The 57,671-nt window shown below is 70.0% G+C and carries 49 protein-coding genes and 1 pseudogene (1 of these 50 running past the window's edge); 26 read left to right on the forward strand and 24 right to left on the reverse strand.

The genetic code is table 11. The annotated features are described in order from the left end of the window. Positions 1-464: pseudogene (locus AW270_RS37975) on the forward strand (IS5 family transposase); the annotation flags it as partial. 347 nt (positions 465-811) lie between these two features. Then, positions 812-1,483, forward strand: a complete 672-nt coding sequence (locus AW270_RS24845; RefSeq protein WP_157522539.1) for a hypothetical protein — start codon at positions 812-814, stop codon at positions 1,481-1,483. A 25-nt stretch (positions 1,484-1,508) separates the two neighbouring features. Here the strand turns inward: AW270_RS24845 and AW270_RS39005 are convergent, their stop codons facing one another. After that, positions 1,509-1,649 (reverse strand): hypothetical protein, encoded by a 141-nt coding sequence (locus AW270_RS39005; protein WP_157522542.1) that lies wholly within the window; start codon positions 1,647-1,649, stop codon positions 1,509-1,511. Between the two features lie 214 nt (positions 1,650-1,863). Between AW270_RS39005 and AW270_RS41405 the strand changes: the two genes are divergently transcribed. Then, complete coding sequence (locus AW270_RS41405) at positions 1,864-2,031, forward strand: ATP-binding domain-containing protein (protein ID WP_369409002.1); 168 nt, start codon at positions 1,864-1,866, stop codon at positions 2,029-2,031. Here the strand turns inward: AW270_RS41405 and AW270_RS24850 are convergent. Continuing rightward, positions 2,012-2,476: a YxiH-YxzG fusion protein gene (locus tag AW270_RS24850; RefSeq protein WP_061297964.1), complete on the reverse strand. Its 465-nt coding sequence runs from the start codon at positions 2,474-2,476 to the stop codon at positions 2,012-2,014. The genes AW270_RS41405 and AW270_RS24850 overlap by 20 nt on opposite strands. Positions 2,477-2,645: 169 nt before the next feature. On the opposite strand from AW270_RS24850, the gene AW270_RS24855 reads away from it, so the two are divergent. Next, positions 2,646-2,888, forward strand: a complete 243-nt coding sequence (locus AW270_RS24855; RefSeq protein WP_157522545.1) for a hypothetical protein — start codon at positions 2,646-2,648, stop codon at positions 2,886-2,888. Positions 2,889-2,951: 63 nt separating this feature from the next. Continuing rightward, positions 2,952-3,356 carry a SigE family RNA polymerase sigma factor gene (locus tag AW270_RS24860; protein ID WP_061297968.1) on the forward strand — a complete coding sequence of 135 codons (405 nt, stop codon included), beginning with the start codon at positions 2,952-2,954 and terminating at the stop codon, positions 3,354-3,356. A 123-nt stretch (positions 3,357-3,479) separates the two neighbouring features. Here AW270_RS24860 and AW270_RS39010 read toward each other — a convergent pair whose 3' ends face one another. From AW270_RS39010 to AW270_RS24890, 8 genes are all read right to left on the reverse strand, one after another. Beyond that, positions 3,480-3,779, reverse strand: coding sequence for an ADP-ribosylglycohydrolase family protein (locus tag AW270_RS39010; RefSeq protein ID WP_245674843.1), 300 nt, complete (start codon positions 3,777-3,779; stop codon positions 3,480-3,482). A 455-nt stretch (positions 3,780-4,234) separates the two neighbouring features. Continuing rightward, on the reverse strand, positions 4,235-5,755 hold the full coding sequence (locus tag AW270_RS24865; protein ID WP_061297970.1) for a hypothetical protein: 1,521 nt from the start codon (positions 5,753-5,755) through the stop codon (positions 4,235-4,237). Positions 5,756-5,786: 31 nt separating this feature from the next. Beyond that, positions 5,787-6,659, reverse strand: a complete 873-nt coding sequence (locus AW270_RS24870) for a hypothetical protein (protein WP_061297972.1) — start codon at positions 6,657-6,659, stop codon at positions 5,787-5,789. Positions 6,660-7,842: 1,183 nt separating this feature from the next. Then, a complete protein-coding gene (locus tag AW270_RS24875; RefSeq protein WP_061297974.1) occupies positions 7,843-8,100 on the reverse strand; it encodes a hypothetical protein in 258 nt (85 codons plus the stop codon). After that, positions 8,097-8,240, reverse strand: a complete 144-nt coding sequence (locus AW270_RS39015; RefSeq protein ID WP_157522551.1) for a hypothetical protein — start codon at positions 8,238-8,240, stop codon at positions 8,097-8,099. The genes AW270_RS24875 and AW270_RS39015 overlap by 4 nt, the downstream gene beginning before the upstream one ends. 152 nt (positions 8,241-8,392) lie before the next feature. After that, a complete protein-coding gene (locus AW270_RS24880; RefSeq protein WP_061297976.1) occupies positions 8,393-8,590 on the reverse strand; it encodes a hypothetical protein in 198 nt (65 codons plus the stop codon). Then, entirely contained in the window at positions 8,587-9,183 is a 597-nt protein-coding gene (locus AW270_RS24885) for an Ig-like domain-containing domain (RefSeq protein ID WP_061297978.1), read from the reverse strand. The genes AW270_RS24880 and AW270_RS24885 overlap by 4 nt, the downstream gene beginning before the upstream one ends. Beyond that, the gene (locus tag AW270_RS24890) at positions 9,180-10,679 is read right to left on the reverse strand and encodes a DNRLRE domain-containing protein (RefSeq protein WP_061297980.1); all 1,500 of its coding nucleotides are present in this window, start codon (positions 10,677-10,679) and stop codon (positions 9,180-9,182) included. The genes AW270_RS24885 and AW270_RS24890 overlap by 4 nt, the downstream gene beginning before the upstream one ends. An 883-nt stretch (positions 10,680-11,562) precedes the next feature. On the opposite strand from AW270_RS24890, the gene AW270_RS24895 reads away from it, so the two are divergent. From AW270_RS24895 to AW270_RS24905, 4 genes are all read left to right on the forward strand, one after another. Beyond that, a complete protein-coding gene (locus AW270_RS24895) occupies positions 11,563-11,811 on the forward strand; it encodes a hypothetical protein (protein WP_061297981.1) in 249 nt (82 codons plus the stop codon). A 202-nt stretch (positions 11,812-12,013) separates the two neighbouring features. Then, a complete protein-coding gene (locus AW270_RS39020; protein ID WP_061297983.1) occupies positions 12,014-12,982 on the forward strand; it encodes a hypothetical protein in 969 nt (322 codons plus the stop codon). A 406-nt stretch (positions 12,983-13,388) separates the two neighbouring features. Then, positions 13,389-13,517, forward strand: a complete 129-nt coding sequence (locus tag AW270_RS41865) for a hypothetical protein (RefSeq protein WP_275477772.1) — start codon at positions 13,389-13,391, stop codon at positions 13,515-13,517. A 214-nt stretch (positions 13,518-13,731) separates the two neighbouring features. Next, positions 13,732-14,637, forward strand: a complete 906-nt coding sequence (locus AW270_RS24905) for a hypothetical protein (protein WP_061297985.1) — start codon at positions 13,732-13,734, stop codon at positions 14,635-14,637. A 3-nt stretch (positions 14,638-14,640) separates the two neighbouring features. Here the strand turns inward: AW270_RS24905 and AW270_RS24910 are convergent, their stop codons facing one another. Next, entirely contained in the window at positions 14,641-14,829 is a 189-nt protein-coding gene (locus tag AW270_RS24910) for a hypothetical protein (RefSeq protein ID WP_061297986.1), read from the reverse strand. Between the two features lie 691 nt (positions 14,830-15,520). On the opposite strand from AW270_RS24910, the gene AW270_RS24920 reads away from it, so the two are divergent. After that, on the forward strand, positions 15,521-16,276 hold the full coding sequence (locus AW270_RS24920) for a helix-turn-helix transcriptional regulator (RefSeq protein ID WP_061297990.1): 756 nt from the start codon (positions 15,521-15,523) through the stop codon (positions 16,274-16,276). On the opposite strand, the gene AW270_RS24925 is transcribed toward AW270_RS24920, so the two are convergent. Next, positions 16,236-17,414, reverse strand: a complete 1,179-nt coding sequence (locus AW270_RS24925) for a cytochrome P450 (RefSeq protein ID WP_061297992.1) — start codon at positions 17,412-17,414, stop codon at positions 16,236-16,238. The two genes, AW270_RS24920 and AW270_RS24925, sit on opposite strands and share 41 nt — an antisense overlap. 834 nt (positions 17,415-18,248) lie before the next feature. Here AW270_RS24925 and AW270_RS24930 point away from each other — a divergent pair. After that, positions 18,249-19,928, forward strand: a complete 1,680-nt coding sequence (locus AW270_RS24930) for an MBL fold metallo-hydrolase (protein WP_169807374.1) — start codon at positions 18,249-18,251, stop codon at positions 19,926-19,928. Here the strand turns inward: AW270_RS24930 and AW270_RS24935 are convergent. The 3 genes from AW270_RS24935 to AW270_RS24945 all read right to left on the reverse strand — a co-directional run bounded on the left by AW270_RS24935 (position 19,886) and on the right by AW270_RS24945 (position 23,179). Continuing rightward, positions 19,886-20,371 (reverse strand): winged helix-turn-helix transcriptional regulator, encoded by a 486-nt coding sequence (locus AW270_RS24935; RefSeq protein WP_061297997.1) that lies wholly within the window; start codon positions 20,369-20,371, stop codon positions 19,886-19,888. The genes AW270_RS24930 and AW270_RS24935 overlap by 43 nt on opposite strands. 1,237 nt (positions 20,372-21,608) lie before the next feature. Then, entirely contained in the window at positions 21,609-22,112 is a 504-nt protein-coding gene (locus AW270_RS24940; protein ID WP_157522554.1) for a hypothetical protein, read from the reverse strand. A 689-nt stretch (positions 22,113-22,801) separates the two neighbouring features. After that, the gene (locus AW270_RS24945; RefSeq protein WP_061298001.1) at positions 22,802-23,179 is read right to left on the reverse strand and encodes a helix-turn-helix domain-containing protein; all 378 of its coding nucleotides are present in this window, start codon (positions 23,177-23,179) and stop codon (positions 22,802-22,804) included. A gap of 28 nt (positions 23,180-23,207) precedes the next feature. Here AW270_RS24945 and AW270_RS24950 point away from each other — a divergent pair, with 28 nt between their 5' ends. The 3 genes from AW270_RS24950 to AW270_RS39025 are packed head-to-tail and all read left to right on the forward strand — an operon-like array spanning position 23,208 to position 24,258. After that, positions 23,208-23,915, forward strand: coding sequence for a methyltransferase domain-containing protein (locus AW270_RS24950; RefSeq protein WP_061298003.1), 708 nt, complete (start codon positions 23,208-23,210; stop codon positions 23,913-23,915). Between the two features lie 4 nt (positions 23,916-23,919). Further along, positions 23,920-24,054, forward strand: a complete 135-nt coding sequence (locus AW270_RS41870) for a hypothetical protein (protein WP_275477773.1) — start codon at positions 23,920-23,922, stop codon at positions 24,052-24,054. Between the two features lie 24 nt (positions 24,055-24,078). Continuing rightward, positions 24,079-24,258, forward strand: a complete 180-nt coding sequence (locus tag AW270_RS39025) for a hypothetical protein (RefSeq protein ID WP_157522557.1) — start codon at positions 24,079-24,081, stop codon at positions 24,256-24,258. A 51-nt stretch (positions 24,259-24,309) separates the two neighbouring features. Here AW270_RS39025 and AW270_RS24955 read toward each other — a convergent pair whose 3' ends face one another. Further along, complete coding sequence (locus tag AW270_RS24955; RefSeq protein WP_169807375.1) at positions 24,310-24,777, reverse strand: VOC family protein; 468 nt, start codon at positions 24,775-24,777, stop codon at positions 24,310-24,312. A 133-nt stretch (positions 24,778-24,910) separates the two neighbouring features. Here AW270_RS24955 and AW270_RS24960 point away from each other — a divergent pair, with 133 nt between their 5' ends. The 3 genes from AW270_RS24960 to AW270_RS24970 all read left to right on the forward strand — a co-directional run bounded on the left by AW270_RS24960 (position 24,911) and on the right by AW270_RS24970 (position 29,461). After that, positions 24,911-25,732 carry a helix-turn-helix transcriptional regulator gene (locus AW270_RS24960; RefSeq protein WP_061298415.1) on the forward strand — a complete coding sequence of 274 codons (822 nt, stop codon included), beginning with the start codon at positions 24,911-24,913 and terminating at the stop codon, positions 25,730-25,732. A 257-nt stretch (positions 25,733-25,989) separates the two neighbouring features. Then, positions 25,990-26,721, forward strand: a complete 732-nt coding sequence (locus AW270_RS24965) for an SRPBCC family protein (RefSeq protein WP_061298007.1) — start codon at positions 25,990-25,992, stop codon at positions 26,719-26,721. A 46-nt stretch (positions 26,722-26,767) separates the two neighbouring features. Continuing rightward, the gene (locus tag AW270_RS24970; RefSeq protein WP_061298008.1) at positions 26,768-29,461 is read left to right on the forward strand and encodes an AAA family ATPase; all 2,694 of its coding nucleotides are present in this window, start codon (positions 26,768-26,770) and stop codon (positions 29,459-29,461) included. A gap of 20 nt (positions 29,462-29,481) precedes the next feature. On the opposite strand, the gene AW270_RS41875 is transcribed toward AW270_RS24970, so the two are convergent. The 4 genes from AW270_RS41875 to AW270_RS24990 all read right to left on the reverse strand — a co-directional run bounded on the left by AW270_RS41875 (position 29,482) and on the right by AW270_RS24990 (position 31,033). Further along, positions 29,482-29,613 (reverse strand): hypothetical protein, encoded by a 132-nt coding sequence (locus AW270_RS41875; RefSeq protein WP_275477774.1) that lies wholly within the window; start codon positions 29,611-29,613, stop codon positions 29,482-29,484. Positions 29,614-29,901: 288 nt separating this feature from the next. Next, on the reverse strand, positions 29,902-30,204 hold the full coding sequence (locus AW270_RS24980; protein WP_157522560.1) for a hypothetical protein: 303 nt from the start codon (positions 30,202-30,204) through the stop codon (positions 29,902-29,904). Positions 30,205-30,279: 75 nt separating this feature from the next. Beyond that, positions 30,280-30,747: a carboxymuconolactone decarboxylase family protein gene (locus tag AW270_RS24985; RefSeq protein WP_061298014.1), complete on the reverse strand. Its 468-nt coding sequence runs from the start codon at positions 30,745-30,747 to the stop codon at positions 30,280-30,282. Beyond that, the gene (locus AW270_RS24990) at positions 30,722-31,033 is read right to left on the reverse strand and encodes an SDR family oxidoreductase (protein WP_061298016.1); all 312 of its coding nucleotides are present in this window, start codon (positions 31,031-31,033) and stop codon (positions 30,722-30,724) included. Before AW270_RS24990 ends, AW270_RS24985 begins: the two co-directional genes overlap by 26 nt. Positions 31,034-31,218: 185 nt before the next feature. Here AW270_RS24990 and AW270_RS24995 point away from each other — a divergent pair, with 185 nt between their 5' ends. The 7 genes from AW270_RS24995 (at position 31,219) to AW270_RS25025 (ending at position 48,874) form a co-directional block, all read left to right on the forward strand. Continuing rightward, positions 31,219-31,692, forward strand: coding sequence for an RrF2 family transcriptional regulator (locus AW270_RS24995; RefSeq protein WP_061298018.1), 474 nt, complete (start codon positions 31,219-31,221; stop codon positions 31,690-31,692). A 420-nt stretch (positions 31,693-32,112) separates the two neighbouring features. Beyond that, positions 32,113-35,802: an nSTAND1 domain-containing NTPase gene (locus AW270_RS25000; protein ID WP_061298020.1), complete on the forward strand. Its 3,690-nt coding sequence runs from the start codon at positions 32,113-32,115 to the stop codon at positions 35,800-35,802. A gap of 96 nt (positions 35,803-35,898) precedes the next feature. Beyond that, a complete protein-coding gene (locus tag AW270_RS25005) occupies positions 35,899-37,578 on the forward strand; it encodes an AfsR/SARP family transcriptional regulator (protein WP_157522566.1) in 1,680 nt (559 codons plus the stop codon). Positions 37,579-38,094: 516 nt separating this feature from the next. Next, entirely contained in the window at positions 38,095-40,770 is a 2,676-nt protein-coding gene (locus AW270_RS25010) for a LamG domain-containing protein (protein ID WP_061298025.1), read from the forward strand. 8 nt (positions 40,771-40,778) lie between these two features. Continuing rightward, positions 40,779-46,979 (forward strand): RHS repeat-associated core domain-containing protein, encoded by a 6,201-nt coding sequence (locus tag AW270_RS25015; RefSeq protein WP_157522569.1) that lies wholly within the window; start codon positions 40,779-40,781, stop codon positions 46,977-46,979. Positions 46,980-47,679: 700 nt separating this feature from the next. Then, positions 47,680-48,228 (forward strand): hypothetical protein, encoded by a 549-nt coding sequence (locus AW270_RS25020; protein ID WP_063819328.1) that lies wholly within the window; start codon positions 47,680-47,682, stop codon positions 48,226-48,228. A gap of 91 nt (positions 48,229-48,319) precedes the next feature. Next, complete coding sequence (locus AW270_RS25025; RefSeq protein ID WP_061298033.1) at positions 48,320-48,874, forward strand: hypothetical protein; 555 nt, start codon at positions 48,320-48,322, stop codon at positions 48,872-48,874. Between the two features lie 92 nt (positions 48,875-48,966). On the opposite strand, the gene AW270_RS25030 is transcribed toward AW270_RS25025, so the two are convergent. Then, positions 48,967-51,090: an alpha-L-fucosidase gene (locus tag AW270_RS25030; RefSeq protein ID WP_061298035.1), complete on the reverse strand. Its 2,124-nt coding sequence runs from the start codon at positions 51,088-51,090 to the stop codon at positions 48,967-48,969. A 737-nt stretch (positions 51,091-51,827) separates the two neighbouring features. Here AW270_RS25030 and AW270_RS25035 point away from each other — a divergent pair. After that, on the forward strand, positions 51,828-52,316 hold the full coding sequence (locus tag AW270_RS25035) for a hypothetical protein (protein WP_061298038.1): 489 nt from the start codon (positions 51,828-51,830) through the stop codon (positions 52,314-52,316). 122 nt (positions 52,317-52,438) lie between these two features. Here AW270_RS25035 and AW270_RS25040 read toward each other — a convergent pair whose 3' ends face one another. Further along, positions 52,439-52,807 carry a VOC family protein gene (locus AW270_RS25040; protein WP_061298040.1) on the reverse strand — a complete coding sequence of 123 codons (369 nt, stop codon included), beginning with the start codon at positions 52,805-52,807 and terminating at the stop codon, positions 52,439-52,441. A 62-nt stretch (positions 52,808-52,869) separates the two neighbouring features. On the opposite strand from AW270_RS25040, the gene AW270_RS25045 reads away from it, so the two are divergent. Continuing rightward, positions 52,870-53,328: a MarR family winged helix-turn-helix transcriptional regulator gene (locus tag AW270_RS25045; protein WP_061298042.1), complete on the forward strand. Its 459-nt coding sequence runs from the start codon at positions 52,870-52,872 to the stop codon at positions 53,326-53,328. Between the two features lie 21 nt (positions 53,329-53,349). Here the strand turns inward: AW270_RS25045 and AW270_RS25050 are convergent, their stop codons facing one another. Continuing rightward, complete coding sequence (locus tag AW270_RS25050; protein ID WP_061298046.1) at positions 53,350-56,553, reverse strand: phospholipase D-like domain-containing protein; 3,204 nt, start codon at positions 56,551-56,553, stop codon at positions 53,350-53,352. Further along, positions 56,550-57,671, reverse strand: the 3' end of a protein-coding gene (locus AW270_RS25055; protein WP_061298049.1) for a hypothetical protein. It continues 1,833 nt past the right edge of the window; 1,122 of the gene's 2,955 nt are visible here — the last part of the coding sequence; its start codon lies off the right edge, out of view — the gene reads right to left on this strand; its stop codon occupies positions 56,550-56,552. Before AW270_RS25055 ends, AW270_RS25050 begins: the two co-directional genes overlap by 4 nt.

A 57,671-nucleotide genomic window follows, 5' to 3' on the forward strand; every position in this document is an offset into this window, starting at 1 on the left:
GGCTGAAGCTTGCCGCGCTGGGACGCTCACGGGGTGGGCTGACCAGCAAAGTCCACCTGTCGGCCGATCGGCGGTGCCGGCCGCTGTCCTTCGTTCTCACTCCAGGTCAGGCCGGGGACAGCCCGCAGTTCCGTGCAGTGCTGTCAAAGATCAAGGTTCGAGTTCCGATCGGCCGTCCACGCACCCGACCCGGGGCGGTAGCCGCCGACAGGGCCTACTCCTCGCGCGGCAACCGCGCCCACCTGCGTGAGCGCGGCATCAAAGCCGTCATCCCGGAGAAGAAGGACCAAGCCGTCCATCGCAAGAACCGCGGCTCACTCGGCGGCCGCCCCATCAGCCACGACCCCATCCTCTACCAGCAGCGCAACACCGCCGAACGCTGCATCAACCAGATCAAACAATGGCGAGGCCTGGCCTTCCGCTCCGATAAAACTCCTGGCAGCTATTTGGCCGGGCTCCATCTAGCGGTGCCCTTCTGTGGATCCGAAGCCTTCAGCCCGGATGAAGATCCGAAGTCCGTACAGGCCCTAGTTCGTGGTGGCGGCCACCCGGCCGCCGAGGCGCAGGGCGAGCGAGTACACCGGCTGCCTGGTGGGCAGCCCGCCACCTTGCTCACCGGGACTGGCAGCTCCTTCTCGCGCATGCGCTCGGTGAGCCACTGGAAGAGGTCGTGCACGTCCAGGCGCCGGGGCGCCCGCTTGTCGCCTTCGGTGAGCAGCCGGATCAGTTCGCCGGTGAACGTGGTGTGCCGCTCGCCCGGCCGAGCCCAGGCCGTCATCGCGTGGCCCACCGCCGCCACCACGAAGTGCCCTTGCCGTCCGGCCAGCGTGTCGGCGACCTGACCGGCCCGCACGTCGGCCCGGCCCGCGTAGCAGCACTCGAGCACGACCAGCACGAGCGCCGCTTGGCAGTCGGCCAGAATGTCGCGTACGGCCTCGTAGGGCAGCGTCTGGAAACGTACAGCGGGGCGCCTGACTGTGTGGACTGCCTGGCGCTCGTCGACGAGGTCGTCGAATCGGCCTGGCGCGCGTTCTCGGCCGAATACGGCTCGCCCGATGAGCTGACCCTCGCCGAGATGGTCCTCGACGAGCCGCAGTGCCACGACTGGCGGGTCGTCGACGCCGCGATGGATCGGCTGCCATGCCCGGAGTGCGGGTCGCCGCCGGGCCGGGGGCCGGCCGGATGCGGCCCATGTGACCTGGCCCACGGGTTTCGATTCTCGGCGGCGGAAACCGACCGTGAGGGGGTGCCGCCGGGGAACGAGCATGCCATCCGGGTCAATGTCGCGATCGTGCGGAACCCTCATCGGTCCGGCTCGGCGGCCGATCTTTGGGGAAGGCGGGCGATGCTCGCCCCGCTCCTGGTCGGGTGGTTACCGCCAACCGCAGAAGCTCAACGGATCGGGGCGCTGATCAAGAAGGACATCGACTACGAGACGCTCATGGCACCGCTCGCCCGTCTCGCCGCCACGCGTGAGCAGTGACCGGGGCAACGGCGGGAGCCGCCAATCACGCGGTGGATTCAGGCTCAGTCCCCTTCTCGGGGGTGGTCCGGCGGTTGGCGGGGACGTGGTCGTTCAGGTGGCGGGCGAAACGGGCGCGCCGCGTTCGCTGCTCGTCGGCCAGGTGGGCCAGGTAGCCGGCGTGCATGGTTCCTCCTCAGGAAGTTCAAGCACCAGGAAAGTACTTGGTGGATCGGTGGGATCCCGTCTGCGGTCTATTGGAGGAGGCACCGGTTGCAAGGGGCTTGAGTTTCGCCTGCGATCCGCCACGGCGAACCCCCACGAGAGACCACGCTCGACATCGTCGAGGAGATCAGGCGGGCCCACCCGGACGAGCTGATCGGCGTCATCGGCGTGCGGGCGTGGGCACGGTCGACGTCACCGAGGCGCGCGGCCTGGAATTCGACACCGTCGTCGTGGTCGACCCGGCCGCCATCGAGGCCAACCGCGAGTCGGGCCTGCGCGACCTGTACGTGGCCATGACCCGCGCCACGAAGCGCCTGTTCGTGGTCACAGACCCCCGGCCTTGAGCCACTCCGTCCCGGCGACGACATGAAGCTCGGCGCCCCGCCCCGTGACACGGGCGCCCGTGAGGGCGGGATGGACGCCGACAACGGTGGCGCGGCCGTCCGCGACCACAAGCGCTCTGGCGTCCTCCACCGTGTTCTCCCATGCGGTGACCTCGTCACCGCTCACCCGGACGACCGGGAAGTCCATGTAGTAGCAGGCCCACGCGTCTTCGCCGGCGACGTTGAGGGCGTAGCAGTCGGAGATCCCGCCGTACGGCGGGTCCTCCGGAAACGTCCACACCCGCTCCAGCCCCGCCGAGAACCGGACCAGCCCCGAAGCGCCGATGGGCTCCGGGCCGCGAGGTCCACCCCAGCCGAAGTTGCCGCCGATGCCCTCGTCGAAGTAGCCGACCCAAATCTCCCCCGACGGCGTGGTCTGGACGTGCTCGATCCCGTCCCCCAGCACCCCCCCTCAGCCACAGCCCGCCATCGGCGTCGTAGACGGCCGCGTTGGCCTCGGCCCGCCCGTCGCGGAGCCGGCACCGCGCCCCCACGAGCAGGACACCGCCGTCGGGCATCGGCTGAGCGAGGAGGTAGGCGAGCCCGTGCCCGGCGATGGTCACCGAGGACACCAGGTGAGGCCGGTAGGTGGCGACGTGCACCGTGCCGGCCGCGCCGATCTGGGCGACCGGGAACGACACCCCGCTGGGCGCGACGACCCGCCCCGCCATCGCATCGGCGTCGGGCTTGGCGGCCCAGTCGACGACCATCTCACCGTCGGGCCCGGGCACCGCCGCGACCATCTCGACGTCGGGGACCGGCGGGACCAGCTCGGCGTGGCGCCGGAGCGCGAGATCTTTCACGAGACGGGAGATTAGTCGGCGCGGCCGTGCAGCCGAAGATCTGTCCGGCGCCTCAGATCGGTGACCGGGAGGGGCCGGATGCCCGGGCACGATGCCGAGTTCACCGGCTACGTGTCGGCCAAGTCGTCGTGGTTACGCCAGGTCGCGTTCCTGCTGTACGGCGACTGGCACCGCGCCGACGAACCGTTACACGTCGCCGTCACGAGGCTCTACCCGAACTGGCATCGGGTACGGGCGGTCGAGAACCCCGACGGCTACGCGCGCACCGTCCTGGTCAACGCCTACCTGGCCGAACGCCGCTCGTCCTGGGCCCGCAGGGTGAGCCTCCTGGGCGGCCACGAGGAGACCGCCACGACGTTGCGATGCTCACAGGGCAACGCGAAGAGGCCGGCGAGGACCCGCCGGTGGAAGAGGGCCAGACCGCGAATCGGCATCCGTGGTGAACAGACAGCGCGCGTACTGGATCACCGGAGTCCCTGGTGACCCGCTCAACGGGGGTGACGCCTGGCTGAGGTGGCCGACGGCCGGCGGCATGATTCCACGAAAGTCGTCACGCGCAGCGGATGACCGAGAAGGTGGCGCTCAAGCCGCGCACCGACGCGAGCTTCACCGGCCCGCGCGGCCCGAGTCCAGCCTGCCGGCCAGTTCCAGCAGGTCCGGCAGGCGGAGCACCCGGCCGCCGCCTCCCGGTAGTGGCACGTGGAGGGGCGACGTCCAGCGGCCGGGGATGGCGGGCAGGCCGTACACGGCGCCGGCCAGGCCGCCCGTCACCGCCGCGACCGTGTCGGTGTCGCCGCCGACGGCCAGGCGGGTGATTCCGGCACGCCGACCTCCAGGACCACCTCGCCGCCGACCCGCGACCGAACTGAAGATCAGCGAGTTGACGTCTTCGGAGCAAGACGTCAAAGCGGGGCGCTGATCTCTGAACGCTCCGCGCAGCGCAGGCCCGCTCGACCTAGACCTCGACGGCCGGCCGACCGTCACAGCACAACACTCTCTCCGCAGGTCAGACTCACGCGGACGCCACTACCCAAGGCCCCGCACCAGGCCTACTATCAAATAGCACCCGCAGTAGTCTCATTTCACTATCAACTGCAGCTCCGCGCTATCAACTAGGCACGCCAGACAACAAATGTCTGGCGCCAGCGAAGATGACAGTGGTCGACGCTGTGACCTGCACACTGTCAGGTAGCGCTCCGTAACGACTTCTGCGTGCGTCGAGCAAGACCCGCCTGGCCATCACCGGGTCAAGGCAGGTCTGGCGTCTTGTCGGCTCCGAAAACAAGGCCAACCGCGCGCCGATCCGCAGGTCGCCGGCGAGCCCGACGCGCTCCGCAGGTTCCATGACTACGATCGGCAGATCAGATGATCGTCACCACCTTGTCGGCTACGAGGACGCACTTATCGTTGAACTGCAGGCGAAGCTGGTCGGTGATGGGCAAGCCGCCGATGTACTGGGCCGCCTCGTGGGGTGACATACCCTCGCGGGCGAGGTTGACGTCCTGGGCTATCACGAACAGGAGCCAGTCGCCTGCTTGCGCGCTGGGCCACTCCTTGCCGTCGTGCGGCACGCTGCCGTAGGGTCCGCCGTCCAGGCCCCCGTATCCGGCCAGGCCGCAGTACCAGCCGTCACCGGGCGCGGAGTCGTCGAGCATGCCGTTGTCCTGCATTTCGAACGGGAAGGACTTGCCGTCCGGGGACGTGATCACGCCGAGGACGTAGAGTTCTCCTCCCTGGTAGGGCATACCGCCGGGCCGGGTGAACTGTGCCCGGACCATCAGAGGTCCGTTTTGACGATCAAAGACGTCGGGCACGTCGACAACCCGATCGGCGGCCACGTGCGTGTTCTCCCGCTGCTCCGAGACGGAGTAGGTGTAGACGCCGCCGTCGGTGGTCCGGGTGTAATCCCATGCCCCCAAGATCTGGAAGGGTTGCCCGGGATTCGGCGGCTCGAGGTAGTCGTAGCGCAGGCGCACTGACTCCGCGATCGTGCGCTCTCCGGGCGGCGGGATCGTCGCAGCCTGTCCCCGGTAGTGCGGGTCCTCGCCGTCGGAGGCGACGGCAATGGTGGCGACCGCGCCGGCTGCGCCGTAGAGCCCCTTTGCGACGTGGTCCTGGGTGGTCCCCGTTGCAGGTTTGGTCTCCACCTTTGTGCAGCACTTGACGCTAGGGTCGGTCTCCTGGAACGTCCCGGAGACCGAGACCAGGCCACCGTCCAGAGTGCCGTCGGAGAAGTAGTCGTACAGGGCCGCCCCGGCCGCGATGAGTGCCGCCACAATGCCGAGCACGATCTTCCACAGAGGGTCTTCGAACGGGTATGGCCCGCGTTCCCCCTCATAGGGGACGGCGGGCACCCATTCGTAGGTGAGATCGACCGGAATGACGAAGTACGGGGGTTTCGGCTCTTCCTCGGACTTGGGGTCCTGGTAGTCGTCCGGCCCCACGATGGCCCGATGCATGACCATCCGCATCGTGCCTTGGGGGGTAACCGCAGAGTAGGTCTTGGTTGCCTTGTCGAAGTCGATGCGCGTGACGAAGATTTTCTTGATGACGCGGGTGAAGGGCTGCCCCTGGGACTCGATGATGAAGCTGACATCGGTCTCGCCAGGCGTCGCATGGGTGAAGTCGGCACGTAGTCCTGCACCGATTTCCGCCCCCGGGGGCACTTCGTCGAAGGTGCGTACGTCTCCGAGCTGACTGATGCCGGGATCGGAGAAACCCTCGATGTAGATGCGTACATCTCGCAATGCGGTGGTTTCTGTGTTGAGGATCCCAGCCCGTACCGCCTGCTGGCCCATGTTGACGACGAAGATGCCGTCGACGTTCATCATGCCCGTCGCAGGGTTCACAGCGGCTGGGCGGTACGGAATCTTGACGGACATGACTGTCCGGCCTCCTTCTCCGACGGGATGCTCATTCTGATTCGGGGACGACTACGATGGCGCAGCCGCCCATCTCTTCCTGTTCGTCGCCCCACTGCTCGATGAGGAAGCCGGCGCCCTGGCCAGGCCGCGCGTACTCGGGCATGGCAAAGACCGCAACAGCCATGTAGCGCTGTCCGGGTGCCAGGGTTACCCGGCGTACCTCGGGGAGATCTCCGGGAGGTATGCCGTCCCACTCGCCGGTGCACACCACGTCGGGCAGATCGTCGGCAAGCACCTCACCTGTCGCCAGACCAGCGGCGACTCCGTCCAGGTCGTGCGACGGCCATGCCTTGCCAAGCTGTTGGGTGAACACGTCCTCGAGAGCAATGCGGCGCAGTCGCACTGCGGTGACGATGTCACGGTCGTCGTGTGGATTGCTCACCAGGATGCGGATGTAGACCATGTGGCCCCGCTTGGGTTTGAGCAACTGGATGTTTCGCTGCGCGAGCCGATGGTCGTACCGCACGTGAAGGTGCCCCTCAGGGAACCACGTGTCGTCGTCGCTCGGGCTATAAGCCAGAGCTAGCAAGCATAGGTGCCCGCTGTTGAGGTACTCCGGCCTCCACGGGGAGACGCAGAGCACTTCTCGCGACTCGCCGGGTTCGAGGGCGACCTTGCTCATGCCGACGGGCTTCAAGTTCCCGTACCGCATGACGGTCGCTGGAACCGCCCACCAGAAGTAGACGACAACATCGTCCGTACCCGAGTCTCCAGTGTTTGTTACCTTTGCCCACAGGTAGTTCTTCTCACCGACCACAGGCAATCCGAGGGGCCCGTTCGGGTCAGCGCCGGGAACTACCCAGATCGAGTCGCTGAGATACCACGTGGGTGACCCATCGGCGATCTCCAGCCGTGCACTCATCGCACACCTTCTCGTCGGTCCCCCACAAAACGGGACACACTTCTACGGGTATGCGCGCAAGCACGTCAGCAGAATCCCACCAGAGCGCCAGAAGACCTGCCAGTGTTACCCAAGCGCGCAGTCCGTGCCCTGGATGGTTGGGGTCTATCCGTTGAACGACTCTGTCGCAGATTCGGTGTAACAAAACGTCTGACTGCGTCACGATGAATCGTTATTGATCTTGATAGGCTGGTTGAGCTTAGCCGCAGGCATGCCCATGACCAGCCAATTCGCCCGACTTCGTCACACCGGATGCACCGAACACAACCACCGGCCGAACGTCGAGGGCATGACCCCCTACGATCCTGGCCGTCATCACGCCCTCACACATCCTCCACACCGGCCGCCGGCTTCCCACCGGATTGGCCTAGCTGCTGCGCGCCCTCCTTCCCGTCATCGACGCTTCGCCAAGCTGCGGGCGGCGCTGACTCACGGCCGGCGGAGAGGCTATCGTGACCGTCTGCAACGGGCTCGGGAGCGCAGCTGCTCTGCCCATGCCTCTCAGCTATAAGGCCGCCGGCGAAGTCCCGAGTCGCCCCTGGTCAGGTGCCGTGAAGTGTCCGTCTCAGTTATCAGCGGAGCACTGCGAACCTCTGACCAGGAAGCTGACATCCTGGCTGAGATTTATGGAGGTCGCGTTGGAATTGCGTGATGGGATTGGACGATCTCGCTCAGATACCGTCTCGATGATCATGTCAACGGTTGAGTATCCAGCCTGCCAGCTGATGAGTTACCTGAGACGGAGCCCAATCACTTCTCAATGAAGATGGCAGTTTGGTGTGCGAGAGCAAATCAAAACGCCTGGCCTCCATCGCCGCAACCTGCCCAACGCGCCGATCCGCGTTCACCCGCCGCGCTGGCCGATCAGCGGAACCGGCCGGGAAACCGACGAACTCGGCATGGGCATTCTCCCGCCCGCCGCTCCCGCCGTCTTTGGAAAACCGGGCTTAGGTAGGCCCGAATCATTCTGCAACGCCCAATCGCAAGGCCGGCTCGCTCGGCTCTGGCGCCTATGTCCCACAACTGCACCGTCTTGTCACTGCTGGCGGTGGCGAGCAGGCGGCGGCCAGAGAGCAGCCCACCTTCTGGATGGAGCCGGTATGACCGGGGAGGGGGTCGCTGGCCTCTCGTGGCGGAGTTTCTCCTAACGATCAGCGCGCCGTGCGCGCATGATGTGCTCGCTGACGTTACGCAGCACGATCAGGCGCATAAAGTCGATTCTGTTCGGCACCTTCATGCTGGCGACCTGCATCGAGACCGCGCTCGCCGCCTCAGCAGGCTCGGGCCACAGGATCCCGTGCAGGATGGCCAGGGCGTCAGCGGTCAGCTTCACCCGGTCAGCCTCAGGGCCGCCGCCGAGCGAATTCGCCTGGTCGATGGCAACGTCGGACTCCTGGATCAACCGGTCTTCAGTTCTTGGCGCTCCCCCGGGAAGCGTTCGCCGGTGTCGAGCAGGCGCAGGACCTCGCCCGCGATCGGGTCTTCGATTCCGGCGATCGAGATGACGGTGGTCGCGATCTGCCGGTTGACGACCGGTGCCATCGCGGGTGAGGGGTCGGCAAGGCTGCGGGCTATCTCCGGTTCGTCCAGGAAGGGCGCCCGGGGGTTGAGGTAGGCGGGCGGGACGATCGCGTCGGGCAGCGGGTCGACGATCTTGAAGACGTGGCGGGGAGAGCGCAGCCATTCGGGTGGTACTAGGGATCCGCTGAGCCTCTCCCCAGGGCCAGGCAGCGGGCCTGGAGCTCGGGCAGGCTCAGCTCATCGCTCACGCCCAGCTCCGCGCTGTCACCACAGCCGTAGCCGTCGTTGTTCCACGCCTCCAGCTTCGCGTCCGTGATGGTCTTCCCCGCCAGGACCGAGGTGTCGAACTTCAGGTAGGAGCGCTCGGTCACCAGGAAGGAGAAGCCGCCATAGGTGCCCGCCCACAGCGAGGCGTCACCGGTTGCGACCGCCCCTTGGTTGTCGAGCCACAGGTCCGTCTGCAGGGGCAGAGAGACCGTGCGCTCGACGGGCGTCGGGGAGGGAGACGGAGAGGGAGACAGGCTAGGACTCGGCGTGGGGGTGGGCGTGGGGTCGGGGTGGGCGTGCCGCCTCCGATGGTGAACCACCAGGAGTACGGGCCTGCCATGGCGTTACCGACGAGGTCCTGGGCTCCGGTGTAGGTCGCGCCCGCCGTCAGCGGTTGGGCCAGGGTGAAGTCGGCGGCCATGTCCTCGCCGGTCGACTCCGTCTCCCCCGCTACGACCACGCCGCCGGGGTCCTTGACGGTCACCACCGTCCCGGTCACCGCCTCGTCGAACACCACCACGACGCTCGTGGCCACCTCCACGTTCTGCGCGGCGGCGGACGGACTCGTCTCGATGACCGACGGAGGGGTCTCGTCCGGCCCCTCGGGCTCCTCCTCCGGAAGGATCAGGTCGGCGGGGTCGACCTCGTAGGTGTCGATGGCCTGCTCGGTCATCGCCTGCGCCTCTTCCAGCGTCACCTCGCCAACAGCCGGGTGTCGGCGGCGACCTCCAACCGGTTGGCCACCGCGCTGTCGTAGGCCAGCGGCTCGTCGGAGTCCGGGTCGTCGATGAGGCTCGGGATCACCACGTCCTGCTTGATGGTGGCGGGGATGTAGTTGACGATCAGGACCGGGCCACGCGGCTGGTCCTCAGATTCGTAGTTGCCGTACTCCAACGAGCGGTACCAGCGCCAGTTGGTGGCCTCCGACTCACTGGCGGAGCTGAGCTGCACGCCGTAGTCGGGCTGGCCGTCCATCCAGTCCTGGACCATCTGCTCGATGGAGTACCACATTTCCCCTTCGCCGCGGGAGCAGTCGTCGGTGTAGGCGCCCTTGTTGCCGACCTGGCCGGTCGTGGTCACCGCCGGCTGCCTGCTCCAGGTCAGAGTGGACATGTCCCAGGAGGAGGTGACGCGCCGGGCGACGATCCCGAAGCCGATCTCCGACTGGCAGAGGTTGGAGCGGTAGTTCCACAGACGCAGGTCGGAGTTGACGACCTCGCCGCCCTCAAGAGGGGTGTCCTTGACGTTGAAGCGGATGTACCCGCGCCAGGTGACGCTGCCGCTGTTGGACTTGCCGACCAGGATGCGGTCCAAGCTGTCGTTCGAGGCGCCGCTGGGGTACGTCGAGTTGTTGACGAAGGTGTCGCCGTCGATCCCGGTACCGGTCCAGTCCTCCGCCGGAACGGCGAGGGTCACCGGATAGGTGACCACGGGGTCGGCAAGGAATCCGGCGTCCGGAGTCACCGTCAGGACCGGGGTGCCGGTGGCCTGGTCGATCGTGGCGGGCGCCGATGCGCTGTGGCCAGACTCGGGCCGCTCCAGCGCCGCCGCGTCGAGCATCAGGGCCGGCGCGATGGGGGCGATCTTCTTCGTGCCGTCGGCCAGCAGGGCGGGCGCGCCGGCGGTGTCCTTGCCGTAGCGCAGACCCTGCGGCAGGCCGACCGGGAACCGCAACGTCAGCTTTCCGGTGGGCCGTTGCCGGATGAGCACTTGCTGGCGGAAGCCCGTGGGGGTCGCGGTGACGACCATGTCGAGGCCCTTGCCGTACGCGGATCGATAGGTGGCCGTGCTGCCGCGCAGCTCGGGCCGGGGAAGGTCACGGGGCGCGTGGACGGACACCTCGCCCGCGTCGCTGGCGGTCTTCAGGACGGCGGTGTCGCCGCCGGGCGAAAGCGTGAGGTCGCCCTTCGCCGCCTTCGGGCGGATGACGCCGTCGGCCTCCATCAGCGTGGTGTCGATCGGGCGCCACCGTCCGTCCTGCCGGATCCGGATCGGCGTGGTGTGGAGCTCGGTGTGGAGCGTTGTGCCGTCGGGGTTCGCGTACGTGGTCGTGGTCTCCGACCGCAGCGAGGGGATCTCGATGAGCTGGTTCTGCTTCTTGGCCTCGGACTGGGCGCTGAACAGCGGATGGCCGGCCGTTGAGGCGGCGTCGGGTGAGGGGTCGGCTGCGGCTGGAGGCGGCGAAACCGCCAAGGAGGTGGTCAGCCTAAGAAGGCGGCCATGACGCCGAGGCGACGGGTATGCGATCTGGACAAAGTACTAGTTCACTTCATCTTGATGCGAAAACTTACAAAAAAGGTTGAATCTTCACATAAGATCATCAAGGGAGCGAAGCTGGCATGGGTAAACCGATCTCGTCAGCGAAGATGACAGTGGCCGACGCTGTGGCCTGCACTGTCAGTTAGCTCTCCGTGACCCCTCTCGGGCGCGTCATCGGAGGTGGCAGTGGCAGATGATCTCGATCGGCAACGGCTAGGATCCCTCGCGTTGCGCTCTTGGGGCTTCCGTGGGGCCACCTGCTCTTCACACGAGGACGATATGGCCGTCGCCCGCCTCACACAGGACGGTTACGATCGGCCGCCGCAAACCGATATGCCCACAGGCGTGCCGTCACGGCGAGACGCCCGATGGGCTCCACGGACATGAGCAGCAGGCCGGACAGCGGGAGTGGGCAGGTGAGCCGACCAGACGGGGACGAGTCGTCGATGCCGCCGACCGGTTCCGAGGCCGCTCAGAACGGTGCACGCCGGTGGATCCGCGAGGCCGCTGGACGTGGTGTCGCGTGGGCGAGCCCGCGGGCGATGCTCGCCGGGCTGTGCGCCAGTGCGCTGATCCCGGTCGCGCTGGCCGAACCGGGACTGCTGGCGGCCGCGGCGGGACTGCATGTCGTGGGTTCGGTCGGCGCCAATGTGCTGGCCACCCTCATCAGCGACTCCTTGGACGCCGCCCGGATCCGCACCCGCAGACGCTCCCCTGCAGACCCGGCACCGGGCGACGCAGGCGACGAGACCGGCCTCGACGCGCCGCCGGGCCGCAAGCGGATGACGATGCCGACCTGGAGGTCTTCGCCGAGCAGGTGCGACAGGAGCTCGCCGACCGGATCGAGCAGATGCTGGCCGCCCAGGATCGTCAGGCTGAGGCGCTGGCCTTCACGCTGACGCTGATGCTGGAGCGGATCGACGCGACCGCCGTCGTGGTCGGCGAAGTCGTCTCCACCGGCCAGCACCAACTCCTGCGCGAGTTACTGTCAGGGTTCGCCGGCCTGGGCGATCAGGTGGCGGGATTGCGCCCGCTCCTGCGCGACTTGGAACACGCGGTCGGCTAGATCCAGCTGAGCCTGGCACGGCAGGACGCCCGGCACCACTCAGGTCACCTCCAGCAGCAGGTGATGCTCGCTCTGCTGCTGGAATCCCGCCAGCACCTGGCCAAACAAACTGGTCAACCGCCTGCCCGACACGGATTCCCGCGCACAGGACGGCCAGCTGGGCTGGCCGCTGCACGAGGTCAACGATCCCTTCGCCCTGGAGGTGCACCGCACCATCAACTCGGAGGCCGACGGTCTGCCGACCCTCCCCGCGTACGTGCCCCGCGAGCATGACGGGCATCTCAACAAGGTGGTAGCCCAAGCCGCTGCGGGCGCCAGCCGGATCGCGGTGCTGGTCGGTGGCTCCTCCACCGGCAAGACCCGCGCCTGCTGGGAAGCGCTGCGCCCGCTGCGAGAGCTCCCTCAACAGTGGCGATTGTGGCACCCGATCGACCCCACCCGCCCCGACGCGACACTGGCAGACCTGGAACGGATCGGCCCGTACACGGTGGTGTGGCTGAACGAGGCCCAGTTCTACCTGACCGACCCGACTTTGGGCGAACGCGTCGCTGCCGGGCTACGCGACCTGCTGCGCGACCCTCAGCGAGGCCCGATCCTGGTACTGGCCACCCTGTGGCCCGCCTACTGGGACACCCTGACCACCCGCGCCGGCTCAGACCCGCACGCTCAAGCCCGCGAACTGCTGGACGGGCACGCCATCACCGTTCCCGACGCCTTCACCTCCGCCGACCTAACCACCCTGACCCAACTCGCCGCCGCAGACCCCCGCCTGAAGGAAGCCTCCGACCGGGGCGGCGATGGCCAGATCACCCAATACCTGGCCGGAGTGCCGACCCTGATGGACCGCTACCATCAGCCACCGCCCGCCACCCAGGCCCTCATCCACGCCGCCATGGACGCACGCCGCCTGGGCTGCGGCCCCAACCTACCGCTGGGACTGCTGGCCGCAGCCGCCCCCGGCTACCTCACCGACACCCAATGGGAGGAACAACGGTCAAACGGGCCGCTCGTGCCTACTCTGCAACATCCATTACGCGGGAGGAGACGGCAAGGAAGTGTGGAGGGGCCGAGAGCTTGTGGGATCGCGTCTTCGACGGCAATACCGAGATCAAGCGAGAATCGCGATCAAGCTCTGACCAGCGCACTGACATCTCATGGAAATATCGACTGACAGTTCCGTGAAAAATCTCACGCCGAGCTGTGGGAGACCACCGACGGCAGCTGCTGCTAGACCCGCAACGCCAGCCTGGAACAGCAGACCGTGCAGGCGCTGCGCGCCACCCGCGAGGCCGAGGACGCCGCCGAGACGGCCTCGGCGCGCGCCCGAGCCGCCCGCGCGTGCGACACCTCGGCCGAGGAACGCGCGGAAAACGCCGCACACGCTGCCGCCGAGGACAAACGGCGGGCCGACCTAGCCGAACGCCACCGCCGAGGCCGTCACCGAACGGCTCACCGCCGACCTGGACCGGGAACGCCGACGCGCCGAGACCGACCGCGCCGAGCACGCCGGCCAGCTCGCCGAGCTCCGCCAGGCCACCGCCGAGGAGATCGGCCTGGCCCAGGCGCGCGTCACCGCCATGGAGCAGGACTTGGCGCTGACCCGCCAGCAGGCTGCCGGCCATGCAAGCGAGCTGGAGGACCAGCTCGCCCGGCAACGGGAGGCGGCCGACCAGACCGTCCGGAAGCAGGGCTCCTACCTGCCGTGATGGACGAACGCCGCCCATAGCGCGGGCGAGGCCGGGTTGGTCTCGGGGATTCAGGGCGAGCGCTTCGCGTCCCGTCGCGGCGGATGGTCGAGGAGTTCTGTTCTCCTGGCCAGTCTCACGATATGTATATGCGGTGGTATTGGGGAGATTGATCTGGTGGGCGATGTCCCGCAGCGAGCGCAGGAGTGGTGTCGGGGTAGGGTACGACCCGCCCTTGACCGAAGCGCTCGAGCGGGTGAGCGAGGGCAATCTCGACCTCGGCCTGAGGCTCATCAAGCAGGCGCGTGGCCGTAACGATCTGCGGGCTCTGCGGATCTCGCGGCTCGGCGAGGCCGCCGGGAGACACCTCGACGTCCTGGCCGGCAAGTTCGGCGACGACCCCGACGCGCTGCTCTGGCTGGGTAGTGCCCGCGTCAGCCTCGCATGGGAGATCAGAGGCGGCGGCTACGCGAAGTACGTCACCGAAGACGCCTTCCGGGGTTTCCACGAGGTCCTGGAAACGGCGGCCGATCCGCTGTTCGCCGCCGCGGACCTGGTCCCGGACGACCCGGTGCCGTGGCAGTGCCTCCAGTGGTTCGGGCTCGGCATGAGCCTGCCCCGCCCCGAACTCGACCGGTTCTGGGCGGAGACCGAAGCCAGGGATCCCGGGCTGTGGGCGGGCCGCCACGCCCGTCTCCAAACCCTGTGCCAGAAGTGGCGCGGCTCCAACGAGGAGGCTTACGCGTTCGCCAAGGAGACCGCCCTGACGGCCGAGACGGGTAACCCGGTCGTCGCGATGCTGCCCCTGGCCCACTTCGAGATCGCCGAACGCCGGATGCTGGCCGACGACGGACAGCACGACCACGAACTGATCGTGAAGAGCCATTTCAGCCGCGCCGAAGTACGGCAGGAACTGGCCGAGACCACCGACCGGTGGATGAGCGCGCCGCACGACCACCCGATGACGACCGAGGCCCGCCACCTGTTCGGGGCCGCCTTCTACTACGGCGGCGACCACGACCGCGCCCGGCGCATCATGACCGACCTGCCGATGCGCATCCCGGAATGGCTACCGTGGGGCTCGGCATCGGTCCTGCCCCGGCGCACCTACCTCAGGGTGAGACGCGAATTAGGGGTGTAGCCGTCAGCGGGCTCTCGCGGGTAAGGAGTGCGCGGCGTCTGCCGGGCTCGACCCGGCGGCCCAGACCGTGAGCCGGTCGCCGATCTCGTGTGACGTCTCGAGCAACAGCCCTTCGACCCCGTCGGCGATCCAGACGAAGACGCCGAAGGGAACCACCTTGGTGACCCTGCCGTCGTAGGGCCGGCCGTCCATGTGAGTGGCGAGGAATACCTGCCAAGGATCGGCCTGGAGGTCCTTGAGCGAGATTCTCGCTTCGCCATTGTTCGGTCCATGCAGAGGAAGGAACAGGTGATCCGCTCTCTGACCTGGATGATGTCGGAGAACGCCTGGACGTGCCGCCACGACAGGTTGGGGGCCGAGACGAAGCCGACGCCCGGGTACGGAGGGGGCTACTGTCAACTTCACTGATAAGCATGTGTGCGTACTGACAGGTAGAGGCGCGCCGGACAACAACTGTCTGGCGCGGCGGTACTTGATAGCGGCACCCCTCGCTGACCTGGGCGCAATCAAATAGACGGATATTGAAAGCCGGTGGTCGACCGGCGCAGACTTCCGTGCGCAATCTGGCACCGCCGCCACAACTTCCCCGGGCTGCGACCGCCGTCGATCGACGTTCGACCCGGCCTACCGCAGACGGCACCAGCAGCAGGCCAGGTGCGGCGAGGTTGGCGGCCACCGCCTCGCCGTCGGGCAGCTTCACCTACGCGACCGCCGACACCGAACTGTCCTGCGGCGACGTGGAGCGCTTCGCCCAGCTCCCCTATAGGGCGTGCGGAAATCATCTGTATTAAGGCCCTCATGGATGCGGATGATAATGAGCGCCGATTCCCATAATGATTTATCGCGTTATGAGAAAAAGGCGCCTCCATGTTTCACTGACGGCATGGTGTCCGCCCGGGATTACGAGCGCATCATCGCCCTTGCCGCCGGTGCCTTCGAGATCGGCGACCCTTCGGCGGTCTGGCCGTTCATCGCGCGGGAGTTCGTCGGGTCGCTCTTCGGCGCCGACGTCTTCACCCGGGCCGCCATCGACTACACCTCGGGCCGGTCGGTGCTGCTCGACATCGACCCCGCCGACCTGCGCCAGGGCAGCGGGCTCGATCCGGTGATCGTCAAGCGGCATCCGCTGTCGGTCCACTACGCCGTCACCGAGTCGCCCGAGCCGCTGCGGATCAGTGATCTGGTGCCGCCGCGACAGTGGCGGGGGCATCCGGTGGCGGCCCGGATGCGTGAGGTCTTCGGAACGACCAGCGTGATCGCCATTCCGCTCCAGGCCAGGCCCTTCCGCGGCCTTTCGATCCAGCGGGAGCGGGACGGCTTCTCCGATCGGGAACTCGCGGTGGCCGCGCGGGTGCAGCCCTTCCTGGTCGCCGCCGACCGGCACGCGCGGGCGCTGCCGGAGGCGGCTCAGGAGGCGGGACTCACGCCGCGTCAGACGGTCGTGCTGAACCTCATGGCCGAGGGGCTGGGCGCGACCGCCATCGCGCATCGGCTGGGCATCTCCGTCAGGACCGTCGACAAGCACCAGGAGCGGCTCTACCGGAGGCTGGGCGCGTCCGACCGGCTCGCCGCCGTCGTCCGCGCCCAGCGGCTCGGGCTCATTCGAACGCCAGGAGCAACTTCTCCGGGGCTCGGGTGAACACGCCGGCGTCGTGCGGCTCCTCCATCAGCCGCAGGCCGGGGAAGCGGTCGAGCAGCATGGTCACCCCGATCCGTACCTCGGCCCGGGCGAGCTGGGCGCCCACGCAGAAGTGCCGGCCGAGGGCGAAGGCGGTGTGGTTGGCGCCGGCGGTGTAGGCGCGGGTCATGTCGAGGTCGGGGCGGAACAGGTCGAAGGCGTCGGGGTCGGTGAAGCGGGACGGGTCGCGGTTGGCCGAAGCGATCAGGCAGGTCACGGTGCCACCGGCCGGGACGGTGCCGCCGGAGAGTTCGAGGTCGGTCTCGGGCTGGCGCATCACCATCTGGACCACCGAGTCGTGCCGCAGGGTCTCGGCGAACGCCCGGTCGAGCAGTTCGGGGTCGCTCCGCACGGCGGCGAGCTGGTCGGGGTGGGTGAGCAGGTTGCGGACCAGGCAGGTGATGGCCTTGTCGGTGGTCTCGCCGCCGGCGGCGAGCAGCATGCTGACGAACGCCTTGATCTCCTCGCTGGTCATCCGCACACCGTCGATCTCGGCGGTGCACAACGTGGAGAGCAGGTCGTCGCCGGGGTCGGCCCGGCGGGCCTCGACGATCGGGATCATGTACGCCGCCAGTTCCTCCCGCGTCCGCGCGCCGGCCTCGATGACCGCCGGGTCCTGGGCCAGGTTGGAGATGAAGGCGACGACCGAGGTGTACCACCGCTGGAACAGGTGCTCGTCCTGCGGCGGCAGGCCGAGCATGCCGACGATCACGCCGACCGGATAGCGGGTGGAGAACCGGGAGACGAGGTCGTCGACGCCCGACAGCGGTTCGATCAGCCCGGCGGCGGTCCTCTCGATGACCGGGACGAACTTCGTCGCGAGTTCGCGGCCCCGGAACGACGGCGTCACCAGGGCCCGTTTGGTCGCGTGCTCGCGGCCGTCCATCTGGATGATGGTGCGGCCGTGCACGGGTTCGAGCTGCCATTCGTAGTTGCGGTTGCCCGCTTCCTTGAGTGCCTTGGCGACGTCTTCGTATCGGGAGACCAGATACGTCTGGGTCGCCTCGTGCCACAGGAGGGGAAAGTGGTCACGCAGCACCGCGTAATGCGGATAGGGGTCGGCGGCGAACTCGGGCGACAGGATGTCGGGGGCGTCCATGAGGATGACGGTAAACACGCTGCGGCGGGCGCGATATGCGGAGAATTGCGTAAGAACGCCCATGACCTCCACGCGTGACTTGGAGCTCCGTACGCGATCTCATAAACCCCGATCGAATTGTTCGGAGCCCGGGCGCCTCGACGCCGTCCTACCGCAGGAGCGGTAAGAGCGACGACGTATGTCTCAACCTGTGACGGCAGAACGATCCGGCCGTGGCGCAGGCCTTCGAGACCCCACAAACAATGGCAGAACAGCCGAACTCCTGACGATTTCCCTGTCCACGCCCGCAAGAGCGAGCCACGCTATCAAGTGCAGTTGCGCGCTGTCAGGTAGACCGCTTCCAGACAACAGTGTCTGCCGCAGCGGTATTTGGTGGCGGCACCCCTCGCCGACCTCGGCACTATCAAATAGACGGGCATCGAAGTAGCACGGTCGACCGAAGCGGCCTTCCGTGCGCAGCCCAGGCCGGATGTCGCCGAGTTCGATCAGCGGGCCTCGCCACTCAGGTGGAGGGCGACGGCGCCATGAGTAGTCCCGATCCCCACAACCAGGGGCAAATGTGAGGGACGGCGGCCGACGCGTTGGTGCTCTCCACATTCTCGCGTGGCCTGCGACGGGGGGCGCTCGCTCAAGTAGGCCCGCCGCTTGCTCCTCACCTCACCGCTGGAGCCGCGCACCTACACGGCCTGGCCATCTGTTCCCGGCGGGTCTCGGCGAATGGGTCGTCCGCAGGGTGCAGGCCGGGAGAGCGGCACGCGACTAGGTGGATTGTGTGATGCAATCGTTCACGTCTAGAGTTACTTGCATCACGCTATCGACTTCGAGGAGAGCCTCGTGAAACCGAGCTCCGCACTACTCCGCGCCACCAGGTGGCCTGGGGTGCCCGACCGCCTGGTGGCGCTGCTGGCCGTCCAGCTCCTGTCTGAGCGGAGAGACCGGGAGGGACTGGAGCACTTCTCGGCGCTCAGCGTGGAGCGGCCCGGGTCGGCGCTGCTCCAGAGCCTCACCGGCGTCTTCAGGGCCCGGGTCGACGGGCCGACCAAAGAGGCGCTCGCCGACCTCGACGCCGCGGCCGAACGTGAGCTCGGACTGCCCCACTACTTCCGGGGCACCACGCTGGCGGCCCTTCCCGGGTGCGCAGGCCGGGCCGACACCGCGATCGCCGACCTCGAATTCGTGCTGGCGGTACGCGAGCAGTTCCCGCACGGTTTCCTGCACGCCGTCCAGTGGGCGCTGGCCCGCGCCTACGAGTGCGCCGGCCGGCCGAAGGACGCTCTCGACGCGCGTCTGCGGGTCGGGCACGACCGCGACGTCGCGCTGGTCACCGACTACGTGGCCGACGCCGACCACGGAATCCGCTTCGGGCCGCCCCGTCTGGTGGAGAAGGCCCCCGGAGTGCACGTCGCCCAGGGGTACGACTTCGCCGACTTCGGGTTCGTCGTCACCGGCGAGGGCGTCGTGGCGATCGACGCGGGCAGCGACCCCCGCCACGTGGAGGCCGCCCTGCGGGACCTGCGCGCCGTCACCGACCGGCCGATCACGCACGTGCTCCTGACCCACGCGCACTTCGACCACGTGGGCGGCCTCGACGCGCTCACCGGCGACGGCGTCCAGGTCATCGCCCAGGCCCGCTTCCCCGAGGAGCTCGCGACGCAGGCGGCGAGCCCGCCGCCGTTCCCCTATCTCCTGCCGCACGGCCGGGACCACCGCCTGCGGGCCGTGCCCGACCGGCTGGTCGGCTCAGCCGAGACGCTGACCGTCGGCGGGGTCGAGTTCGGGCTCATCCCGATCAGCGGCGGCGAGAGCGCCGACGGGTTGGTCGTCCATCTGCCCGGCTCGGGCGTGGTGTTCGTGGGGGACATGTGCATGCCCTATCTCGGGGCGCCGTTCTTCGCCGAGGGCTCGGCCGAGGGCCTCTTCGAGGCCATCGAGACCGTTGGTGACCTGCGGCCGGGTCTGCTGATCCACGGGCACACCGGGTTGACGGACAACTTCACGATCGAGGCCCTCCCCGGTCTGTCGGCCGCGCTGCGTGAGCTGCACACCGTCGTCCTGGCGGGGGTCGCGGAGGGGCGCCCGCTCGTCGACCTGCTCGACGCCGATCACCTGCCCGAGGTGCTGCGCGACCACCCCGCGGCGATCAACCCCTACCTGGTGATGCGCGACGGCTTCGTCCAGCGGGTGCACCACCAGGCCACGGGCTACTGGCAGGCCGACGGCGAAGGCGTGGAGCACTTCTCCGCCGCCGAGTGGGCTGTCGCGCTCGACCTGCTGGGCGGCGGCGCCCCGGACGCCTTCACCACAACGGGCGAGAAGCTCTGGGACCGCGGTGAGGCCGCCCTCGCGCTGAAGATCGTCGAGAACGGGCTGCTCCGGCACCCGTCCGAGCCGGCGCTCGCCTCACTGCGGCAGCGGCTGCTGCTGGCGCTCGTCGAACGGAACCAGTTCCTCGATCCGTTCAAGTTCGCCTACTACGCCGGGCTGGCCGGGCTGACGCTGACGCCCGCGGGCTGAGCTCCGGGGCCGGGCTCCATGTCGCAGTCGTACGGTCCGAGCGAACGGCCGCAACGGGCGCAGGTGAGCCCGGGCTGGAGCGACCCGCCGCAGCCCCGGTGCCTGACCAGCAGCGGCGGGCCGTCGGGAGCCCGGTGCCGGTCGCCCCACAGCAGGAACGACATGATGACCGGCCAGAGTTCGAGGCCGGCCGGGGTCACGTGGTATTCGTACCGATCGGGCCGGGTCTGGTAGAGCCGTCGTTCCAGGATGGCGGCCTCACAGAGCTTGCCGAGCCGGTCGGAGAGGATGTTGTGGGCGATGCCGAGGTTCGCCCGGAAGTCCTCGAACCGGCGCGTGCCACGCAGCGCGTCGCGCACGATGAGCAGCGTCCAGCGCTCGCCGACCACTTCGAGCGTGCGGGCGATCGAACAGACCTGGCCTTCGTATGTGCGCGGCAACATGCCTGCATTCTAAGTCCATTGCATCACGCAAGTGATGACTGGACGCTGAGTAGCGCGACCCTCCAGCACGACGCAGCCCGCGAGCAGCAGAAGAGGAGCGGCAATCAGTCCGGGCGGCTCCAGTACCAGGTGCCGCCCGGGTCAGCACGATCAGGACGAAGACCGGGCGGGAGCCCAATGGAAGCGCCGCCGCGCCCTGGTCCTGGGAGGGTCCTGGGTAGTGGCGAGCGAGTGATTCTGACCAGCGAAGACAGCGCTGTTGGTCGGTGATGACCGGCGGCCGTCGAGGTCGAGCAGGCCTGCCCCGCGCGAAGGAGCGTTCGGAGATCCCCCCTGCTCCGCCGTCTTGCTCCGAAGAGGTCAACACCTCTGAGGCTCTGTGCACCTGCCCGGGCTCGCTCCCGATGGGCAGACCGTCCCGGCAGGGACGTGCGTCCGGGGCTGGGTGCCATTCATCGGGACGCTCCCCCTGCGCTGCCGGAACACCCAGCTCCCCGTGCCAGCACTGCGTGAGCAAGACGGTGTCCTGCGCCCACTCCGTCTCGAGGTGCTGGCTTTCGCTCAGCGGGAACTCGACCTCGTGCAGCATGCACCAGAACCGGACATCCCCGACGAACATCACCAGCACCCGGTCATCGGACACGGTCCGGGTCGCGGCGAGCGGCAACATCTCCCTGGGAACGCCCCGCTGACGGGTGTCGAACGCGTCCGACCACACCAGCAGGCTCCGGCATGCGCGAAACGGGTCGCACTCCAGGACGTTCTCCCATGGTCTTGCCATCGTGGGCTCCGTCCCCCGACGGGCCCGGCGGGAGTGCCGAGCATCGTCCGTAGAGGTACACCCGAGCGCCTCCTGCGTAACCTCTCGACCTTCTCGTCTCTGACCTGGACGTACGTGGAGGAAGAGGGCACCAGCGCTCTGCCGCGTGATCCCGTCGGCATCGCCGTCCGGCACCCTGCCATGCCCAGGCTTGATGAGAGCTCGTCGCGTCCGTGTTGCAACGGGACAGGCGTCCGCATCACTTCATCGTCACCGGGCTGCACGGACCTGGCCGGGGGTGCGGATCTCGACGGCGTGGGGCGAGAACTTGGACACCTATGTGTCGTATTCGCCTTCCTCGTCAGCAGGTCCCCCACCGGGGCGGGGGCCTGCTGCGTTCGGCGATTTCCGCGAAATCATCGGCGCCAGATCCGGGCTCCAGGCGAGCAAGGTCCGCCTACCCGCTGGCATCAGGGGTCAGTTCGCCCCGAGCGTGAAGATGTCGACGGCGCCGGTGTAGGAGGTGAAACCGGATGTGAGGCACTGCGTACCGAGCTCGATCGGCGAAGTGGTCGCCCGTCCTGAGAGGCGCATGTTGCCGGCTTCGATGGAGAACCTGTTGGTCTCAATGCGGATGGAGGCCTGGGGTGCCTCGGTCGTGGTGCCGTCGTTCCAGGCGATCTGGAGTCTTCCGTGACCTGCGGTCAGCGGGCCGAGGCAGTTACCCGTGCCGGACGCCACGATCCGGAACACGCCGCCGGTGATCTTCTTGTTCTGCTCGGAGGAGCAGACGCCCAGCTCGCCGTTGCCCGTGATCTGAGAGGTCGCCCTCTTGAAGGTGACGCCGGGGTTCAGTTTCGCGTTGAAGCTTCCGCCGTGGCAGGTGATGGTAACCTCAGCTGCGGCGGTGGCAGGGGCGGCGGGGGTGGCGGACAGTCCGGCGGCGAGGACGAGCACCCCGGCCATGATCAGTGAACGCATGACGGCGACCTTTCGGCAGATGATGTTTCCGCTGCTCATGATCACCGTGCGGGGTGCGCGTCCGGGGTCCGCGGGGATTGGTGTCGTCCTGGAGTTGGTCAATGACGTGCTTGGGCGCCGGCCGCCAACGGCCTGGACGCCGCCGAGCACCTGGTCGCGGTCACCGTCCGCTCCAACCGGCAAAAGCCGATCGCGACCCCGCCGAATGGCACCCGATCGAACAGGTCCGCTGCCGCTACATCGCCGAATGGGCCGCAGTGAAACGCCGCTGGGGCCTGGCCGCCGACACGCAGGAGAAGGACACCTTGACCTCCATCGCGGCCACCTGCCCCAACGCGCCGATCCCGTCCACCCGCTCCCCACGCAAACCAACCAGCGGTAGTCGGCCGGGAAGCCGACGAACTCGGCATGGGCACTCCCCCCGCCCGCCAATTATGTCCATGCGTGCGAGGTGCGCGCGGGCCGCTCTCGCCGAGCCGGGACAGCGCAGACGGCAAGGCGGAGGGGAAGGCAGAAGGACCAATCTCGGACGGAAAACGATAATGCGCTGCCCGCTATCGACCGATCCTTTCCTGTTTGTGAATTCCCCGACGCACGCGTTCCTGACGACCGTGGTGGTCGTCATCGTCGTGGCAGGACTTGCGATCCTCTGACCGCGACGTGCGCTGGAGGGGGCCGGGTGAGGGGCGTCAGGTCGGAAAAAGGGTCTTCCGGAAGGCCGGACAGGTGGTGAAATCGTCGTGCGTGCAGCGCAGGCCGCCCTCCAGGAAGTCGACCGTGGCCTGGATCTCGGCGATCCGCCGCTTGAGGTCGTCCTGGTGCCGCTTGATGATCGCCTTCCGGTCGGGCGGCGCCGCGAAGAGCGCCCGGATGTCCGGCAACGACAACCCCGCCTGCCGTGCCCGGACGATGACCGCCACCCGGAACCGGTCGTCGTCGCCGTACCGCCGCCGCCCGCCGGAGTCCCGCGCCGGCCGCAGCAGCCCTTCCGACTCCCAGTGCCGCAACACGTGGGTGGCCAGCCCGAACTCCCCGGCCAGCGTCCCGATCGCCACGCTTGACTTCATGCCGACATTAAGTCGCAGGATGTCCGGCATGTCGAACACCGAGGTCATCGCCCTCCTGGACGAGATAGAGAAACACCCCGACGCGATCCGCGTGCGGCGGCGCACCTACGAGCCACTGGAGCGGGCCGCGAGGATCGTCGACGTCGGCTGCGGCGGCGGCCGGGCGGTCCACGAACTGGGCGCCCGCGCCATCGGCGTCGACCACGACCCGGCCACGATCGCCGTAGCCCGCACCCGCTACCCCGACGCCCGCTTCCGCGTCGCCGACGCCCATGCCCTCCCCTTCCCCGACGCGAGCCTCGACGGCTACCGCGCCGAACGAGTGCTCCACACCCTCGACGCCCCGAGGGCGCTGGCCGAGGCCCGGCGGGTGCTCCGCCCCGGCGGACGGCTGGTCGTGGCCGGCCACGACTGGGACCTGTTCGCCGTCGACTCCGACATGCCCGAGGTCACCCGCCGCGTCGTGCCCGCCCGCGCCGACCAGATCCCCGACCCGAGGGCCGCCCGCAAGACCCACCACCTGCTGCGCGAAGCCGGATTCACCGACGTCGCCACCGAGCTCCTCGGCACCGTCTTCACCGGCCCCGAGGGCCTGCCGGCGGTGTTGAACCTGGCCAAAGGGCAGGAGGGCGAGGAGATCACCGCCTGGCGCGACGACCAGCGCCGGAGGGCGGCGGAGGGCCGCCTGTTCCTGGCCGTCCCCGTTTTCGTCACCACGGCCCAGGTGATCGCATGAGCCCATGCGACGCCGACTTCACGTGGGCACCGGTCTCGGCCAGGACCGACGCGCCGTGCAGACCGAGGCGACCCGCCGGATGTGCGCGACCAGCAGGGGGTTGTCGGCGGTGTCCTGGCAGCCGATCCCCCGACGGTGATCAGGTGCCGAGCGGGCCGGTCTCGTGTTCGACGAGCTCGCCTACTTCGACCGCGAGCAGTTGGGCACGGGTGTAAGCGGCCATTCTGCTCCACTCCAGTTTCTGATCCGGGTGGCCGCCTTCCTCACCGGGCTCGTCGCGCTCAGCCGGTGCGGCGACGACGACGGCCGGCAGGATGGCGTCAGAGGAGGTCGGCGAGCATGAGGCGGGCCCGCTGCGCCGCCGGACGCACGGCGCCTTCCCGTGCCGCGACTTCTAGGAGGGAAACTCGAACAGTTCCAGCTGGATTCCGTCGGGATCCCGCAGGTAGAGGATCTTCGTCCCGGCCAGCGCTCCCGCCTCCACGCCCTCGCCGTCCCGCAGCAGCGCCGGGTCCGCGTTGACGTGCACACCTCGCTCCAGCAGGTCGCGGTGGGCCGCGTCGAGGTCGTCGACCTCGAAGCAGAGGTGCATGACCCCGACGTCGCAGTTGCGGCCCGCGAAGGGCATCGGTCTCGGGCTGTCGTACTGGATGAGTTCCAGCAGGACGTTGTCGCCGGCCAGGAGGAACGACGCCCGCATCGACGGGTTCTCGACCTCCACGACCGCGCCGAGCGCCGGATTCGCGGCCGCGATCGTGACGCCGTTCGGCGCGATGCCGAGGACGTCCTCGTACCACTTCACGGATCGCGCGAGATCACTGACCGGTACCCCGATGTGGTTCATCCTGGTCACTCTGTTCATGATCCGACTATGCATGGACGATCCGCGCGGGTGAAAGGCACACGTTTTCCGCGTATCACGGGTACCACCCTGTTCGGGTGACCGGCGAAGGACACCGTGGTACGCCGGTGAACGATGATGGATCATGTGGTCCATGAACGAACTCGGCGCCGTTCTGCGGGCGTGGCGGGACCGCATGGACCCGGCCGCGATCGATCTCGCGGACGCCTCGCCGCGCCGTGTGGCCGGTCTGCGGCGCGGCGAACTGGCGACGCTGGCCGGGATCTCCGTCGAGTACGTGGCGCGCCTGGAACAGGGCCGGGCCGCGACGCCGTCCGCGCAGGTCTGCGCCTCCCTGGCCCGCGCGTTACGACTGTCGGACGACGAGGAGGCGCATCTGATGCGCCTGGCCGGCCTGGCCGCGAACCCGGGCCGGATTCCCGGTCTCATCCCCGGCAGTCTGCATCGTGTCATCGACCAGCTCGACGGCACGCCACTAGCCGTCTACGACGCCGCGTGGCGGCTCCTGCATTGGAACCGGTTGTTCGCGGCGACCTTCGGTGATCCTGCCGGCGCGAGCGCCGACGACCGCAATGCGATGATCGTCCAGTTCGAGTCCCGCAACCCCCGGGTCCGGCAGACCGACGCCGAGCGCGCGTACTTCGAGCAGTCTCTGGTGGCCGACCTGCGCGCCACCGGCGCCCGCTATCCGGATGACCCCGACGTGGCGGCGCTGATCTCCCGGCTGGCCGGAAACGACCGCTTCCGCCGCCTGTGGGCGCTGGGGGACGTGGCCGTCCACGAGAGTGCCCACAAGACGGCCGTCCACCCCGACGTGGGCGCGATTCCCCTGGACACCTCCGTCCTGACCACCCAGACCACTGACCTCCGGCTCGTCGTCCTGACGCCCCGTCCGGGCACGGACGCCCGCGAGAAGCTGGACCGGCTGGCCGGTCTGGAGCACACCGCGTCATAGCGGCTCACCCTCTGGCCCCGGCGCGCTGACACCCGACCGCCTGCGCCATCCGCCTGCACGGCGAATCTACGCAATTTTCACCGATGCGACGACACCGGCCGAGACGGAATGGTGTCGGCCACGGAACGTCGCACCGCACCGGCCTCGACGACATCGCCTTCCTGCACGACTTTCACGTCCACGACGTGCGATTCCGGACGCCGATCGACTCCGCTCGCCGGCCGGTGAGCGGTGACATACCGAGAACAAGGATGGACATGCAGCTCTCCAACTCGGCACGTTGGCCCGTCGCGAGGATCGCCGCGGTGGCCGTGGGATTCGCGGCCGTCGTCACCGGCTGCGGACCCGGCGACGACGCGTCGCGTGCCAGGTCGAGTGCCGCCGCACCCGCCGCCGAGTCGCCGGCGGGCTCCTCGGCTGAGTCCTCGGCCGGGTCTTCGGTCAAGGCCGCACCGGGCAAGGGCGAGACGTGCGACGGGATGGGCATCGACCTTGAGGCACCCGTCACGAGCTCCTCGGAAATCGTGATCAACGCGCCCCTGCGGAAGGTCTGGGAGACCCACGTCGACGTGGAGGGCTGGGCGGGCTGGCAGAAGGCGATCGCGACCATCGAGCGCCTCGACCCGGGCCCTCTGTCCGACACGTCGAGGTTCCGGTGGACGACGCCGGTCCCCGAGTCGAAGTTCTCTCCGGCGGACACCCTGTCGATCACGTCGAGCGTCAAGGGGCTGGAGGAGGGCGAGTGCGTGATCTGGCAGGGCCCGGCGATCGGTAAGGCGATCTCCATCGAGAAGGGCGTCCACCTGTGGAAGTTCACCGAGAAGGACGGCGTCACCCACGTGCACACGGAGGAGTCCTGGGAGGCCGCCTTCCTGGACTCGCTGAAGGGGCCCGACTTCGACGCCGTCGCCGCCATGCTCGGCGGTGGGCTGGACCTGTGGCTCCAGGACCTCAAGGCCAAGGTCGAGGGTTCGACGGCCGGGAACTGACAGCGAGAATCATCCGCAGTGGAATCGCCTCGTTAGGGTACCCACTGTGCGGACACGGGTTCCCCCTCACGGTCGGTTGTTCGGCAGGCGTCACGAGACGCGGCGCCTCGACGATCTGACCGGCGCGGCGAAAAGGGGAAACGGCGGCGCGCTGGTCCTGCGCGGTGAGGCGGGCATCGGCAAGAGCGCCCTGCTGCGGCACGTGGAAGAGGCGGCGACCGGGTTCCACGTCGTACGCGCGTCGGGGGTCGAGTTCGAGGCGGAGCTGCCGTTCGCCGCGCTGCACCAGTTGTGCCAGCCCGTGTTGCGGCACCTTCCCGAACTGCCCGCGCAGCACGGCCAGGCGGTCAGGGTCGCGTTCGGAATGGCGACCGGAACACCGGATGTGTTCCGGATCGGGCTGGCGGTGCTGGGACTGCTGACGGCGGCGGCCAGGGAACGCCCGGTGTTGTGCGTCGTCGACGACGCGCAATGGCTGGACGCGGCCTCGACGGAGGCCCTGGCGTTCCTGGCCCGGCGTGTCTCCGTCGAACCGGTGGCCGTGGTGCTCGCGGTCCGGGCGCCGGGCCCGGCGAGCGGGCTCGACGTCCTGCCGGGGCTGACCGTCGAGGGGCTCGGCGACACCGACGCGCGGGCCCTGCTCGCGGCGCAGAGCCACGAGACGCTCGACGAGCAGGTTCGTGACCGGCTCGTCGCCGAGGCGCGCGGCAACCCTCTGGCGCTGCTCGCCCTGCCGAGGGCCGGCGGGTTCGCCCTGCCGGGGAGCGCGTCGGTGCCGTCCCGCATCGAGCACGGGTACCACACCGCGCTGGCCGCCCTGCCGGCGCAGGCGCGGCTGCTGCTCACGATCGCGGGTGCCGACCCGACCGGCGACCCCGGGTTGTTGTGGCCCGCCGCGGATCTGGCCGGCATCTCCGCCGCCGCGGCGTCGGCCGCCGCCACCACGGGTCTGATCCACTTCGGCACCCGGGTGCGCTTCCACCATCCGCTCGCGCGGATCGCGGCGTACACGGGAGCGGAGCCCTCCGAGCGGCTGCTCGCGCACCGGGTCCTCGCCGAGGTCACCGACGAGGTGGCCGACCCCGACCGGCGCGCCTGGCACCGCGCCCAGGCCGCCGCCGCGCCGGACGACGACGTCGCCGCCGAACTGGCGCGGTCGGCGTCCCGCGCGCAGGGGCGGGGCGGCATCGTCGCGGCGGCCGCGTTCCTCGACCGCGCCGCCGAACTGACTCTCGACCCCGCCCGGCGGATCACGCGGACCCTCGCGGCGGCGCGCGCGCACGTCGAGGCGGGCGCCGCCGACCGGGCCGTCGACCTGATCAGGACGTCCGAGCGCGCGGGCCTCGACGAGTTCCAGCAGGCGGAGGCCGACCTGTTACGCGGCCGGATGGCCTTCGCCCGGGTGGACGACGGCACCGGACCGGCGCACATGCTGCGGGCCGCGCGACGGCTCGCGCCGCTGGACCCCGTCCGCGCCCGTGCGTGCTGCCTGGCGGCGCTGGAGATGAGCCTGCTGGTCGGCCGCGCGACCGGGGTGCTGGAGATGGTCCTGGCCGAGGTGGAGTCCTTCCCCTCTCGTGACCCGAAGTCCCCCGACGTGCTCGACGCGCTGACCACGCTGCGGTCGGACGGGCACCAGGCGGCCGTGCCGCTGCTCCGGGAGGTGCTCGACGGCGCCGCGGGTCCGCTGTGGACCCGCCAGCCCGCGCTCGCGGTCATGCTCGCCGGTGAGTTGTGGGACCCGGACGTGCACGCGCGGCTGGTGGAATGGCTGGTGAGGAACGGCCGGGAGTCGGGGACACCGCTCGTGCTGCGGCTCGGCCTCGGCCAGACCGCCGCCGCCTCGGTGCTGGCTGGCGACCTCGACCGGGCGATGGGCGCCATCGCCGAGGAGGAGGCCATCGCCGACGCGACCGGCGGGCCGCCGACCGTCTACCACCGGTTGCAACTGGCCGCGATGCGCGGACGCCGCGCGGAGGCGGCCCCCCTCTTCGCCGACGCCGCCGCACTGGCGTCCACCTCGGGCCACCTGGTCGCCAACGTGCACTGGGCGAGCGCCGTCCTGCACAACGGGCTCGCCGACTACCCGAAGGCGCTCGCCGCCGCCCGGTTGGCGACCGCCGGCGGGGACCTCTTCCTCGGCGGGTTCTCCCTGCCGGAACTGGTGGAGGGAGCCGTCCGATGCGGTGAACGCGAGACAGCCGTCACCGCCCTCGCGTTGCTGACCGAACGCACACAGGCCAGCGGAACCCCGACCGGCCGGGGGATCGCAGCCTACGCACGGGGTCTGGTCACCGGGCTGGAGGACGACTACCGGGAGGCGATCGAGCTTCTCGCGAACAGCCCGCTGCTGCCGTACCGGGCCCGGGCGCACCTGCTGTACGGCGAATGGTTACGCCGCGCCGGCCGCAGGCAGGACTGCCGGCCGCACCTGCGCACGGCGCACGAACTGCTGTCCACCGCGGGGCTGGAGGCGTTCGCCCGCCGCGCCGCCGACGAGCTGCGCGCCACGGGCGAGACCGCACGCGACCGCTCCGGCCACGCCCGCGACCAGCTCACCATGCAGGAGCTGCACATCGCCCGGCTGGTCGCCGAGGGCGCCACCTCGAAGGAGGCCGCCGCCCGGCTGTTCATCAGCCCGCGTACCGTCGACGCCCACTTGCGCAACGTCTTCCGGAAACTGGGGATCACCTCCCGCAGGCAGCTCAAGGAGGTGCCGGGACTGCGACCGGCCACGTAGGCACGTGCGCTCACCTCGCCTCAGCCCGTTGGACGGGAGACGGCGCCTCCCCCGGTGATCTCGGCGAAACGGTGCTCCAGGGCAGCGAGCCGGTTGGTGATGGGGTGGCTGTGCAGGATTTCGGCGGCCCGGTCGGCCTCATCATGGTCCATGACGATGGTCCCCAGCGGCACGTCGAGATCGGCGGAGCCGTAGATGAGGAGCTGCCGGCGGCGTCCACCAGCACGCGATCGCGCCGGCCTGGCGGCGCAAATGCGCCGACGCCCTGGCCACCTTGGCTGCCTACGCTCAGGCCAAACGGCGCATCCTGGCCTAGGGTCACCTGTCGGACCCTGCTGGCCTTCACCCGCTCCAGCAGTCCGGGCGCGTGGATCAGTGCAAACGTCCTCGCTCTGACCGAATCCGAGCAGACCCTCGCCAACACCTTCTCCGTCCGCCCCTCAGACCGACCCGTCGGTGGCGGTGTCCGCCGCGTTCACTGCGTGCCCTCCGATGCTGGATGTCTGACGGCAGAACGGGGCCAGCAGGTCGGCCAAGGCTTGTTCTGCACCCCGCAGGGCCTGCTCCGCCGCCCGCCCGATCATGTCCGCCTCCCTGGCGGACAGAGGCATGGTGAAGGCATAGCCGCCGTGTTGTTCCACCAGCTCCGCCAGCGAAGGAACCGGGCACTCGGGCGAACGGTGTTCGGCGATGTACGGATGCGTCTGCGGCGAATACACCTCCGCGAACGTCGACACTCTCATGCCGTCACCATAACCTTGGGCCCAAGTCGCACCCCGAGATGCTGAGGCGTCGGTGGATACCGGCAGAACACATCGTCAATCGCGAGGCTGCGCCGGCATCTGCAGCGGGACACCGACCCGGTTGAAGGCGTTCATCAGAGCCACCTGGACGACCAGCGCGCCGAGTTCCTCGTCGGTCATGAGGTCGCGGACGCCGGCCCAGACCTCGTCGCTGACGCCGTGCGGGGTCAGCGACGTTGCGGCCTCGGTGTACTCAAGCGCCGCCCGCTCCGCCGGGGTGAACAGCGCCGATTCGCGCCACGCGGACAGCTGGATGATGCGGTTCACCGATTCGCCCTGCTCCAATGCATCGTGGCTGTGCAGGTCGATGCAGTGCACGCAGTGGTTGATCTGCGACGTACGCAGCTTGACCAGCTCGCGGATGGTCGGATCGAGTGGCGAGGTGAGAATGGCCTGGTCCGCGGCGTAGAGCGCCTTGGCGGCCTTCGGGGCGGCCGTCCGCAGGTCGAGGCGGGGCTTACCGGCGTGCACGTGGGTGGTCATGATTTTTCTCCTTCAGGCGTGGATATCGCGTTGTCGAGCCAGGCGTGCGCGGCTGACCAGTCGTCGAAGACACGATGGTGAAAGGGGTGTCCGACTCGGCGACGAGCCTTTCCTGCGCGGCCTTGGCGTCCAGGTAGCCCGGGTGCGAGAGCCGGTCTACACCGACGATCGACAGCACCACATGGTGTCGCACCCCGGCTTCCCGCCCGGCGTTCAGCAGGGTGCGGGTCGAGGTGGTGAAGAAGTCGAGGATGGGCTCGGGTTCGAAGATCACTTTGTGGGTCACGTCGACAGCGCGTCGGCGACGCCGCGGCCACTGATCGTGTCCACGCCGGTTCCGGGCCGAGCCGCTGCAGCGACTTGACGACTTTCGACCCAACGACGATGCGCATGCCCCACTCCCAAATTCGGATAACTCTTGTCCGAGATTCTATTCGGACAAAAGTTATCCGAGTCAAGTAGGCTGGGCGAATGAAGATGTCAGGCGGGGTCGAGTGGGGCTTGCACTGCTGCGTCGCGCTCAGTGGGGCGGGCGCGCCGGTGACGGCGGCCAAGCTCGCCGAGCTGCATGACGTCTCGCAGAGCTATCTGGCCAAACAGCTACAACTGTTGTCCCGCGCAGGCCTTGTGCGCTCGACGCTGGGCCAGTCCGGCGGCTATGTGCTGACTCGGGCTGCGAATGAGATCACGCTGCTGGACGTGGTCGAGGCGATCGACGGCGTCCAGCCGGCGTTCCGGTGTACGGAAGTGCGTCAGCGGGGCCCACTGGCCGTGCCGGCGGAGCGGTGTGACACCCCCTGCCCGATCGCCCGCGCGATGGATTCCGCCGACCGCGCCTGGCGGGAGTCGCTGCGCGCGGTCACCATTGCCGACCTGATCGCCGACGTCAACCGTACGACGCCACCTGAGATACTCGCGGGGGCCCGGGAGTGGCTGCGCGCCTGACGAGCCTTCCACGGCCGTCGGTGTTACCTCCGGCCGAGGCCAGCCGGTCGACGCCACAGCGGGGACGAGGACGGGGTCCGCCGTGGAGGAGGCATTTCAGGCTGACCACCACCAGGTTCGTGTCCATCGCGCCTGGTACCACCACAGCACACCGGCCATGCTCGCGCCGGCCGATTGAGAAGTGCGGCATCCCATCAGGGCGGCGTTCGCCAGCTGGAGTCCTGGTCATGAACTGACGTGACCAGGACTTTCGTTTCGCCGGATGGCAGATCAACCGCAGTCCGAGACGCCCGGCGGCGGGCTCGCCATGGTGCTTTCGCTGGAGATTTCGCATGAAGTGCGCCCGCCTCTGGACGATCTACAGCAGGGTGTGGTTGGGTCTCGCGCGTCGGCGAGGTCGGGATCACAGCGGAGGCGGTCATGGGCAGGCCGGAACGTCCGCTCGACCCGGAGGCGGGGCCGGTGCAGGCCCTCGCCTGGCACCTGCGCCAGCTGCGCGACAGGACAGGGCGCATGAGCTACCGGCGGCTCGCCCAGCTGGCCCACTACTCGGCGAGCACGCTGGCGGACGCCGCCAAGGGCGACCGCCTGCCGTCCCTGGAGGTGACCCTCGCCTATGTGCGGGCGCTCGGCGGGGACGAGGCCGAGTGGCGGGCCCGTTGGCAGGCGGCCGCCGAGAGCGACGACCACCCGGACTGGCCACCCGAGACGCCGTGCCCCTACCAAGGGCTGATGGCCTTCGAACCGGAGCACGGCGAGTGGTTCTTCGGCCGGGACCAGCCGGCCGCGCGCCTGCGCGAGCTGGCCGGGCGGCTGCCGGTGGTCGGCGTGTTCGGCGGCTCCGGGAGCGGCAAGTCGTCGTTGCTGCGGGCGGGCCTGCTGGGCGCGCTGGCCGGGGACGCCCGGTGGCGGACCATGCTCACCACCCCCACCGCGCACCCGCTGGACGCGTTGTCCGGCCAGGTCGCGAAATTGTCTGGAAAGGAAGTCCAGCAGCTCAGGGAGGACCCGGCCGCGCTGGACATCGCCGTGCGCGGCGCGCTGGCGGGAGCCTCGGAGGACACCCGGGCGCTGCTGGTGGTGGACCAGTTCGAGGAGACGTTCACGCTCTGCCCTGACGAGCAGGAGCGCCGCCAGTTCGTGGACGCGCTGCTCGACCTGGCCATCGGGCCGGGGCGGCGGACCACCGTGGTGATCGGCGTGCGGGCCGACTTCATCGGGCACCTGGATCCACGCCTGATCGCGGCGCTGAGCGGGGAGGCGCAACTGCTCGTCGGGCCGCCCACCGCCGCCGAGCTGCGCGAGATCGTGCTGCGCCCGGCCGCCAGAGCCGGGCTCACCGTCGACCCCGACCTGCTGGCCACCGTGCTGGCCGACACCGCCACCGAGCCGGGCGCGCTGCCCCTGCTCTCGCACGCCCTCCAGGAGACGTGGCGCCATCGGGCAGGCGACCGGCTGTCGCTCGCCGCGTACCAGAAGATCGGCGGGGTGCGCGGGGCGATCGCGCAGACCGCCGAGCGGGTGTACGCGGAGATGGACGTGCCGCGGCAGCACTTCGTGCGGCGGATCTTCGTGCGGCTGACCGCACTGGGGGAAGGCACCGAAGACACCCGCCGCCCGGTCGCCCTGGCCGAGCTGGAGGGCGTGGGCGACCAGGCCGTGCTCGACCGGCTGGCCGCCGCGCGGCTGGTGGTGGTCGGCGAGGAGTCGGCGGAGGTGGCGCACGAGGCGCTGATCCGGGCCTGGCCTCGGCTGCACCGCTGGCTCACCGACGATCGGGCCAACCTGCTCACCCACCGCAGGCTCACCGACGCCGCGCACCGGTGGCAGGACCTGCGCCGCGACTCCGGCGCGCTCTACCGGGGGGCGCAGCTGGCCGTGGCCGGGGCCTGGGCGGAGGAGAACCCCGCCGAACTGAACCCGCTCGAATCGGACTTCCTGCAAGCCAGCCGAGGTCTGGAACGGCGCAGGGCGCGGCTGCTGACCAGGGTGGCCGGGGTGATGGCCGTGCTGCTGGTGGCCGCGCTGGCGGCGGGCGGGACGGCACTCCAGCAGGGACGCGAGGCCGGGCGCCAGCAGCGCATCGCCGTCTCGCACCAGGTCTCGCTGAAGGCCCTTGAGCTGCTGGACACCGATGCCGACCTGGCCGGGCTGCTCGCCGTCATCGCGTACCGGCTGAATCCGGACGCCGAGACCAAAGGCGGCGTGATCAGCGCGGCCGCGGCCGCGCGGCGGCGGATCGAGCTGAACGCCGGGGGCCCCGGCGTCTACGACGTGGCGCAGGACCCGAGCGGCACACTGCTGGCCGCTGCCGGAGCCGACGGTGTGGTGACCCTCTGGGACCCCGCCCGGCGCGCCGCCGTCCGGACCTTCACCGAGCACGTCCAGCCGGGTAAGGCCGTCCTCGCCCGTCGCGTCGCCTACAGCGGCGACGGCGGCCTGCTCGCCTCGTTCGGCCGCGAGCAGGGCCCGGCGCAGACGGGCCTGGTGGTGGTACGGGAGCCGAGCACCGGCCGTGAAGTGTTCCGATTGTCCGGGGACCGGATGACCAACGCCATGGCGATCAGCCCCGACGGCGTCCGGCTGGCCTTCGGCACCCTCAACGCCGAGATCGAGGTGTGGAACCTGAGGGACGACACCCACCAGGTGCTCACCGGACACCGCGACCCGGTCGGCTGGCTCGCGTTCAGCCAGGACGGCAGGTTGCTGGTGTCCACCTCCGGCACGGAGGAACGGCCGATCGTCTGGGACGTCGCCACCGGGGACAAGCGGGGGACGATCCCGGCGACGTCCGTGCACCGGGTGGTGTTCGGGAGCGGCCACCTGCTGGTCACCGCCTCCGACCGCCTCGGTGTGCACCTGTGGGACCTGGACCGGAACGTCGAGGTCAACGCGCTGCCCAAGTTGTCGCCGTGGGCGTGGGACGTCTCCGCGCCGACGGGCGACCGGATCGCGCTGGCCGACGAGAACGGCTCGATCACGATCTGGGACCACGCGAAGAACGAGCTGCTCGCGACCTACCAGGACCGGACCAGGGCCGAGACGCTGAGCCTGAGCCTGAGCAGGGACGGGCGGAGGCTGGTCTCGGCCGGGCTCGGCGGCGTGATCGTGGTACGCGAGCCGGCTTTGCCGCCGTTCAGCGGCCACAGCGCCGCCGTCAACGCGGTCGAGACCAGCCCGGACGGCGCGCTCATCGCCTCGGCGGGCAGTGACAGGACCGTCAGGCTCTGGGACGGCGCGGGCAACCAGCTCGACCGGCTGGACGGCCATCCCGACCATGTGGAGGCCATCGCCTTCAGCCAGGACGGGCGCAGGCTCGCCGCCGTGACCCGCGACCACCACGTGGTGCTCTGGGACCTGACCACCCGTAAGAAGCTCGTCACCCTGGCCTACGACGGGATGGGCGCCTCCACCGACGTCGCCTATCATCCGGACGGCGGAAGCCTGGTGACCGCCGCCCTGGGCTGGCACCGGTTCACGATCGACCCCGCCGGGAAGGGCGCGGAGTCGCCGTTCCTCCCCTTGGTCGCCACCGGGGTGGCGTACGCGCCGGACGGGCGGATGGTGGTGGCGACGAGCGGCTCCGGATTCCTGACCGGGTGGCCCCTGACCGGGCCGGACCTGGCCACCGAGACGCCCCGCTACCGGATCAAGACCGGACAGATCTCGGTCCTGGACGTGGCCTACAGCCCGGACGGGAAGGTGATCGCGACCGGAGGCGCCGACCGCACGGTGAAGTTGTGGGACGCGGCGACCGGCGCGGCCCTCGGCACGCTGCCCGGACATGCGGGGACGGTCGAGGTGGTGGCGTTCAGCCGGGACGGGCGGTGGCTGGCGTCGGCCGGGTCCGACCGCACGATCATCGTCAGGAATCTCCGGACCAGGGAGCCGGTGGCGGTGCTGAGCGGGCACGGGGCGCCGGTGCAGGGGCTGACGTTCACCGCCGACGGCGACCTGGTGTCCGGCGGGAACGACAGCCGGATCATCCGGTGGGCGCTCGATCCGGAGCGGGCCGCGGCGCGGATCTGCCGTGAGGTCGGGCACGGGCTCAGCCCGGCCCAGTGGGCGGACTACCTGGGCTCCACGCCGTACCAGGCGATCTGCGATTGACCGGAGTTGATTGTCCGATCCCCAGCGCTCTGCCGGACAACTCGCTCACCTCGGAGACTTCCCTCGTATCCGGGTGTGCAGCGAGAGGTGCGTCTGATGCGATTGGGAGTGCTCGGTCCGCTCGCCCTGACCGTCGAAGGCGAGGGGGTTCCGCTTCGCTCGGCCAAGCAGCGCATGCTGCTCGCCACGCTGGCGGCCCATTCCGGCCGGAGCGTGTCCGGCCGGTGTCTGATGGAGACACTGTGGGATTCGCCGCCGGTGTCGGCGGGCGACAACCTGCGGTTGTACCTCCACTATCTGCGCCGCGCTCTCGGCGATCGTGACCGCATCATCAGCGAGCCCGCCGGTCACCGCCTGGTCGTAGGGCCGGGCGAGGTGGACGTGGAGGTGTTCGAGGGCCTCGTCCGCCAGGCGGACCTCGATCTGGCCGGCGGACGGCTGGCTGAGGCCAGCGAGGCGTACGGCAGGGCGCTGGCGCTGTGGCGCGGCCCCGCCTACGGCGACTTGGCGGACCTGCCCCTCGTACGGCCGAGCGTGCTCCGCCTGGAGGAGGCCCGGCTGCGGGCCACCGAGCAGCGCATCACCGCCGACCTGGGGCTGGGCCGTCACGCCGACCTCGTCACCGAGCTCACCGCCCTGGTCGCCGGCCACCCGCTGCGGGAGCGGCTGCGCGCCCACCTGATGCTCGCGCTGCACCGGTCCGGCCGCCGGGCCGACGCCCTGGGCGTCTACCGGGAGGGCCGCCGGAGCCTCGTGCGTGAGCTGGGCCTGGAGCCCGGGCCCGAGCTCAGGGCGCTGCACGAGTCGATCCTCCGCGAGGACGCCGCGGACGACAGGCTGAGGGCGGGTGCGCCGGTGCGGATGTGCCATCCGGTTCGTGACGCGGGCGCCACGACGGTCCGTGAGGTGAGATTCGGTCTCCTCGGGCCGGTCGAGGTGTGGTGCGGCGGCCAGGCCGTGCCCGTCGGCGGGCCACGGGAGCGCAAGGGGCTGGCGGCGCTGCTGGCGCGGCCCGGCAGCCTGGTGACGGTGGCGCAGCTGACCCGGGCGTTGTGGGCGGGGGATCCGCCCGCGACGGCCCAGGCGCAGGTGCGCACCGTGATGAGCAGGTTGCGCCGGAATCTGGAGCCGGTGACCGGAGCGACGCTGATCGCCCGAGGTGAGGCCGGGTTCACGCTGGACACCGCCGGGGTCGAGCTGGATCTGTGGGAGTTCCGGCGGTGGTCGGAGCAGGGCTTCTCGCTGGCCGGCCAGGGCCGGACGAGCGAGGCGGTGGACCTGCTCCGCCAGGCGCTCGCCCTGTGGCGGGGCCCGGCGTTCGGCGGGCTGCGGTCGCCGCTGCTGACGGCCGCCGCGCAACGGCTCGACGAGGAGCGCCTGCGGTGCCGAGAGCGGAGCCTGGAGCTGGAGCTCCGCCTCGGGCGCTACTCCGAGGTCAGCGCCGAGCTGGGCGAGCTGGTCGGTGAGCATCCGCTCCGGGAGCGGCTGGTCGAGTTGTGGATGAAGGCGTTGTGCCTGGCGGGGCGGCGGCACGACGCGCTGGACGCCTACGCGGCCGTGCGGGCCCTGCTGGTCGAGCGGACCGGGCTCGACCCGAGCCCGGCCCTGCGGAACCTGCACTCGGCGATCCTCCGCGAGGACCCCGGGCTGACCGCCAGGCCGGGGAAGACGCCCGCCGCCCGGCCTTGGCAGCCCAAGGTCAGCTGTTCTGGATCGCCCCGGCACCGCTGTTCCGGGTGTTCACACAGACAGCGAAATATCTTCCGTAGAGGTTAGGGATTTTGATGCTTCTCGGCTGGTCGCGATAACCCCGGCTGAGTGAGCCCTCCGCGATACCGGAATAGGCGTCGTGGACGGTGCAGCTGACCGTTCCCGCGTCCGGGGGCGCGACCGAGAGAACGATGAAATGCCCGGAGGCGTTGGCGGGGATGGTGCCGGTCTGGCAGCTGAGGTAGGTGATCGCGCAGCTGCTGGAGGCCGCCGAGGCCGGGGCGACCGCCGTGGTCACGAGCGCGGCGCTCATGGTGAGTCCGAGGGTGAGCGCTCTGATCGGTCTGAGATTCCGCATGGAAAATGCTCCAATTCCCTGACGGTGGGGATTTCTCGAAGATATAGGGCGGGGCGTATCGGATGGATATCCGTTTTGTATTCACGCCCATGTACGCCGGATATACGGAGATATAGCGAGGGTTCGCGATAGTTGCGTCGGTGCGGCCATTTTCTGGCGCACGTTCGCTCTCGAACACGGAGTTGTCGATGCCCCCCATGAGACTGCCGACTCGCGTCGGTGTTGTGCTCGGCTTACTTCTGACCGGATTGACGGCCACGCCCGCCGAAGCCGCCGTACGGGCGGAGCCCTCGTGCGCGCCGGAGGCGGTCACCGGTGCGCTGGCCGCGGTGGAGGCCGCCCGTTGCGGCGGCAGAATCGAGGACCTGTCGCTCCGGACGGAGACAGGACAGGTCTTCGCCAACCCCGACGGCACGCTGACCTCGGTTCAGACGATCATCCCCGTACGGGCCAGGACTGCCGGCGGCTGGCGGCCGATCGACACCTCACTTCGCTTCGACGCCGACGGCGCCGTGATCCCGGGGGCGATCACGGCGCAGGTGCGGTTCTCCGGAGGGGGTTCCGCGCCGCTGGTCACGCTCGGCGAACGTGACACCCGGATCCGGCTGAAGTCGCCCTGGCTGCTGCCCAAGCCGGTCCTGAGCGGCGACACCGCCACCTACCCGGAGGTCCTGCCGGGCGTGGATCTCCAGCTACGCGCCGAGCGGGATGGATTCTCCCAGCTGCTGGTGGTCAAGAACGCCCAGGCGGCGGCCAACCCCGCGCTGGCCCGGCTCCGGTTCGGGGTGGACGCGGAGAACGGCACGGTCCGCAAGCGCGACGGCGTGCTGGAGGTGGTGGACTCCGCGGGCAAGCAGCTGTTCCAGTCCGGCTCCGCCCTGATGTGGGACTCCGGCGCGGCGCCGACCGGCACCGACATGACCGGCGCGAACGCCGTGCGGCACCGCGTCGAGAAGATGGAGACGACGGCCGGCGCCACCGAGTTCACGGTCACCCCGGTCGCGGAGATGCTCCGCGCCAAGGACGTGAAGTACCCCCTGTACATCGACCCGACCTTCAGCAAGCCCTCGCCGACCTACTGGACGCACGTGACGAGCTGCGACAAGAGCGGCTCGTACTTCACCCAGTACCGATCGGACATGCGCGTCGGGAGGAAGTGGAACGAGAGCTGCGTCTGGCGGACGTTCATGCAGTTCGACATCGGCGAGATGAACGGCGCGAAGATCCATAGCGCGATCTTCAAGGTGACGGCCAACCATGTGGCCGCCTGCGCCGGCTACAAGACGCAACTGTGGCAGACGCGGCACATCAGCAACTTCTACTCCTACACCTGGAACACGGCCGCCGACGACTACCTGGGGCACATCGAAACCCAGACCTTCAAGTCCAACGAGGCCAGCTGCCCGAGCCCCAACCAGCAGAAGATCTTCGATGAGGCCGGCACGGTCCTGGACGCCAAGCTCCAGGCCCTGGCGAACAGCAACAGCGACTCGCTGACGCTGGGCCTGAGGTCGAACAACGAGGACGACGAATACGGCTGGTCGTATTTCGTGCCGGGCAGCGCGGCCCTGGTCGTGACCTACAACCACACCCCGGCCGCGCCTGCCGCACTGCAGATCGCCGGCGACTGCGGCTTCTCCTGCGCCGCGTCCGGCGCGCAGATCCGGTCGGGGCAGCCGACGCTGCAGGCCACCCCCCAGGATCCCGACGGGGGCACCCTCAGCAGGGTCGAGTTCGAGGTGTACGACCAGGCCACCCGCGCCGTCCAGAAGGCGGCGTCGGGCACCACGGTCACCAACAGGGCCGCCGGCCAGGCCGCGTCCTGGCAGGTGCCGACCAACCTGCCCGAAGGCGTCTACTCGTGGCGGGTGCGCGGCTGTGACGCCTACCTCTGCGGCGCCTACTCCGCATGGTTCGACTTCACGGTGGACACGACGCCGCCGACCGATCTGACGGTGTCCTCGACCGCGTACCCGCCCAAGTCCTCGGGCATCTGGAGCGGCGGGGTCGGCCAGGCGGCGGCATTCACCGCCGGCGCGTCCGGCGCCTCGAAGGTCGAGTTCACTCTCAACGGCGTGAACAAGGGCTGGTTCGACGCGCCCGGTGGCTCCTGGACCGGCACCCTGACCCCCGACCGGGAGGGGCCGAACGTCCTGACCGTGAAAGCCGCCGACGCGGCGGGGAACACGACCGCGAGCGCGGCCACCTACGAGTTCCTGGTGCGACCGGCCCTCACCAAATCCTGGGCCTGGGGCTTCGACGAGGCCGGCGGCGGCACGGCGGCCTCGGTCCCGGCCGACCGCCCGCTCACCGTCGCCGGGACGGCGGCCCGCACGGCCGGGCGGGCCGGCACCAACGCGGCCGCGCTGGACGGCGGCACCGCGTGGACCACGACCACTCCGGTGCTCGACTCGAAGACCGCCTTCACCGTGACCGCCTGGGTGAAGCTGACGAGCACGGCGGTGTCCGGCCCCGTCACCGCCGTGTCGGCCGACGGCCCCACCGGCTCGGGGTTCCGCCTCCAGTACCGGACCGACCTTGACCTGAACGCTGACGCGGTCACCGACCCCGCCTGGTGCTTCACGATGACGGCCGGGGACGGGGGCGCCGAGAGCAGGGCCTGCTCGACCGAGTCCGTCGGCACCGGCTGGGTGCACCTCGCCGGGGTCCACGATCAGGCCGGCGGCAAGCTCCGCCTCTACGTGAACGGCGACAACTTCGACGGCACCGACCTGGTGTCGTACACCGGCGGCTGGTCGGCGAACAACGGCTGGGCGGTCGGCCGGGCGAAGCAGTCGGGCGCCGCGGCGCAGTTCTGGCCGGGCGCGATCGACCGCGTGGCCGCCTACCAGCGCGCCCTCACCCAGGGCGAGATCAACTCCGACGGATCACAGGCGTAGGGGCAGGCATGAGACGAATCCTGGCGATAACCACTGCCTTGATGGTCACGCTCCCGCTCATGGGCGCGGAGTCGCTGGCCGCCGCACCCCAGTGGAGTCCGCCCGTCCCCACGGACGTGGTGAACATTCCGGTCAGGGACCTGAAGGGCGGCACCGCCCCGAAGGTCGCCGAGCCGCCCAGGGCGGGTGCCCCTGACGTGTCCTGGCCCGCGCCCACCGCCACCGTGGTGGACCTGGCGGCCACCGGGCGGAAGCCGGTCCGGGCAGCCGTCTCGCCGGTGTGGGTCGGTCCGGGGGGGGCCGCCGCCCGGGTGGACAAGGTCGGGGTGCGGGTGCACGACCGTGCGACGACGGCGAAGGCCGGCGTCTCCGGGGTGCTCCTCAGCGTGTCGCGGGCGGACGGCATCGCGACGGACACCGGTTCGGACACCGGTTCGGACACCGTCTCCGTCTCCGTCGACTACTCGGGCTTCGGCTCCGCCTACGGAGGCGACTGGGCCTCCCGGCTCCGTCTGGTCGAACTGCCGCCCTGCGCGCTGATCGCGCCGGGCACCAAGGGCTGCGGCCTGGACGCCGCCAAACCGGTGAACTCCAGGAACGAGTCGGCCTCTCGCTCCCTCGCCGCCGACGTCACGCTCCCCGCCGGCGGCGAGCCGATGCTGCTGGCCGCGACCGCCGATGCCTCCGGCGGCAACGGCGACTACACGGCCACCTCGCTGTCGCCCGCCGGCACCTGGCAGGTGTCGCAGCAGACCGGCGGCTTCGCCTGGTCCTACCCGCTGCGGATGCCGCCCGGCGTGGGCGGGCCGGTGCCGTCGCTGGCGCTGGCGTACTCCTCGCAGGCGGTGGACGGCCGGACCGGGGGGACCAACACGCAGGGCTCGTGGATCGGCGACGGGTGGGATCTGTGGCCCGGGTACGTCGAGCGCACGTACCAGTCCTGCGCCAAGGACACCGAGGCGGTCGGCGGGAAGGACCCGAACAACGCCGGGAACAAGACCGGTGACCAGTGCTGGTGGAAGGCCAACGCGACGATGTCGCTGAACGGCCGGGGCACCGAGCTGATCGACGTCGGCGGCGGGCGCTGGAAGGGCGTCTCCGACGACGGCTCCAGGATCGAGCTGATCAAGGACACCTCCGTCGGCAACGGCGACCAGGACGGCGAGTACTGGAAGGTGACCACGCTCGACGGCGTCCAGTACTTCTTCGGCAGCCGCGCGGCCGCCCAGTCCACCTGGACCACCCAGGTGTACGGCAACCACCCGGGCGAGCCCGGCTACGCCTCCGGTGACTTCGCCGGTTCCCGGCGCACCCAGGCGTGGCGGTGGAACCTCGACAAGGTGGCAGACCCGCACGGCAACACGATGACCCTGTCGTACGGGCGGGAGGCCGGCGCGTACGGCCGCGAGAACGACCCGGACAAGCGCACCGCCTACGACCGGGGCGGCTGGCTCTCCAAGATCGAGTACGGCTCCCGGACCGACCAGGCCCAGCCCGCCGCCCAGGTCCTCTTCGACGTGGCCGACCGGTGCCTGCCCGGAGCGACCTGCTTCGACACGGCCCAGAAGGCGGTCCCCGCGTCCTGGCCGGACGTCCCGTGGGATCAGTACTGCCGGTCGGGCGCGCGGTGCACCGAGCAGCTCGCGCCCACTTTCTGGACCCAGAAGCGGCTGAGCGCGATCCGTGCCCAGGTATGGGACGCCGGGCAGTACCGCACGGTCGAGACCTGGACACTCCGCCACTCCTACCTCAACGCCGGATCCAGCCAGGGCGAAGGCGTGCCGATGTGGCTGGAAGGGATCACCCGGACCGGTTCGGGCATCAAGGGCGGAGCCACCGAGACCTACCCGGAGATCGTGTTCTCGCCCGGCGCCGATCCCTTCCCCAACCGGGTGGACGGTCCCGCCGACGGGCGCACCGCGCTCAACCGGTTCCGGATCGTCTCGATCACCACCGAGTCGGGCGCCCAGATCGCCGTCACCTACCTCCCCGGCGACTGCACCCGGTCGAGCCTGCCGATCCCGCACACCAACGGCAGACGCTGCATGCCGCAGTACTACTCCCCCGACGACACCGAACCGACCCTCGACTGGTTCCACAAGTACGTCGTCGACCGCGTGGACGTCTACGACAACACCGGAGGCTTCACCCACGAGCAGACCAACTACGACTACCTGGACGCCCCCGCCTGGCACTACGACGACTCGGAGCTGATCGAGGAGAGGAAACGCACCTGGGGCCAGTGGCGCGGCTACGGCCGGGTGCGGGTGCGCACCGGCGTGGAGAGCGGCCCGCAGTCGGCCACCGAGTACCGCTACTTCCGCGGCATGGACGGCGACAAGCAGCTGACCGGCACCCGCGACGTCTGGGTGAAGGACTCGCTGGACGGCACCGGCGACCCGCACTCCAAGGCGATCGAGGATCACGAGGCGCTGTCCGGCAATCTCCGCGAGCAGATCACCCATGACGGGCCGGACGGCGTCTGGCTGAGCGGGTCCCTGGTCGAGCCCTCCTACACCCAGACCGGCGTCAACGCCCAGGGCGGGCCCCTCAAGGCCTACCGGACGCACGACGCGACCACGTACAGCCGCACCCACCTGACCTGGAACGGCACCACCCGGTGGACCCGCGCCGAGACCAAGGTCAACGCCGACAACCTGCCGGTCGAGGTGAACGACCTCGGCGACGAGGCCACCGCGGCGGACGACCAGTGCACCAAGAGCACCTACCTGATCAACGACGGCCTCTGGATGCGCGACAGGGTGTCCGCCGTCAACACCTACGGGGTCGCCTGCACGGCCACTCCCGCGGTGCCCGGCGACGTGGTGTCCATGACCCGCAGCTACTTCGACGACCCCGCCAAACCCTTCGGCACCGCGCCCGTCCGGGGCCTGGTGGTGAAGACGGACGAGGTCGGCTCCTGGTCGGGCGCCACCCCGCAGTGGGTGGTGACCGGGACCACCGCCTACGACGCCAACGGCCGCACGGTCTCCAGCTCCGACGCGCTCGGCCGGACCACCACGACCGCCTACACTCCCGCGAAGGCGGGCCCGGTCACCTCGGTCCGCACGACCAACCCGGCCGGGCACGCCACCACCACGACCATGGACATCGCCTGGAACCAGCCGAAGACGATAGAGGCGCCCAACAACGCCAGGACCGATCTGGTCCACGACGGCATCGGCCGCCTCACCGCCGCCTGGCTCCCCGACCGCGACCGCGCCCTGGGCGCGAACCTGACCTTCTCCTACCTGCTCCGCGCGAACGCCCCCGCCGCCGTCACCACCAGGAAGCTGCTGCCGACCGGCACCGACAAGTACCTGACCTCGATCACCCTCTACGACGGCCTGCTCCGCGAGCGGCAGACCCAGACCCAGACGGTCGGCGGCGGCCGGTTGATCGCCGACTCCGTCCGCGACACCCGCGGCCTGGTGGCTTGGACCTCCGCGCCGTACCACCACGACGGGAGCCTCCCCGGGACGACGCTGGTCGCCCCGACCGTGACGATCCCCTCGGTCACCCAGAACCGGTACGACGGCGCCGGCCGGATCACCGAGACCACCCTTGTGGCCAACGGGACGCCCAAGTGGAAGACCGTCACCACGTACGGCGGCGACCGGACCACCGTCGTGCCCCCGGCCGGCGGCACCAGGACCCAGACCATCACCGACGCCCGCGGGCGCACCGTCCAACTGCGCCAGTACAGCTCCGCGACCGCTTACGACACCACCGGCTACACCTACACCGACGCCGGTGACCTGGCCACCGTGACCGACCCCGCCGGCAACAAGTGGCAGCACACCTACGACCAGCGCCGCCGCAGGATCAAGACGGCCGACCCGGACAAGGGCGTCAGCGAGTCCACCTACGACGCCGCCGGTCAGGTCGTCACCGTCAAGGACGCCCGGGGCGTCACCCTGGCGTACACCTACGACGTCCTGGGCCGTAAGACCAGTCTGCGGGACGGCTCGGTGACCGGCGCGCCGCGCTCCGAGTGGACCTACGACACGGCCACGGGCGGCGTCGGCAAAGCCGCGAAGTCCATCCGCCACGACGGCGCCAGCCAGTACGTCACCGAGGTGACCGCCTACGACAGGGGCGGCCGCCCGACCGACACGAAGGTCACCATCCCCGCCGCCGAAGGCACGCTGGCCGGGACCTACGCCTTCACCGCCGCCTACAGGCAGGACGGCCAGATCGCCGGCACCGCCACACCGGCGGTCGGCGGCCTGCCCGCCGAGACGCTCAGCCTCGGCTACAACGCGGTCGGCGCCCCCACCTACCTGAGCGGCTCCCAGATGTACGTCAACGACGTCGTCTACAACCAGCTCGGCCAGACGATCCAGCGCGTCCTCGGCGTGGAGGGCAAGCGCGTCTGGCAGACCTTCACCATCGACGAGCCCACCAGCCGCACCACGAACGTCTCGGTGGTGCCCGAACTCAAGAACGAGGTGGCCGACTTCGGCTACCGCTACGACGACGTGGGCAACCTGACCCGGATCGCCGACACCCCCAACGGGGGTCAGGCCGCCGACTACCAGTGCTACACGACGGACTACCTCCGCCGGATCGTCGAGGCGTGGAGCCCGTCGACCGGAGACTGCGCCGCCGCGCGGTCCACGGCCGGGCTGGGCGGCCCCGCGAAGTACTGGCACTCCTACACCTACACCTCCACCGGCAGCCGGGACACCGAGACCTGGCACGGGACGCCGGACACCGGCCGCGACTACGTCCAGCCCGCGCAGGGCGGGGCCGCGGGAAGCAAACCGCACACGGTCACCCGCGTCGACAAGTCCGGCGCGGCCACCGGCTCCGACTCCTTCGCCTACGACGCGGCGGGTAACACCACCAGCCGCACCACCAACGGCGTCACGACCACGATGACCTGGGACAAGGAGGGCCACCTCGGCACCTCAGCGCAGGGCGGTCAGACCACGACCTACCTGTACGACACGGAAGGCAGCCGGCTGGTCCGCCGCGACCCCGCCGGAACGACGCTCTACCTGCCCGCCGGCTTGGAACTGCGCAGAACCGGCACCACGGTGACCGGCACCCGCTACTACAACCACCTGGGCACCACGGTCGCGGTCCGCACGCCGAGCACCCTGTCCTGGACCGTCCAGGACCACCACAACACCGGCGAGGCCACCATCAGGTCCACGGACCTGAGCGTCTCCCGCCGCCGCACCCTCCCCTTCGGCGGCCTGCGCGGCACGGCCCCCGGCTCCTGGGCGGGCGACAAGGGCTTCGTCGACGGCACCGACGACCCCAGCGGCCTGACCCACATCGGGGCCCGCGAGTACGACCCGCTGATCGGCGCGTTCATCAGCGTCGACCCGATCATCGATGTCAACGACCCGCAGCAGATGCACGGCTACGCCTACAGCAACAACAACCCCGCCACCATGACCGACCCGACCGGCCTGCGGTCCTGCGCCGAGGACGACTGCGGCGGTTCATCCGGCTCGTCGAGCTCGTCAGGGAGTGTCGGATCCACCAACGGCTGCACGGGCACCCCGGACCGTTGCGCGGACAAGCTGGGACTGAACAACACGAAGACCGATCTGGGGAAGGACTACAAGGAGTGCGATGCGGCCTGCCGGTCCGCGGCCGCCGCCGACGCCGCCCGCTGGAAGGCCAAGGTGGCGGAACAGGAGCGGCTGCAGCACCAGCTGAACGTGTGCCTGACGTTCACCTCCGGAGACACCTCCTACTGCTCGGCCAAGTATCCGCAGGACCATCACAGCTACACATCGACATCCGTCTTCGAATTCGGCAGGAAAGGTGTGAACAGGACCGACACGCCGATATCCCGCGGCACACCCTTCAACCTCCCGGACGGGCCGCCCCCATACGACCTGGAGACCATCACGCCCGCCTATACGACCAGCGATCTGGACTCGGTCTCGGAGACGAAGGGCTGGGAGCAAGGGTTCATGGTCGGGACCCCCTACCTCATGTACACCGAGAACAACTCGTCATCGACGACCACGGTGAAATCCACCACCATGGGCCACACGACGACAGTCCCGCTTCCCGTGAAGGGCAAGTCCGGTGTCGCCTACTTCTACCCCGTCCTAAGGGAGGCGTATTTCCGGAATGTCTACTACATAGACGGTATCTACGCGGGTGCCGAGTACCGCGACGCCTCAACGGTCTCCGGCGTGGGGTTGACCACGGTCCCGAGCTGGCAGGAGTACCCGGGATGACCGGCCGATGACATAGAACGGGCATCCTCCGGGGTGCCCGTTCTGGCTTACAGCTCCTCAGCCTGGCTCGGCTCCATCCCCGTAGTCGAGCTGCTGGAGATGAGTCGTGCCTGTTCGGCCGGGTCGTTCAGCCAGGCACCAGCGGCTTCTCATTGATCCACAACCGGCTCCCAAGGGCGGCTGGGGATTCTGTGGTCGCACGAAGATCTACTGGTAGCGGGGGAGGATCGCCTTGAACACCGAAGTGACCTCCGAAGTCACCGGCCCGGCCGTGTCGTGTCGGCTGATGAGGCGGCCACGCGTAGGCCGCGTTGCTTGATGTGGCCGCCGATGTCGTCCGGAGCTCCTGTCGGCGTCGGTCCGCACGACCATCGGCGCTCGGTGGGGTTAGGCGATGTCCTCCACGGCCGGAACCCGGCCGAGGTGAACACGGCGGTGTGCTGAAGCTTCGTTTCGGCGACCGGCCTCGACACCTGGCGCACGGAGGAACGGGAGCGGTTTCGGCCACCCCATCTCCTCGACGTCACGCTGAACGAAGTTCTTCCTGTCGATCCGAGGGGCGGAAAACGACGCGGCGCTCGCCCGTCCGGCCTCGGCCACGGGTATGGGCGGCCGCTCCGCCGTCAGGCTGATGCCGGGGTTGCCCGTCTCCAGACTTCGTGTGTCGCCCGTTTCACCGGACGAAAGGAACCGTAGAAAGATGCGGAAAGTTCTGCCCGTCGCATTGGCGGCGGCGCTCACGGTCACGACCGTGAGCGTCCCGGCGCAGGCGGCGGCCATCAGGGTCCAGCTCGCTTACTCCGAACTGGTTCCTGAATTCATGTCGGAGTTCACCTGCCCGACGAACATGGTCCTCACCGGGCGGGAGCACTACGGGGACGAAGGGGCCTGGACGACTTACCACTGCAGCTTCGTCTTCATCAACGAGGAGCAGGCCATGGTGGGGCTCGAACCGTGGAGCTCGAGCCAGAAGGAGAGCAAGTCCAGCTACACCGCGCCGCCCGGCCGGGTACTCGCGGGACGGGCGCACCAGGGCGACGAGAACGGCCAGACCCGCTACCGGCCGGCTTCGCTGTGGTGGCGGGGACAGCAGGTGACGGTCTACACCCAGGGCTGGTCGGCGGGCTTCAAGGAGAGCAAGCACACCTTCCACGCCCCCGCCAACCACGTCATGATCGGACGCTCGCACTCCGGGGACGAGAACGGCACGACCCGCTACCTGACGGCGGTCCTGTACGCCGAAGGCTGATCAGCACTCCGAACGCGAGGCGACGGGGACCCTCGACCGGGGGTTCTCGCGCGTCTCGCCGTACCCGAGACAACGAAGGGGAAGCGAAGACATGAGGAAGATCGCTGCTGCGGCGGCCGCAGTGGTGGCCGGGTCGGCGGTGCTGGCCGTGACGCCGCCGGCGTCCGCGGCCACGATCGTGGTCGAGCAGGTCTACAGCCGGACCGTGTACGAGAGCGGCGACCAATTCAGCTGTCCCGAGGGCATGGTGATGACGGGGCGTGCCCACACCGGCGACGAGAACAGGCCGACCACCTATTGGTGCAGCCGCGTGCTGATCGACGGTGTGCAGGTTCAGGTGCACGGGGGCGACTGGTCCAGCGGGGTGAGAGAGAACCGGTCCACCTTCACCGCCCCGCTCGACCAAGTGCTGGTCGGGCGCTGGCACCAGGGTGATGAGAACGGCCTCACCCGCTACCGCACCGCGGCCCTCTACTGGCAGGGCCGCCAGGTCCGCATCACCTCGCCTCGCTGGAGCGGCGGGGTCAAGGAGAGCAGCCACAACGTGCACGCCGGCCCCGGCGAGGTCATGACCGGGCGAAGCCACTCGGGCGACGAGAACGGCACCACGAAGTACCAGTTCGGCCTGGTGACGTTCACGGGCTGACCGACGCCGATTGCCGCCGGCCGCACAAGGCCGGCGGCAATCACGCGCGAGAAGCAGGCGGTAGGCCCAGAGCTGTCGCCGGCGCACGTGACTCAGGAGTAGACGTCGAACGCGTCGACCAGCATGTACTGCCCCGATCGTTTGACGCCGCGCACGGTGTGCGAGCCCGGCGTCAGGTTGCGGACGCCCCAGATGACGGCGGCGGCCTGGCGGGTGGTGCTGGTGGTGTCGACGGTGGCCCGCAGGACGTTGTCGAGGTAGATGTCGACCAGGCCCTGGTCGGAGTACTTCTCCGACAGGAAGTCGATGCCGGTGCCGGTGAAGGTGTAGCTGAACGACGCGCCGTTGGTGGTGGTGTACTGCACGTCGTCGTTCACGTCGCCGTAGCCCCGGCCGCGGCTGGTCGACCAGCCGGTGCTGTAGGTGGCCTCGTTCTGGTTGACCCGCCGGACCGTCGCACCGGTGGTGTGGAGCTGCGTCGCGGGCACGATCTCGGCCGGGGTGTTGGGGCTGGCCCAGGCGAGCTTCATGAACGCCTCGCCGGTCCGGTCGGTGTAGTCGATCCGGATGTCGTGGCGGCGTCCGGCGACCAGGGTCACGCTGCCCTGGTTGACGGCCGCGGTGTGGGCTGTGCTGTTGTCGATGACGAGCTGCCCGTCGATCCACACCTGGACGGTCTCGTCGGATCCGACGGTGAAGGTGTAGCGCTCGGAGTAGCGCGGCTCGATCGTGCCGGTCCAGCGGGCCGAGAAGTTGTCGGTGTTGACCTGCGGGGCCGGGGAGCCGCCGAACCGCCACGCGTAGTTGACGGTCGGGTCGGTGCGGATGACCGCCGGGGTGCCGGAGAACGTGGTGTTGTTCCAGTACGTCGCCCTGAGGCCGGTGCCGGTGCCGACCGCGCGGGGTGCCGTCGGGGTGATGTCGGCCTCGATGACGGTGGCGATCGCGTTGGTGGCAGCGCCGCTCGGCCGGAAGTCGTAGCCGTCGCCGGCCGCCTGGAAGCTCACCGGTGAGCTGCTGCCGATCACCCGCGCGCCGGTGACGGTGAAGGGCGCGGCCCGGGTGACGTGCAGGGTGCTCGCCCAGTTGTTGACGATCAGGTAGAGCTTGTTGCCCTTACGGGTGACCCGTCCCCAGCTCGGCTGGGTGACCAGGCTGGTGTGTCCGGCGCCGTGGATGGCGGTCGCATTGACGGCCATCCAGTCGCCGATGCCGCGCAGGCCGGTGGACTGACCGGTGGTGACCGCGCCGGTGTCGGTCGGACCGATGTTGAGCAGCAGGTTGGCGCCGTTGCTGGTCAGAGTGGCCAGGTCGCGGACCATCGAGGCCGGCGACTTGAAGTTCGTGTCCCAGGCGGCGTAGCCCCAGGTGTTGTTGATCGTGATGCACGACTCGTTGAGCTGGATGGAGGGTGCGGAGTCCTGGAGCGCCTGCTCGGGGGTGCCGAAGTCGCCGTCGAGGGCGCGCCGCTTGCCGACCCGGTTGTTGATGACCGCCTGAGGGGCGATGCTCCGGACGTACCGCTCGAGGTCTTCGCCGTTCTGGGCCGACCACGGGTTGGTCGGGTTGGATTCGGTCCATTCGCCGTCGAACCACAGCACGGCCGGGTCGTAGGCGGTGACCAGCTCCAGGAGCTGGGCCTTCATCTTGGTGACGTAGGCGGGGAAATTGCCGGTGAAGTCGGGGTCGTGCCAGTCCCAGATGGAGTAGTAGAAGCCGAGCTTGATGCCGTTGGCGGTCGCGGCCGTCTTGAGCTCGCGCAGGATGTCGCGCTGGAAGCCCGAGTGGTCGCGCAGGTTCCACCGGTTGACGGCGGTCGGCCACATGGCGAAGCCGTCGTGGTGCTTGGAGGTGATGACGATGTACTTCTGACCGGCCTGCTTGGCCATCTGCACGATGGCGTTCGCGTCGAACGAGGCAGGGTTGAACGCGGCGGCCTTCGCCTCGTAGTCACTCCACGGGATGTTGCACTGCCGCTTGATCCACTCGACCTCACGGCAGTTGTTGTACGTGCCCCGGTACATCGCGTACGGCCCGAAGTGGATGAACATCCCGAAGCGCGCCTCGTCGAACCAACGCGTGCGCGAGGAGGTCAGCGCGTCGTCGACGACGTAGTTGTCGCCGGGAGCGGCGGCGGCGGGCGCTGATGGCATGGATACCAGTGCCGTCAGCGCGACGAGTAAGGCCAGTGCTGATCGGGCGAATGTTGACCGCATGGAGTCCTCTCCTTGACTGGGGGATGCGATCAGCTCGCCGCTGCGTGCACGCCGCTACAGGCGGCAGCGAACCAAACCAAAAGTGCAGTGCCACATTGATCCCGCGAAACATCCGATCTGTCAAGAAAGAAGTCGCGGTTGTTGGAGGGGATGTCAGGCACTAACATCCAGCCGAACAGGCATCACGGCAAGAGCGAGGGAAGTCGCCGCGCTCAATACATTGGATGTATATTGGAAAACGTTATCTTTCTTGAGAAAGGCAGGTAGATGCGGACCAGGTACATCACTGGTTCCGTCCATCGCCGCCGACTTGAACCAGACCGGCTCGTCAGCGTCCCGGACGTCGCAGGTGAAGCGCTTGTCCGCCGTCAATGGCGAGGCTCGGGATGGCCATGGAGGTATGGCTGCCGAGGAGCTCTACTCGTCCTTCGGCAGGCTTGAGGGCTGACGGACGCGACTGACCGGCTCGGCGCGAGAATCGTCTGCCCACCTTGGAACTACGCCGCGAAATTGCCGGATAGGGATAATCGCAGGTCATATCGTGCCATTGAGGGTGAAATTTTCAGCTCGTCCTGGCCTGGCCGTAATTACGCTGATGCGCTGGTCACGCAGGAAGGGCATGACGAATGAGTCGATTGGCGTTGGTGAGGCCGGTCCCAAATGGAACCTTCTGGACGGCCCAAGATCGCGTATATAGCCTCCGGGCGTTCCTCACTCCTGACCGAACGAGGTGTGAATTGACCGAACGCCCGAGGGGACGTCGCCTGACGACGTCGATCGCCTTCGCCTTCATGGCGCTGGCCGCTCTCATCCTGCCCGCCGCCCCCGCCCACGCCGCCTACGGCCCCGACCAGTCGGTCTACCTGCAGTTGACCGCCAACGACGGCACCGGCATGCCGCTGGCCCTGCTCCAGGGGACCGTCGCGTTCGACGACTCCAACACGAAGTACCGCTACTCGGTGAGCATCTGCTGGCAGAGCGGCGCCTATCCCCAGCCGTCCGCCGTCCTGTGGGTGAACGGATCCTCTGGCAGCTACCCCGTCTGGACCGGTTCCTCCTCGGCCGCGGGCTGCCAGCAGGTGGCGCTGTACAGCTCTGAGGTCAACTTCGGCGGCGCGGTCTACAACCTGCGCTTCGACCTGACCGCCGGCTGGTTCAACCGGACGAACGGACAGTACATGAGCCGTACCAAGAGCACCGGCACCTACGACAACCCCTTCAACTGATCGACCGGGCCGGGCGGCCGAAAAGGCCGCCCGGCGCTCGGCACCGACCGCAGGCTCCCCCGTCGCCACCCTGGCCGCCGACATCGCCACCGCCCTGCGCGTCCCGCCCCCGGGGCCGGCGGTCAGGCGCGGTCGTGGAGGGTGACCTGGTAGCCGTCGGGGTCGGCGAAGGTGAACGTCCGGCCGAAGGGGCCGTCGATCGGCGCGGAGACGATGGTGTGACCGTCGGCGGCGAGAGCGTCGTGAATGGCCTGGACGTCGGTGGCGTGGAGCCAGATGGCGGCGCCGATGCCGGGCTGGGCCACGGAGGCGAGATCGACGCCGGGAACGACGTCGCGGAGGGCGAACGCGATCGGCTCCGTCTCGAAGACGACGGCGTGCGGAGGCCCGGCCTGCGAGCGGACGAGGCCGAGGTACCGCTCGTAGAACGCCTGCGAGGCGCCGAGGTCGCGCGCCTGGAGCGAGATGAAATCGGGACCGGTGACGGGCATGGCGATGCTCCTCCATTCGTGTCAGTTTTCTGACACAGACCAAGCTATGTCAGAATGCTGACATGAGTCAAAAAGGGGCCGGCGTCGACCTGGAGACGTCACTGGGCTACCTCCTGAAAGAGGCGTCGAGCGCCCTCCGCGCAGCCATGGAAGAAGTGCTACGGCCGCTCGGGATGACCGTGACCCATTACTCCTGCCTCGAACTGCTGGCTCAGCGACCGGGCCTGTCCAACTCCGAGCTCGCCCGGGGGACGTTCGTGACACGGCAGTCGATGAACGTGCTGCTCCAGGCCCTGGAACGGGATGGCTACGTGACCAGGCCCGCCGAGGCGCCCGTCGGGAAGGCCCTTCCCGCGCGGCTCACGCCCCGCGGCCGCCGGAGCCTTGAGAAGGCGACCGTGGCGGTCCGGTCGGTCGAGCTCAGAATGCTGGCCGGCATGACCGAGACCGAGCAGTCGGAGGCGTTCCGGCTCCTGAAGAGCATGACCCACTCCCTGCACGGCGGCAACGACGCCACCTAGTCAGAGTTCCCCGGCAGTCGTTCATCCGGAGCCGGGCACCTCCGCGGCCAGCTCGGCCTGCACGGCTGTGGCCAGGCCAGTCAGCCAGGCCAGTGCGTCGAAGGAGCCGGTGGGAGAGCCGTCTCGGTTCCACACGGTCACGTCGAGGTCCGTCGGCACGGGGTCGGGCACGGGGATGGTGTCGGAGGTCAGTCGCCGGCCGCCGCCCCTGGCCGACAGACGGCGTACGGCGGCCACGAGTTCGGACGGGTCCTCGGGCAGCAGCGTGGCCGGCAGGCCGAGGCGGCCGGAGATGAGGGCGCGGCGGAAGGTGACGATGTCGGCCGGGCGGCCGTTGGTCAGTCGTTCGTCGAAGGTGCTGACGGCCACTGAGGAGTCGAAGCTGAGTCCGCGGCGCCACAGGTGGGTGCCGCCGGTGAGGGCGAAGGCGTCGTCGACCACCACGCTGGTGGCGTCCAGGTGGAGGGCTCGGCCCGGTCCCGTGGCGGGGGTGAAGACCGCCAGGCGGTCGCCCGCGACGGCGCGCAGGGCGTCGAGGGCCTGGCGTACGCCGTGGTCGCGGACGCGTTCCAGTTTCGCGGGCGCGCCGGGTGGGAGCCGGAGCGGGAGGCAGATGAGGACGCGCAGGACCTGGTTGGCGCTCACCCGGTCGACCAGGGTCTGCCAGACGTTGAGCGGGGCGGGGCCGCCCATCCCGTTCGGGTCGAGGGCGGGGGTTTCGAGGTAGACGAAGTCCTGGGCGTCGGCGAAGGCCGCCGCGAGCGCCGTCGCGGTCTCGCGGTAGCCGGTGTGCGTGCCGAACAGGCGGCGGCTGACCGCGCGCAGGACCGCTGCGGAGAGTTCGGGGGGAAGCGGCACACCGCGGGAGGTCAGCCAGGTGTGGGCGTCGTCGGCGGTGCCGTCGAACGGAAAGCCGACCAGGTGCATGGCCTCGGCCAGGGCGGGCTCCGCCTCGACGCCGAAGCCGACGGTCCGCAGGGTCGCCGCCCACGCGCTCGGCGACGTGGGCGCGGCCGGTACGGGGAGCGCGACCTCGGCGGCCGAGGCGAGCGCGGCCGTGGTCCCGGCGACGCGTTCGCGGAGGATCTCGAACAGCCCGGTCACGGCGGGGCCGCGCAGCCGGGCGCCGGTGCCGTGGCGTTCGTCGTCGGCGGGCGCGCCGGGGTGCCCGGTCTGGTGCGCGGGCAGTTCGTGGTGGGCGCCGAGCGGGCGTACCGCCGCGACGACGCCGGTGGCGGCGGCGGAGGTGAGCACGGCCGCCGCGACCTCGTCGCGGGCCTGGGTCGGCAGCGGCGCGCCGACCTGGACGAGCCGGGTGAGGCCGGTGCGCAGGATCCGGGTGCCGATCGCCTCGCCGCCGCGCCACCCCTTCCACGCCGGTTCGGTCAGCTGGACCACGTCGCCGCCGGTCAGCGCCGAGGAGACGGTCGCGCCGTTCCACTGGGCCGCCGGGACGATCACCAGCGCGGGCGGCGTGGTGAGAGCGACCAGCGTCACCCCGGAGGGCAGGGCCCCGGCGGGCACGCCGCCCGTGAAGGTCCGCCCGCTCTCGCAGGCGACGACGGGCCCGGTGACGGCGGCCAGGTCGAGGGGCGTGCCGCCGACCGGGGCCGGCCGCTCCAGCCGGACCTCGGGATAGCGGACGGCCCCGGCCGAGGTGACCAGCATGAGGTCCAGCCCCATCCGGTTCTCCGGCGCGACCACCCCGTCGGGCAGCCGGACGACGGCCCGGACGACCCCGGAGGCGTCCACCAGCCCACCGCCGCCCGCGCTCCGCCGGTGCACCCCTTCGGTCATGTCGAGGTACTGCGGCCACACCCGCAGCCAGGCCCCGGCCAGCGCCGGGCCGACGGTGGTCTGCACGAGGACGCGCTGCCCCACGACGGTGCCGCCGTCGTCGGTTCCGCCGCCGGTCAGCGCGGTCATGGTGACCGGGTGGGGAAGCGCGGCCGGAGCCGGGCCGGCGGGCAGGGCGGGCGCGGTCAGCGCGCCGGCGGCCCGGTCGAGGACGGGGGCGACGAGGGTCGCCGCTCCGGCGCCCAGCACGGCGACCAGTTCGGCCATGGCCGCCTCGGCGGTGGCGAGCAGCACGCCGGGTTCGGCCCGGTCGACGAGGGTGCGGGTGGAGGCCCGCTTCTGGGCGCCGGCCCGGCGCTGCGTCTCCGCGTCGGCCCCGGCCGGGGCGATCCTGGGCTGCCCGGTCAGGTGCCGTTCGACGTCGACGAGCGCCACGCGGACGAAGTCGCGGGTGACCCCGCCGACCGGGCCGTCCGGCCATAGGCCGACGGACGGCCCGTACGTCCCGCCGGGCAGGGCGGCCACCAGAGGCAGGGGCGCGGTGTCGGCGGTCCCGCCGGTCAGGGTGAACGCGGCGGCGGCGCTCTGCGTGCCGCGTACCCGGACCGGGCCGGTGCCCGTCACGTTGGTCGTGGTCAGCCGGGACAGCACCGCCTCGGCGGCGGGCGCGTCGGCGGGACCGGCGAGCTGGACGGTGAGCTGGGCGGCGGTGGTGGCGACGCGGGTGGCCGCGCCGGGGGCGAACAGGTTGGAGAAGGTCGTGGTCAGCCGGGTCCACCAGGCGGCCACCGCGCCGGGGTCGATCGAGCGGCCCCGGTCGTCGAAGGCGTACAGGGTCGCCGTCGCGCCGCTGGGGAAGACGAGCAGTTTCTGCGTGTGCCGCTTCAGGTCGGTCATGGGGTCGGCCGCGTTGCCGAGGACGCCGCCGGTGACGCTCAGGCCCACGTGCGCGGCCTCCTCGCCCGGCGAGGACAGAACGGGGATCGGCGGGTCGATCAGCGGCTTCAGCGTCGCGAGCGTGGTCACGGTGGCGGGCAGTTGCAGCGCGAACGTGCGGACCGGCGCGCGGGTCGGCGAACCGGTGGCCGCCGTCGAGCCGTCGGCGGCGGGGACGTCGGCGAGCAGGGCGGTCAGGCGCTGCTCGACCTCCGGCAGCAGGCGCAGCACGGCGACGACTCTTCCGGTGGTGAAGGGCGGCGTCCCGGCCGGTCCCCGCAGCGCGGCCAGGATCGGCGGCAGCGGGCCGGTGGCCACGGCCAGCGACAGCAGCCCGGTCGCGGGGGCCAGCCAGTCGGTCCCGGCCGGGATCGTCACCGGTACGCCCAGGTCGGCGCCGGGGACGGGCAGGGTGACGTCGGTGGAGAACCAGGGGCCGAGGAGCGGCGCCTCCAGGCCCAGCGTTCCGGGTTCGGGGACCAGCGCGGTCACGGTACCTCCTGTGGGTCGCTGGGCTGCGAGGCGCGGCCGATCGGGTCGGTGACGACCACCCGGTAGAGCGTCCCGGTGGCGCCGCCGGGATCGGGGACGTCGAACCAGCCGTCGGCCGGGCGGGGGTGTCCCGGCAGGGTGGTGAACAGCCGCAGCGCCTCGCCGGGCAGCGCGCGGTAGACGTCCACGACGTAACCGGCGGTGGCGCCGCCGGTCAGCGGGCCGGGATGACGGAACCTGACCCGCGCCCCGGCCGCCTCCGCGGTGACGGTCACGTCGGTGACGGCGGCGGGCGGGCCGGGCGGCATGATGTTCGCCGCGACCGCGGGCGAGGCGGCCGACCACTCCCCCGCCGGTCCGCCGCCGGGCGCGGGCGGCCCCTGCACCTCGGCCCGCCAGTGGTACCGCAGCCACGGCTTGAGCCCGGTGTCGACCACCGTGAACGGCACGGCGGGCAGGACGCCCTCGGCGACCACCGGCATCAGCGTGGTCTCGGTGGTCGCGGTGGCCCGCCGGATCCGGTAGCGCGCGGCCGGGGTCGGCCCGACCGGCACCGTGAGGGTGAGCCGGGCGGCGTCGGCGAGCGGCTCGACCTCGACGGACGGCATCGGCGGGACCAGCAGGTTGGGCACCGCCCTCGGCAGCAGCGGGCTGGTCCGGAAGTCGGCCTCCACGCTGGCCGGGCTGACCGAGACGATCCGGAACAGCGTCAGGACGGTCAGCGATCCGGACACGTCGTGGGTGAAGACCGCTTGGCCGCTCGCCGGGCGGAGCACCGGTTCGGCGGTGAGCTGCCGCCACCAGCGCCGGGGCAGCAGGTGCCGGTTCGCGTCCCAGACCGCGCCCCGCGCCGGGGCGTCCGGGGCCGCCCGCAGGGCGGCGAGCAGGGTGGCCGCCTGCGCGGCTGCGGGCGCCTGCCCGGCGTCCCCGGCGGCGACGACCCCGGCGGCGACGTCGGCCAGCTTGCCCCCGAGGGTGGACTCGTCGGCGACGAACACCCGGTAGGCGGCCTGCCCCGGCCCCGGCGTCCACCGCAGGGTCGCGCGGGCCCGCCCGGTGGCGTCGGGCCGGGCCGTGTACGCGAGGGTGGGCACGACGGTGACCCGCTCGGGCGGCCG

Origin of the sequence: Herbidospora cretacea (assembly GCF_001570605.1) — a bacterium.
GTDB lineage: Bacteria > Actinomycetota > Actinomycetes > Streptosporangiales > Streptosporangiaceae > Herbidospora > Herbidospora cretacea.

Coding starts and splice junctions, on each gene's coding strand:
- AW270_RS39005 (WP_157522542.1), bottom strand. CDS start 1,649: ATGCACGCCGGCTACCTGGCCCACCTGGCCGACGAGCAGCGAACGCGG.
- AW270_RS24860 (WP_061297968.1), top strand. CDS start 2,952: ATGCCCGGGCACGATGCCGAGTTCACCGGCTACGTGTCGGCCAAGTCG.
- AW270_RS24865 (WP_061297970.1), bottom strand. CDS start 5,755: ATGTCCGTCAAGATTCCGTACCGCCCAGCCGCTGTGAACCCTGCGACG.
- AW270_RS24870 (WP_061297972.1), bottom strand. CDS start 6,659: ATGAGTGCACGGCTGGAGATCGCCGATGGGTCACCCACGTGGTATCTC.
- AW270_RS39015 (WP_157522551.1), bottom strand. CDS start 8,240: ATGGCACCGGTCGTCAACCGGCAGATCGCGACCACCGTCATCTCGATC.
- AW270_RS41865 (WP_275477772.1), top strand. CDS start 13,389: ATGGAGCAGGACTTGGCGCTGACCCGCCAGCAGGCTGCCGGCCATGCA.
- AW270_RS24910 (WP_061297986.1), bottom strand. CDS start 14,829: ATGGACGGCCGGCCCTACGACGGCAGGGTCACCAAGGTGGTTCCCTTC.
- AW270_RS24920 (WP_061297990.1), top strand. CDS start 15,521: ATGGTGTCCGCCCGGGATTACGAGCGCATCATCGCCCTTGCCGCCGGT.
- AW270_RS24925 (WP_061297992.1), bottom strand. CDS start 17,414: ATGGACGCCCCCGACATCCTGTCGCCCGAGTTCGCCGCCGACCCCTAT.
- AW270_RS24935 (WP_061297997.1), bottom strand. CDS start 20,371: ATGTTGCCGCGCACATACGAAGGCCAGGTCTGTTCGATCGCCCGCACG.
- AW270_RS24940 (WP_157522554.1), bottom strand. CDS start 22,112: ATGCGTTCACTGATCATGGCCGGGGTGCTCGTCCTCGCCGCCGGACTG.
- AW270_RS24945 (WP_061298001.1), bottom strand. CDS start 23,179: ATGAAGTCAAGCGTGGCGATCGGGACGCTGGCCGGGGAGTTCGGGCTG.
- AW270_RS24950 (WP_061298003.1), top strand. CDS start 23,208: ATGTCGAACACCGAGGTCATCGCCCTCCTGGACGAGATAGAGAAACAC.
- AW270_RS41870 (WP_275477773.1), top strand. CDS start 23,920: ATGCGACGCCGACTTCACGTGGGCACCGGTCTCGGCCAGGACCGACGC.
- AW270_RS24955 (WP_169807375.1), bottom strand. CDS start 24,777: ATGAACAGAGTGACCAGGATGAACCACATCGGGGTACCGGTCAGTGAT.
- AW270_RS24960 (WP_061298415.1), top strand. CDS start 24,911: ATGAACGAACTCGGCGCCGTTCTGCGGGCGTGGCGGGACCGCATGGAC.
- AW270_RS24965 (WP_061298007.1), top strand. CDS start 25,990: ATGCAGCTCTCCAACTCGGCACGTTGGCCCGTCGCGAGGATCGCCGCG.
- AW270_RS41875 (WP_275477774.1), bottom strand. CDS start 29,613: ATGGACCATGATGAGGCCGACCGGGCCGCCGAAATCCTGCACAGCCAC.
- AW270_RS24980 (WP_157522560.1), bottom strand. CDS start 30,204: ATGAGAGTGTCGACGTTCGCGGAGGTGTATTCGCCGCAGACGCATCCG.
- AW270_RS24985 (WP_061298014.1), bottom strand. CDS start 30,747: ATGACCACCCACGTGCACGCCGGTAAGCCCCGCCTCGACCTGCGGACG.
- AW270_RS24995 (WP_061298018.1), top strand. CDS start 31,219: ATGAAGATGTCAGGCGGGGTCGAGTGGGGCTTGCACTGCTGCGTCGCG.
- AW270_RS25000 (WP_061298020.1), top strand. CDS start 32,113: ATGGGCAGGCCGGAACGTCCGCTCGACCCGGAGGCGGGGCCGGTGCAG.
- AW270_RS25005 (WP_157522566.1), top strand. CDS start 35,899: ATGCGATTGGGAGTGCTCGGTCCGCTCGCCCTGACCGTCGAAGGCGAG.
- AW270_RS25015 (WP_157522569.1), top strand. CDS start 40,779: ATGAGACGAATCCTGGCGATAACCACTGCCTTGATGGTCACGCTCCCG.
- AW270_RS25020 (WP_063819328.1), top strand. CDS start 47,680: ATGCGGAAAGTTCTGCCCGTCGCATTGGCGGCGGCGCTCACGGTCACG.
- AW270_RS25025 (WP_061298033.1), top strand. CDS start 48,320: ATGAGGAAGATCGCTGCTGCGGCGGCCGCAGTGGTGGCCGGGTCGGCG.
- AW270_RS25030 (WP_061298035.1), bottom strand. CDS start 51,090: ATGCGGTCAACATTCGCCCGATCAGCACTGGCCTTACTCGTCGCGCTG.
- AW270_RS25040 (WP_061298040.1), bottom strand. CDS start 52,807: ATGCCCGTCACCGGTCCCGATTTCATCTCGCTCCAGGCGCGCGACCTC.
- AW270_RS25045 (WP_061298042.1), top strand. CDS start 52,870: ATGAGTCAAAAAGGGGCCGGCGTCGACCTGGAGACGTCACTGGGCTAC.